This window comes from Algoriphagus vanfongensis DSM 17529, from assembly GCF_000429465.1.
Taxonomy (GTDB): domain Bacteria; phylum Bacteroidota; class Bacteroidia; order Cytophagales; family Cyclobacteriaceae; genus Algoriphagus; species Algoriphagus vanfongensis.
The window spans coordinates 115,343-172,146 of sequence record NZ_AUBX01000017.1 but is presented as its reverse complement, the minus strand read 5'-3'; the positions used below and the strand labels follow the sequence as shown (position 1 = coordinate 172,146).

Annotated in this window: 61 protein-coding genes and 1 tRNA gene (1 of these 62 cut by a window edge); 14 read left to right on the top strand and 48 right to left on the bottom strand. The window is 41.9% G+C overall.

Annotated features, from left to right (window positions below):
* Positions 1-244 precede the first annotated feature (244 nt).
* From G460_RS0117990 to G460_RS22145, 15 genes are all read right to left on the bottom strand, one after another.
* Positions 245-739, bottom strand: coding sequence for a hypothetical protein (locus G460_RS0117990; protein WP_026956659.1), 495 nt, complete (start codon positions 737-739; stop codon positions 245-247).
* 68 nt (positions 740-807) lie between these two features.
* Positions 808-1,488: a hypothetical protein gene (locus G460_RS0117985; RefSeq protein WP_157366957.1), complete on the bottom strand. Its 681-nt coding sequence runs from the start codon at positions 1,486-1,488 to the stop codon at positions 808-810.
* A complete protein-coding gene (locus G460_RS22160; RefSeq protein ID WP_051316108.1) occupies positions 1,451-2,380 on the bottom strand; it encodes a DUF4099 domain-containing protein in 930 nt (309 codons plus the stop codon). The genes G460_RS0117985 and G460_RS22160 overlap by 38 nt, the downstream gene beginning before the upstream one ends.
* A 4-nt stretch (positions 2,381-2,384) precedes the next feature.
* The gene (locus G460_RS22155; protein ID WP_051316107.1) at positions 2,385-3,017 is read right to left on the bottom strand and encodes a M23 family metallopeptidase; all 633 of its coding nucleotides are present in this window, start codon (positions 3,015-3,017) and stop codon (positions 2,385-2,387) included.
* 11 nt (positions 3,018-3,028) lie between these two features.
* The gene (locus G460_RS0117970) at positions 3,029-5,020 is read right to left on the bottom strand and encodes a type IV secretory system conjugative DNA transfer family protein (RefSeq protein ID WP_026956657.1); all 1,992 of its coding nucleotides are present in this window, start codon (positions 5,018-5,020) and stop codon (positions 3,029-3,031) included.
* Positions 5,021-5,030: 10 nt separating this feature from the next.
* Positions 5,031-5,867 carry a conjugative transposon protein TraN gene (traN, locus tag G460_RS0117965; protein ID WP_026956656.1) on the bottom strand — a complete coding sequence of 279 codons (837 nt, stop codon included), beginning with the start codon at positions 5,865-5,867 and terminating at the stop codon, positions 5,031-5,033.
* Between the two features lie 6 nt (positions 5,868-5,873).
* Positions 5,874-7,091 carry a conjugative transposon protein TraM gene (traM, locus tag G460_RS0117960; RefSeq protein ID WP_026956655.1) on the bottom strand — a complete coding sequence of 406 codons (1,218 nt, stop codon included), beginning with the start codon at positions 7,089-7,091 and terminating at the stop codon, positions 5,874-5,876.
* Complete coding sequence (locus G460_RS22150) at positions 7,081-7,518, bottom strand: hypothetical protein (RefSeq protein ID WP_026956654.1); 438 nt, start codon at positions 7,516-7,518, stop codon at positions 7,081-7,083. Before G460_RS22150 ends, traM begins: the two co-directional genes overlap by 11 nt.
* Positions 7,496-8,104 carry a conjugative transposon protein TraK gene (traK, locus tag G460_RS0117950; protein ID WP_026956653.1) on the bottom strand — a complete coding sequence of 203 codons (609 nt, stop codon included), beginning with the start codon at positions 8,102-8,104 and terminating at the stop codon, positions 7,496-7,498. The genes G460_RS22150 and traK overlap by 23 nt, the downstream gene beginning before the upstream one ends.
* A 2-nt stretch (positions 8,105-8,106) precedes the next feature.
* The gene (locus G460_RS0117945) at positions 8,107-9,261 is read right to left on the bottom strand and encodes a TraJ family protein (RefSeq protein ID WP_026956652.1); all 1,155 of its coding nucleotides are present in this window, start codon (positions 9,259-9,261) and stop codon (positions 8,107-8,109) included.
* On the bottom strand, positions 9,258-10,040 hold the full coding sequence (locus G460_RS0117940; protein WP_026956651.1) for a hypothetical protein: 783 nt from the start codon (positions 10,038-10,040) through the stop codon (positions 9,258-9,260). The genes G460_RS0117945 and G460_RS0117940 overlap by 4 nt, the downstream gene beginning before the upstream one ends.
* A complete protein-coding gene (locus G460_RS0117935; RefSeq protein ID WP_026956650.1) occupies positions 10,037-10,699 on the bottom strand; it encodes a hypothetical protein in 663 nt (220 codons plus the stop codon). The genes G460_RS0117940 and G460_RS0117935 overlap by 4 nt, the downstream gene beginning before the upstream one ends.
* Positions 10,696-11,349, bottom strand: coding sequence for a hypothetical protein (locus G460_RS0117930; protein ID WP_035464669.1), 654 nt, complete (start codon positions 11,347-11,349; stop codon positions 10,696-10,698). Before G460_RS0117930 ends, G460_RS0117935 begins: the two co-directional genes overlap by 4 nt.
* Positions 11,346-12,008, bottom strand: coding sequence for a hypothetical protein (locus G460_RS0117925; protein WP_026956648.1), 663 nt, complete (start codon positions 12,006-12,008; stop codon positions 11,346-11,348). Before G460_RS0117925 ends, G460_RS0117930 begins: the two co-directional genes overlap by 4 nt.
* Positions 12,005-14,515: a TraG family conjugative transposon ATPase gene (locus G460_RS22145; protein ID WP_245578749.1), complete on the bottom strand. Its 2,511-nt coding sequence runs from the start codon at positions 14,513-14,515 to the stop codon at positions 12,005-12,007. Before G460_RS22145 ends, G460_RS0117925 begins: the two co-directional genes overlap by 4 nt.
* Positions 14,516-14,602: 87 nt before the next feature.
* Between G460_RS22145 and G460_RS23355 the strand changes: the two genes are divergently transcribed.
* Complete coding sequence (locus tag G460_RS23355; RefSeq protein WP_169817529.1) at positions 14,603-14,749, top strand: hypothetical protein; 147 nt, start codon at positions 14,603-14,605, stop codon at positions 14,747-14,749.
* A 46-nt stretch (positions 14,750-14,795) separates the two neighbouring features.
* Here G460_RS23355 and G460_RS0117910 read toward each other — a convergent pair whose 3' ends face one another.
* The 9 genes from G460_RS0117910 to G460_RS0117870 form a co-directional block, all read right to left on the bottom strand.
* Entirely contained in the window at positions 14,796-15,101 is a 306-nt protein-coding gene (locus G460_RS0117910; RefSeq protein WP_026956646.1) for a DUF4134 domain-containing protein, read from the bottom strand.
* Between the two features lie 60 nt (positions 15,102-15,161).
* Positions 15,162-15,485 (bottom strand): DUF4134 family protein, encoded by a 324-nt coding sequence (locus G460_RS0117905; RefSeq protein ID WP_026956645.1) that lies wholly within the window; start codon positions 15,483-15,485, stop codon positions 15,162-15,164.
* The gene (locus G460_RS0117900; RefSeq protein WP_026956644.1) at positions 15,482-15,853 is read right to left on the bottom strand and encodes a hypothetical protein; all 372 of its coding nucleotides are present in this window, start codon (positions 15,851-15,853) and stop codon (positions 15,482-15,484) included. Before G460_RS0117900 ends, G460_RS0117905 begins: the two co-directional genes overlap by 4 nt.
* A gap of 2 nt (positions 15,854-15,855) precedes the next feature.
* A complete protein-coding gene (locus G460_RS22140) occupies positions 15,856-16,200 on the bottom strand; it encodes a hypothetical protein (RefSeq protein ID WP_051316105.1) in 345 nt (114 codons plus the stop codon).
* Positions 16,179-16,829, bottom strand: a complete 651-nt coding sequence (locus G460_RS22135; protein ID WP_035464666.1) for a ParA family protein — start codon at positions 16,827-16,829, stop codon at positions 16,179-16,181. The genes G460_RS22140 and G460_RS22135 overlap by 22 nt, the downstream gene beginning before the upstream one ends.
* Before the next feature lie 10 nt (positions 16,830-16,839).
* Entirely contained in the window at positions 16,840-18,168 is a 1,329-nt protein-coding gene (locus tag G460_RS22130) for a relaxase/mobilization nuclease domain-containing protein (RefSeq protein WP_026956643.1), read from the bottom strand.
* Positions 18,165-18,530, bottom strand: a complete 366-nt coding sequence (locus tag G460_RS0117880; protein WP_051316104.1) for a plasmid mobilization protein — start codon at positions 18,528-18,530, stop codon at positions 18,165-18,167. The genes G460_RS22130 and G460_RS0117880 overlap by 4 nt, the downstream gene beginning before the upstream one ends.
* A gap of 149 nt (positions 18,531-18,679) precedes the next feature.
* Positions 18,680-19,600 carry a helix-turn-helix domain-containing protein gene (locus G460_RS0117875; RefSeq protein WP_026956641.1) on the bottom strand — a complete coding sequence of 307 codons (921 nt, stop codon included), beginning with the start codon at positions 19,598-19,600 and terminating at the stop codon, positions 18,680-18,682.
* Positions 19,597-20,166, bottom strand: coding sequence for a GNAT family N-acetyltransferase (locus tag G460_RS0117870; protein ID WP_026956640.1), 570 nt, complete (start codon positions 20,164-20,166; stop codon positions 19,597-19,599). The genes G460_RS0117875 and G460_RS0117870 overlap by 4 nt, the downstream gene beginning before the upstream one ends.
* A 659-nt stretch (positions 20,167-20,825) precedes the next feature.
* Between G460_RS0117870 and G460_RS22750 the strand changes: the two genes are divergently transcribed.
* The 4 genes from G460_RS22750 to G460_RS0117845 all read left to right on the top strand — a co-directional run bounded on the left by G460_RS22750 (position 20,826) and on the right by G460_RS0117845 (position 23,717).
* Positions 20,826-21,215, top strand: a complete 390-nt coding sequence (locus tag G460_RS22750; RefSeq protein ID WP_051316103.1) for a helix-turn-helix transcriptional regulator — start codon at positions 20,826-20,828, stop codon at positions 21,213-21,215.
* A 67-nt stretch (positions 21,216-21,282) separates the two neighbouring features.
* The gene (locus G460_RS0117855; RefSeq protein ID WP_026956639.1) at positions 21,283-22,029 is read left to right on the top strand and encodes a ParA family protein; all 747 of its coding nucleotides are present in this window, start codon (positions 21,283-21,285) and stop codon (positions 22,027-22,029) included.
* A 7-nt stretch (positions 22,030-22,036) separates the two neighbouring features.
* Positions 22,037-22,306, top strand: coding sequence for a hypothetical protein (locus G460_RS0117850; RefSeq protein ID WP_245578748.1), 270 nt, complete (start codon positions 22,037-22,039; stop codon positions 22,304-22,306).
* 292 nt (positions 22,307-22,598) lie between these two features.
* Positions 22,599-23,717, top strand: a complete 1,119-nt coding sequence (locus G460_RS0117845) for a hypothetical protein (RefSeq protein WP_026956637.1) — start codon at positions 22,599-22,601, stop codon at positions 23,715-23,717.
* Positions 23,718-23,965: 248 nt separating this feature from the next.
* On the opposite strand, the gene G460_RS0117835 is transcribed toward G460_RS0117845, so the two are convergent.
* The 12 genes from G460_RS0117835 to G460_RS0117780 form a co-directional block, all read right to left on the bottom strand.
* A complete protein-coding gene (locus G460_RS0117835) occupies positions 23,966-24,376 on the bottom strand; it encodes a hypothetical protein (protein ID WP_026956636.1) in 411 nt (136 codons plus the stop codon).
* Positions 24,377-24,985: 609 nt separating this feature from the next.
* Positions 24,986-25,378 carry a transposase gene (locus tag G460_RS23105; protein WP_157366956.1) on the bottom strand — a complete coding sequence of 131 codons (393 nt, stop codon included), beginning with the start codon at positions 25,376-25,378 and terminating at the stop codon, positions 24,986-24,988.
* Positions 25,379-25,797: 419 nt separating this feature from the next.
* Entirely contained in the window at positions 25,798-26,445 is a 648-nt protein-coding gene (locus G460_RS0117825) for a hypothetical protein (protein ID WP_026956635.1), read from the bottom strand.
* Between the two features lie 504 nt (positions 26,446-26,949).
* Positions 26,950-27,037, bottom strand: a tRNA-Ser gene (locus tag G460_RS0117820).
* Between the two features lie 148 nt (positions 27,038-27,185).
* Positions 27,186-27,833, bottom strand: a complete 648-nt coding sequence (locus G460_RS0117815) for a hypothetical protein (protein ID WP_026956634.1) — start codon at positions 27,831-27,833, stop codon at positions 27,186-27,188.
* Positions 27,834-27,945: 112 nt separating this feature from the next.
* Entirely contained in the window at positions 27,946-29,013 is a 1,068-nt protein-coding gene (locus G460_RS0117810) for an asparaginase (protein WP_026956633.1), read from the bottom strand.
* Positions 29,010-29,786: a TatD family hydrolase gene (locus tag G460_RS0117805; protein WP_035464724.1), complete on the bottom strand. Its 777-nt coding sequence runs from the start codon at positions 29,784-29,786 to the stop codon at positions 29,010-29,012. Before G460_RS0117805 ends, G460_RS0117810 begins: the two co-directional genes overlap by 4 nt.
* A complete protein-coding gene (locus G460_RS0117800; protein WP_026956631.1) occupies positions 29,783-30,886 on the bottom strand; it encodes a glycosyltransferase in 1,104 nt (367 codons plus the stop codon). The genes G460_RS0117805 and G460_RS0117800 overlap by 4 nt, the downstream gene beginning before the upstream one ends.
* On the bottom strand, positions 30,887-31,510 hold the full coding sequence (locus tag G460_RS0117795; RefSeq protein WP_026956630.1) for a polysaccharide deacetylase family protein: 624 nt from the start codon (positions 31,508-31,510) through the stop codon (positions 30,887-30,889). It abuts the gene before it with no gap.
* 3 nt (positions 31,511-31,513) lie between these two features.
* The gene (locus G460_RS0117790) at positions 31,514-32,725 is read right to left on the bottom strand and encodes a PP2C family protein-serine/threonine phosphatase (protein ID WP_026956629.1); all 1,212 of its coding nucleotides are present in this window, start codon (positions 32,723-32,725) and stop codon (positions 31,514-31,516) included.
* 1 nt (position 32,726) lies between these two features.
* Positions 32,727-32,978 (bottom strand): hypothetical protein, encoded by a 252-nt coding sequence (locus G460_RS0117785; protein ID WP_026956628.1) that lies wholly within the window; start codon positions 32,976-32,978, stop codon positions 32,727-32,729.
* Positions 32,975-34,108: a glycosyltransferase gene (locus tag G460_RS0117780; RefSeq protein ID WP_026956627.1), complete on the bottom strand. Its 1,134-nt coding sequence runs from the start codon at positions 34,106-34,108 to the stop codon at positions 32,975-32,977. The genes G460_RS0117785 and G460_RS0117780 overlap by 4 nt, the downstream gene beginning before the upstream one ends.
* 21 nt (positions 34,109-34,129) lie before the next feature.
* On the opposite strand from G460_RS0117780, the gene ruvC reads away from it, so the two are divergent.
* Positions 34,130-34,705 carry a crossover junction endodeoxyribonuclease RuvC gene (gene ruvC / locus G460_RS0117775; RefSeq protein WP_026956626.1) on the top strand — a complete coding sequence of 192 codons (576 nt, stop codon included), beginning with the start codon at positions 34,130-34,132 and terminating at the stop codon, positions 34,703-34,705.
* 26 nt (positions 34,706-34,731) lie between these two features.
* Here the strand turns inward: ruvC and G460_RS0117770 are convergent, their stop codons facing one another.
* Complete coding sequence (locus G460_RS0117770) at positions 34,732-35,283, bottom strand: porin family protein (protein WP_026956625.1); 552 nt, start codon at positions 35,281-35,283, stop codon at positions 34,732-34,734.
* A gap of 86 nt (positions 35,284-35,369) precedes the next feature.
* Between G460_RS0117770 and G460_RS0117765 the strand changes: the two genes are divergently transcribed.
* From G460_RS0117765 to katG, 4 genes are all read left to right on the top strand, one after another.
* A complete protein-coding gene (locus tag G460_RS0117765; protein ID WP_026956624.1) occupies positions 35,370-35,933 on the top strand; it encodes a Crp/Fnr family transcriptional regulator in 564 nt (187 codons plus the stop codon).
* Positions 35,934-36,011: 78 nt separating this feature from the next.
* Positions 36,012-37,304 (top strand): parallel beta-helix domain-containing protein, encoded by a 1,293-nt coding sequence (locus G460_RS0117760; RefSeq protein WP_026956623.1) that lies wholly within the window; start codon positions 36,012-36,014, stop codon positions 37,302-37,304.
* 6 nt (positions 37,305-37,310) lie between these two features.
* Positions 37,311-38,390 (top strand): SO2930 family diheme c-type cytochrome, encoded by a 1,080-nt coding sequence (locus G460_RS0117755; protein ID WP_035464659.1) that lies wholly within the window; start codon positions 37,311-37,313, stop codon positions 38,388-38,390.
* A gap of 239 nt (positions 38,391-38,629) precedes the next feature.
* Positions 38,630-40,900, top strand: a complete 2,271-nt coding sequence (gene katG / locus G460_RS0117750) for a catalase/peroxidase HPI (protein WP_026956621.1) — start codon at positions 38,630-38,632, stop codon at positions 40,898-40,900.
* 79 nt (positions 40,901-40,979) lie between these two features.
* Here katG and G460_RS0117745 read toward each other — a convergent pair whose 3' ends face one another.
* From G460_RS0117745 to G460_RS0117715, 7 genes are all read right to left on the bottom strand, one after another.
* Positions 40,980-41,558, bottom strand: coding sequence for a porin family protein (locus G460_RS0117745; RefSeq protein ID WP_026956620.1), 579 nt, complete (start codon positions 41,556-41,558; stop codon positions 40,980-40,982).
* A gap of 59 nt (positions 41,559-41,617) precedes the next feature.
* On the bottom strand, positions 41,618-42,700 hold the full coding sequence (locus G460_RS0117740) for an alanine racemase (RefSeq protein WP_026956619.1): 1,083 nt from the start codon (positions 42,698-42,700) through the stop codon (positions 41,618-41,620).
* A 1-nt stretch (position 42,701) separates the two neighbouring features.
* On the bottom strand, positions 42,702-43,142 hold the full coding sequence (locus G460_RS0117735) for a GNAT family N-acetyltransferase (RefSeq protein ID WP_026956618.1): 441 nt from the start codon (positions 43,140-43,142) through the stop codon (positions 42,702-42,704).
* Positions 43,139-44,575, bottom strand: coding sequence for a sodium:solute symporter family protein (locus tag G460_RS0117730; protein WP_026956617.1), 1,437 nt, complete (start codon positions 44,573-44,575; stop codon positions 43,139-43,141). Before G460_RS0117730 ends, G460_RS0117735 begins: the two co-directional genes overlap by 4 nt.
* A gap of 187 nt (positions 44,576-44,762) precedes the next feature.
* Positions 44,763-45,512: a succinate dehydrogenase/fumarate reductase iron-sulfur subunit gene (locus G460_RS0117725; RefSeq protein WP_026956616.1), complete on the bottom strand. Its 750-nt coding sequence runs from the start codon at positions 45,510-45,512 to the stop codon at positions 44,763-44,765.
* Positions 45,513-45,535: 23 nt separating this feature from the next.
* Positions 45,536-47,470 carry a fumarate reductase/succinate dehydrogenase flavoprotein subunit gene (locus G460_RS0117720; RefSeq protein WP_026956615.1) on the bottom strand — a complete coding sequence of 645 codons (1,935 nt, stop codon included), beginning with the start codon at positions 47,468-47,470 and terminating at the stop codon, positions 45,536-45,538.
* 12 nt (positions 47,471-47,482) lie between these two features.
* The gene (locus tag G460_RS0117715; RefSeq protein ID WP_026956614.1) at positions 47,483-48,163 is read right to left on the bottom strand and encodes a succinate dehydrogenase cytochrome b subunit; all 681 of its coding nucleotides are present in this window, start codon (positions 48,161-48,163) and stop codon (positions 47,483-47,485) included.
* 321 nt (positions 48,164-48,484) lie between these two features.
* Here G460_RS0117715 and G460_RS0117710 point away from each other — a divergent pair, with 321 nt between their 5' ends.
* The 3 genes from G460_RS0117710 to fabD all read left to right on the top strand — a co-directional run bounded on the left by G460_RS0117710 (position 48,485) and on the right by fabD (position 52,656).
* Entirely contained in the window at positions 48,485-51,262 is a 2,778-nt protein-coding gene (locus G460_RS0117710; RefSeq protein ID WP_026956613.1) for a T9SS type B sorting domain-containing protein, read from the top strand.
* Positions 51,259-51,687 carry a thiol-disulfide oxidoreductase DCC family protein gene (locus G460_RS0117705; RefSeq protein ID WP_026956612.1) on the top strand — a complete coding sequence of 143 codons (429 nt, stop codon included), beginning with the start codon at positions 51,259-51,261 and terminating at the stop codon, positions 51,685-51,687. The genes G460_RS0117710 and G460_RS0117705 overlap by 4 nt, the downstream gene beginning before the upstream one ends.
* Positions 51,688-51,783: 96 nt before the next feature.
* Positions 51,784-52,656, top strand: coding sequence for an ACP S-malonyltransferase (fabD, locus tag G460_RS0117700; RefSeq protein ID WP_026956611.1), 873 nt, complete (start codon positions 51,784-51,786; stop codon positions 52,654-52,656).
* A 29-nt stretch (positions 52,657-52,685) separates the two neighbouring features.
* Here fabD and folK read toward each other — a convergent pair whose 3' ends face one another.
* On the bottom strand, positions 52,686-53,174 hold the full coding sequence (gene folK, locus G460_RS0117695) for a 2-amino-4-hydroxy-6-hydroxymethyldihydropteridine diphosphokinase (RefSeq protein WP_026956610.1): 489 nt from the start codon (positions 53,172-53,174) through the stop codon (positions 52,686-52,688).
* A 70-nt stretch (positions 53,175-53,244) separates the two neighbouring features.
* Between folK and sppA the strand changes: the two genes are divergently transcribed.
* Positions 53,245-55,011, top strand: coding sequence for a signal peptide peptidase SppA (gene sppA / locus G460_RS0117690; RefSeq protein ID WP_026956609.1), 1,767 nt, complete (start codon positions 53,245-53,247; stop codon positions 55,009-55,011).
* Between the two features lie 216 nt (positions 55,012-55,227).
* Here sppA and G460_RS0117685 read toward each other — a convergent pair whose 3' ends face one another.
* The 3 genes in view from G460_RS0117685 to G460_RS0117675 are tightly spaced (at most 34 nt apart) and all read right to left on the bottom strand, a layout consistent with a single transcriptional unit that may run on beyond the window.
* Positions 55,228-56,154: an aspartate carbamoyltransferase catalytic subunit gene (locus G460_RS0117685; protein ID WP_026956608.1), complete on the bottom strand. Its 927-nt coding sequence runs from the start codon at positions 56,152-56,154 to the stop codon at positions 55,228-55,230.
* A 2-nt stretch (positions 56,155-56,156) separates the two neighbouring features.
* Positions 56,157-56,705, bottom strand: a complete 549-nt coding sequence (gene pyrR / locus G460_RS0117680; RefSeq protein WP_026956607.1) for a bifunctional pyr operon transcriptional regulator/uracil phosphoribosyltransferase PyrR — start codon at positions 56,703-56,705, stop codon at positions 56,157-56,159.
* A gap of 34 nt (positions 56,706-56,739) precedes the next feature.
* Positions 56,740-56,804, bottom strand: partial view of a hypothetical protein gene (locus G460_RS0117675; protein WP_026956606.1) — the 3' end only. The gene runs 1,552 nt beyond the window's last position; only the last 65 of its 1,617 coding nucleotides appear in the window; its start codon lies off the right edge, out of view — the gene reads right to left on this strand; it ends in the stop codon at positions 56,740-56,742.

Here is a 56,804-nt window from a genome sequence, read left to right as displayed (position 1 = left end):
CTTTCCCCCTTACTTTGTGAAGTACGGCATATCCAACCCATTTTGTCAAGGCTCCAATAAATTCGAAGAAAACCGAACCGATTATACTATCAATCATCTTTTTGATCTCTATTTTTTTTCTCGATAGCCTTGGCACCTCCAGAGGCTGCCTTTAAAGAGTAATCAACCCTCCTATAATAGACATAATTAAAGTTTTATTTGCCCACCCTCTTTATTTTTACAGACTGACATATCCTTTACTAAACTATTGAAAATTTATCTCCTCAGCAAGTGGCACTGACACCTCTCCTGGAGGCAAAGCCTCATATTTAAATTGTCGATAGACTACCCCATCAGTCAAAATATTGACGCTAGCTGAAAGTGCCTGAAACGAATCATCCGTTTCCCCTCCCAAATGAATAGCATTGAAAACAAAGCCAAGGCTATGGATAGGAACTGAAGACCTTGCCGATAAGGAAGACGACTCAGGCTCTAAAGTCAACGTGTAGGTATTCCCCTGCTCCACCACCTGAGTCCAATCCAAATCACTTGGCTCTCCCAACACCGGAGCGACAAAAGTGGATGTTCCAGCCAGCATACTATGAACAGAAAAAGTCACCAGATAATCAGAATAGTCCCCTCCCATTTCAACTTCTATGGTGACATTTTTCTCCACCAATTTGGGATCTTCATCTTCAGATGAACAGGCGAAAGCTAGACCGGCAAAAACAAAAAGTAGTAGGTTGTTCAGTTTTTTCATTATGGTATTGGTTTGGTTTAGGAATCCTTTTTTAAGATTCGCAAGTCGATAAATATAGCAAAACCATATTATTTGGAACCATCACAAGCCTGTTTATTGACCTGATAAAATGACTCCAAGCCCTTCTGTCTGGGTTTGAATGTCCTTACCTTCTGCAAAATCCCTTGGGATATGCAAAAAGTCCGCAGGGAGAAAGTTGCTATCGGCTCCATTGAAGTCTTTCCTGTTCTTAGGTTCTTCAAATGGACTGATCCGTTTGACAGCCTGTAGGAACAATTTCTTCCATGGATCAAATCCTGAACTCTACAATCCATCACTCGTCCCAGGATCGAGGAACTGAAAATCGTATTTACCTTGGCGTTTTTGGGAATTTCCTCCAATAAATTTTTCAATAGGCACTCATCAAACATCGCTCCTACAACTACAAAACCCGCCTCATCAAATGAAATTCTAGCCCTAAACTGGTTGGCAAAAAAAATCATGGAAGCATAGGAATCCGAGACAAAAACCGAGCGTGTGGTCTCGGAAAAATTTAGACTTGAAATCCCATAGGAAGCTCGTTTATTATGATAAAGACTGAGAACCTCTTGATCGACAAGCGCACCGTTTTGATCAAAAAAATCAAATAGTATCTGCCCATTCTCATCTTGAACAGCATGCTTGGAAAAAAGGCGCTGAATTTCCTTTTCAACGCCCCTATAAGTCAAAATATCAAATGTCCCGTTCCTGGTCATTCTCTTGCTCACCATTTCTCCTTCTTGGATTCCTTCCTTCTTCGGTATCGATACTGTTCAGCCGCTTGATTTTATTGATATCAAAATCATCCCTGATTTCCTTAGATAGATTCGTGTCGGCAGAAATTTTGGAATATTCCTCCTTGATATTATTCAAGTCCTTGACTGCATCTTTATCGTTCGGGTTTCTGGAAATCCTTCGTTCTACCTGCTTTTGAACTTCTTTGACGGCCTGCAAATAACCCTCGCTGTAGGCTTTTTCTTCCTGACTTTTCTTACCCAACATTTTCTCAACACCGGTGATCAATAAGTAGGAAAGACCTCCATCTAACAGCACTGAAAGGACTAATCCCTTACTGTTAGATCGAATTCCTTTGGGAGAGGATGGGGATAGCTGAAATTCTGTTCCATCTTCCAAAGTCACAGTATCTCCCTCCTTATATTTTTTCTTTTGCTGTGGGGAAAGCTCTTCCCCGTTTACCTGTTGGGGAGCTTGGATGTCCCTGGGATTGTAGGATAGAAATTGTTTGGTTCTGTGGTCATACTCTATAATCTCAGATTGTATGTTGCCTTCTTTGTCCACGTAGCTTTTCTTCAAGTTTGCCAATTCCTTTTTGACCAATTGATTTCGTTCTGATTCGCTCAAATCTGGATGGGGGTTCGCTTCTCTATAGACAGGGTCAATTCGTAAAGATGGGTTCCCATCTTCTCCCCTGACAATGGAAAGCCTCGCCGGTAGCCTATCAATCTGAACCTCCTTCCCTTTCAAATCTCGCAGTTCGACGATATCAGTCATTTTGCCATTTTTCAGAGCATGGATCTCTTTTTCTGGAATGGTAAATTTTCCGTCTTTAACGATTCCGAAAATTTCCAGATCCTTCATTGGGAGTACATTTTGGTTTCTCATGGTATTATTGGTTTGATAAAAATTGAATTAGCTCATCCTTAGTGGACAACTTGGATATCATCTGAATGAATATGGCAGGGTTGATATATTCATTACCCTTCTTGATAGTCAAATGGAGGTGGTCCCCTGTTGCCTTGCCTGAACTTCCAGAAATCCCAAGCTCGGAACCCGGTAAAACACTTTCGCCCTCCAATACAGACACGTAGGATAGATGACCGTAAACAGCCTCGAACCTTCCATGTCGCACTTTGACAAAATTTCCCAGAAAGGGATCATACCCAACTCCAATCACCTTCCCGTGCAACATGGAAAGAACTTCGGAACGATTAGCCTTCAAATCAATCCCTCGATGGAATTTTCTTTCTCCCGAAAATGGATCGGATCGGTAGCCATAAGATGAAGTCATTAAAAAATTTTCCAGAGGAAGTGAGGCAAGCAAAACCCGACTTTCCTTCTCTTTGGGATTGGCCACATTTGACAAATATATTTCGCCAATTTCTTCTATTTCGGAATGAACCAAGCTGGATTGGATCACATTCTCGTAGGGAAAATCCTTTTGAAATACAATAGAATTGAACTGAGGGAAGGCCTCCTGACCGACAAAAAGAAAAAAGATGAGCGATGATATTCTAACCATTGTAAAGGAGTCTATTCAACCGGTGCCATTTCTCGATGCTTTTCGATAATCTCCGTCACCTGATTATGGATCTTCTCAAAATGCTTGGTCAGGATCTCTTCCTTCTTCCCCTTGAAATCATAGTATTTAGGAGTAGTCCGATAGGAGCTTTCTTCCTGCTTGATTTCCTTCATATTAAGATTTACTCGGCAATGGATATTGGATGTTTTATATTTCCCATCAAACTGGGTTCCTTCGGTTGCGATGATTCCAGCGATTTCCCCTGTATGCATTGAAGCGATTTTTCCGGCAGGAATAAGCGGCTCATATTTTTCACTGTAAGAAACTGATGTTCTGTGTCGGTCGATGGAAACGCTTTGGCCCAGCTGCTTGCGCTTGCCAAACATCATTTCCAACCAGGACAAAGTATCCTTATGTCGAACCGAACCACAAAGGACATTTCCGATCACCGAAGTCATGGTCGAAGCGGTATCCTTGCCTTGTAGCTGGTTCAATTGTGGCAATTCCTGAAGTCCCAGCAAAACCGCTACTTTATTACTTCTGGCTGTGGAAATCAGATTTTCGATTTTGTGGATATAGAAAGTTGGTGCTTCATCCGCTATTAAAGCCGTTGGCAAATTTCCTTTGGTATTGATCAATCGGGTTAGCCGATTGATGATCACCGAGTAGCAAGTTCCTGTGATGCTCTGCGTTTCGGTGCTGTTTGCCAACACTAGAATGGATGGAGACTTCAGGTCTGAAATCTTAAGATCAAAATCGTCTCCACTGAATACCCAAGCGGTTTCTTTTGTATTCAGCCGAGAGAGGAAAATTTTCAGAGTTCCAACTTGGCCTTCCAGCTGTTTGAACACCTTCTTTTCATAGGCACTGCGAAAAGGAGACACCATGGATCTTAGCTCAGGATGTTTGGTCAGACAATTGAAAATATCCTCATAGTCTCGATTCAAGAAATCCAGTACATGTGCAAAAGTCGAGTACTTCCCGTCTTCATACCTGGACACAAAAAAGATACAGGCCGAGAGAAAATTGATTGCTGATTGTTCGAAGAATCGATCTGCTCCTCCTGAGGAATCAGATTTTTGCAGTGATTGAAAGATTGCTTCTGCGGTTTCGGAAGCATTGGCAACGGTTTTAATATATCTCCTATTGATTGGATTGATCCTTCTGGAGTATTCAACTTCGTCCAGATTGATCACATGGAATTTGAAATTGGAGTTTTTCTTTTTGTCCTGCGCTTTCAAATAGTGGAAATAGGCGATCTGTGCCAAATCAGGAAACTTGAAATCATACAGGCACATTGTAAACCCTTTTCCTATCATTTGGCGAATAAAAGGATTGATCACACCGAAGGATTTACCCGAGCCAGGTGTACCGATCACAAACGTCCCTCTAAATGGATTCACCAAATTGATCCAGCCTTTATGAACTTTTCCTCTGTAATAGAATTTCATTGGGATATTGACCGAAAAGGGATTCTCCAACTTCTTTTTGTCCTGCAGAAATGATTCACCCTCGATATTCCATTCGTCCTTTCCCAAACCAGATTTGATCATTTTGGACACATTATCCAAAGAAGTATGGATGAGTACGGATCCGATCAAAGTGCTCAGAATATAACCTAAGCTCTCCATGGATGTCAAATCGAAAACCAGAAATGAATCCTCTAAAGTGTAGATGTAGACCGATCCAAAAAACAGAATGAAGCCTAATGTAATTGGAAATACAATTTGGCTTCTGGGGTTTAAATCCAGATTTTTCTTGGCAGCAGTACCAATGGCTGAAAGTGCTATTGCTACCAGAATGGCAATTTTCCCAAGCAATACATTTTGATAGATTTTAAAATTTAATAGCTTTTCGAAAAGAGGAAAAAAATACTTTCCGATCCCATCCAAAACCGTCAGCTGTGGAGCATAGACAAACATGAGAATGTCCATAAACACCATCAAATAAACAACGAATTGGAAAGTCCCGTGCAGGCTCTTTAATTCCCTTCTCTCATTCATATCATCTTTTTTAGAGCGTGTCTGCGTTTAGAAGATCCGAGTATTTCACCTGTAGTTTGAGAACTCTCCCACTAATCTGAGACTCTGTCAATTCGATGGTGAATACTTTGGAATTAGGAAAAGTGACTTTTTTGAAAGCGTAGATATTGCGGTATTTTTTATCAAAACTCTCCGTCGAAAACAATTGGTATTCGGGTTTTATCTCGATGGATTGTACATTGGTTGCTTTGAGAATTCTCTTATCCTCAATCTTGAATCTTAGCTGATCCAGGTCAAACTTTAGGTTGGTTTTGTTCTTAAAGGATATATCCAAAAAGATATAATCATCTATCGTGTAGATGTTATTGACTTGTCCAGTCACTCCATATTCAGTGGTTTGGGTGATTTTATCCTTCTTTTTGTCTTTGAAAATCTCAGTAGAAAAATAACGAAGCTCTTGATCACTCATCGGGATTTCTCCTACCTCCAAAGGACTTGTATTGATCGGCAGGATTTCAATTTGAGTCTTCAGCTGGCGTTCATCATGAGCATACCACAAATCATATTGGGCAATGAACTTCTGCCCAATGATCGTCACCACTCCTAGGGATTTATTGTATCCGTTTAAGTTGGAAACACTATCGCGAACAGCCTTTATCCGAAACACATTTTCCAAAGGAATATCCCCAAGCATATTGTTGGTAGAAATATCCACGTACTGGATCGGTTCAGGTGAAAGAAAATGCAGGGAAATATCCTCGTCTATATAAACCTTGGGAAGTTGTGACTTCAACAAAGTCCCATTTTGCTGAGCTAAAGCAGAAAAAGAAATAGACAAGATTAGGAGAATGATTATTCTGAGTTTCATAGGGATTCAATTTTGGTTTTGGATCATTTTTTCATTTGCCTGCAACTCGCTCGGATCGATCAGAAAAACAGAAGTTCCATACTTGATATTGGCCTTATTCTTTTTGATAGTTTTAGAAACAGCCTGGGAAGTTGAGGTAAACATTCTTTGAAGTGCAGACATATATAGCTGGCTCAAATCATCTGAGTTTTGCTGCATAGAAATGTTCATCCCTCCGGTAGTATTGCTTCCGAGTTCCTTGGAGAATTCCCTAAAAGCACTGGCTGGAACATACAATCCTTCCATTCCGTCCACATCATAAATTGAAAGGTTGATTGGGTAGATTTTATCACCCAGCATCACTGAAGTAATGCTCAGCTTTACCCGCTGGGCATCATAGCCAGAAATCAAAGCATAGAGGTAAGTTCCTTTTCTGACCATGGCATCCCCAATCAGAATATCATCCAAAAGTCGGATTCTTAGCCTGGAACCAAGCGTCCCATTTTTAATGTCCTGATCTATAATCGCCTCAATAAAATCCCTCTTCTTTTCTTTGGTGACGGTATTGAAAAGGCTTGCCGCTCCTTCGGACTTTTGAACTCGATAAACCTCTTTTTCGGATTCCTGAATCGGCGTTTCTTTTTCCTTTTGCTGTTGCTCTTGATAGGCAGGATCATTCGCTTTAGAAATGGAATCTATGAGCACCATTTGTGCTTTGAAGAGATCCATTGGATCTTCGTATTTGTTAGCTGGAGCAGACTTCTTATTTCCTTCTAATTGGTTGATTGCCTTCAGTAATTCCTCATCCTCTTTGGAAAAAGCCTGTGTATTTGAATTAGCTTGATTTACCGCTGAAATAGGATTGGAAACTTTCGCATCACCTGAATAAAATCCAGAATTTTTCAGGGCGTTATCAATGGAATCTAGCAGCCTTTTTTCCTCTTCATTATAAAGACTCTTAATCTGACTTGATTCTTCAACTTCCAATTCCAATCCTTTGATGGCCGTGTAGCCATCATTTCCTCGCCTATAGGCTTCCCTAGAAGCTTGCATCTTGGAATCGATCCCTTTGTTTTGAATTTGTTCAGATACCTTACCTATCTGATGCTGAATCCCACTAAGTCCTTCAATTGGGATTGCAGGGCCTTCCTTGCTGAATGATTTATAGCCGTAAAACAGCAAGCACAAAAAGGGAAGCATGATAATCGGCAGAATGTACTTTGGCTGTTTAAAATTAATGTTCATCTTCTTTCGGTTGATTGTTGAAGTATTGCAATTGCTCAATTGCTTTTTCCAGATATGCTGAGTCCTCCTTCGAAATGGAGTCTTGCCCAATGATCCGCTCTATTTCAGTTTTCAACTCTGCCATTTTAATTGCTCTTGAAGACAGATTCTGAAAAGCTGACAATTCCTCACCTAAGCCCTCTGGGATTGTTTTCATTTCGTTTTTCAAACTTTCAGACTGATTACTGGAAGTAGGTTCTATCACAAAAAACGTGAGGACAAACGAGGCCACAATTACCAGGATCATGGAGCAAAAAATCAGTTTCGAATGCCGATCCAGAAAGGCCTTGGTCATGCACTCAAATGCTTTAACCTGTGGGGAGAACTCATTTTTAAATTCACGGAATACGGTCGTGTCTTTTACTTTAGAAGGTATTTTTCGAAACATTGGAGAGGTCTTTATTTTCTATGGTTTTCCAATTGGTGATCAACACCCCATGACTATTATTCTCACTTCTTGGGATATCAATCAATTCTCCTTCAGTGATAATCGAGCGGGTAATGGTGGCACTTCTTCGATCGATCTTTTGCTTGCCATAGTACCTGAATCGGTTTTGATCGATGACAATAGAATCCGTCTGTATAGAAAGCACCGAACTGGAAGAAAGAATGGAATTGAAATAGCCTTTTTCCTTTAAGTTGTTGTACTGGCCAACTCCTGTTTCATCCACGAAGTACATGGCCTTTCCCATCTGATATTCGATATGTTTATCGTCTGGCGTGAGGTTGAAAAAGAGGCTATGAAACAAATCAACAGCTGCTTTGTACTCTGCCGGCCTGTTCATTTGCATATTGGTCTGCTTTGCCAAAATGGGAATGTCATTATCCAGGATATAAATCGACTGTCTTGCATTCGCAACTTGTTGGTAGGCATAAGCCGATACAAATCCGCAAATGATGATGGAAGTCAATAAGCTTCCCATGGAAAGAAAAGTTGCCAACCTGATTTTTGATTCTATGTTTTTGATGATCATGGTTAGATTAGTTTAGCTCTTGAAATAGATTTGGAAGTGGAAGAACTCATCCTTCCAGCGGTAGTTGCTGCCGAGGTGATCCCAGAAGTAGAAATGATCCAAGTGGAAATCGATGGCACAGTTGTAATTGCGATGGCAGTGACAAAAAAGGCAACTATCACAAGCCCGAAACTCAAAAAACCATTGGAGGCCAGCCATGCCATTTTTTCCAATCTATCCGCTCCGCCTCCGGTGGAAAGCAAATATTCGTATTTGTCGATTTCCACTTCTAAGGCATATTGTTGAAGTCTCCCAGTGATGTACAGGATCAAATAGGCAACTCCCACATAGAGATTAACCGAAACAAAACGGGCGATCCAAGTGGTAAAGGCATCCCGAAAAGCCGGGAGAATACTTGCAACAACTGAAAATGGACCAAGGATGACCAAAACAGTCGAATAGATAATCTGAATCATAAAAATGATATAGACACAGATTCTCAAAATCCAGATGGCAACCAATTCAATGATTTGCGTAGCAAGCAGCTGAAGGCTCGTTTGCATTCTGATCCGCATTTGGACAATGGGAGCTAGGATTTGATCAGAGAAAAATCCTTTTACCCCATCCACAACCACAGTCCCAAGATCCTTATCGGATTCCTCTGCCTGTTCGGATGCCATTTCGGTGACGGCTTGATATTCGACCAATTGATCAGCCATTTCCACCATATAGGCTGCTCGATCCAGTCTTAGGTCATTGTTTGTGTCATTCTGAGTTCCAAAAAGTGCTTCCGTTTTGGTAGCAATCAAATCAGTTGGGAATGCTACTATGTGACAGAAAATAGGCCACCACATCAAGAGAATTACCAAAGCGAAGGGCCTTAAAAGAGGCATGATTTCAAGTTTTTTATCCCCTGCCATCATTTCGTAGCATTTGAGGCTAAAGAAGATTAGCATGAAAATGCAGGCTAAGGTTTGGGCATCTTTCATAAATGGACCCGAATGGGCAAATCCATAATCCCTCATTTCCTCAAAAAAAGTCATCACTCCACGGTCGTAGATGCTGTTTCCCTGCAAATAGCTAATCGTTTCCTTGTATTCGTCATGATTGACAGACTGGGCAGAGCTCGTCATAGAAAAGACAAGGAATAGAATCAGTCCGGTGAATAGTTTCTTCATTTCAGGATCTGTGTTTGGTTGGCGATTTTTTTAGCTCTGTCCACCTCATCCTGTGATTCTGAAAAAGTGATTTCACCGCTAATTTTTCGATTGCTCAGTTTTCGAAAGGCCAGCATATTGGCAGACATATCAAGTTTGTATTGCCATTTCTCCAGGATTTCTCTCATTTCAAGCATAATTCTGTGATACATCAGGATTCGCTGACCTCTTTCCATATCCAGACTTTTTGCAAAACCAAAGCGCTCTGAGAGCGAAGCCATATTATTGAGATACCATTGATAAGCACCCTGCTTCGTCATGTACTCCACCACTTCGGAAGAAACTCCCTGAAAAGCTATTTCCTCTGCATTTTCCAATGGCTTGAGTTCCTTTTTGTAGTAGAGCTGAAAAAGGGGATCTGTGGCCGAAATAGCACCAGAAATACGAGCAATTTCTGCATTTGCCAAGTTTTTAATTGTATCCGAATGCTGCTTATAATAATCAGATGAAATCTGCATGGCAGCAGCCAACCCCAGTCTTTGGGTTTGTTCTCCTGCTGGAGAAAGAGGCCTTCTGTCCAAGTCTGGATAATTAGGATGCAAAGCCCAGGTAGAATACCAAAGAGGGTTTGTCGGTATGCCCAGGAATCGCTTTGGCTCTGGATAGAATTTATCCTCATCCCATTGTTTAAAAACCATTCTTTCCTGTTGTGCGACAATGGCCTTATCGTGAATTGGAGTTTGCCCGAAAAGCGAGACATAGAAAAAGCTAAAGATCAAAAATGTGAGTAGTGCTTTCATCGGTTAAGGATTTTCTGTTTGAGGATGATATCGTTGATCAGTGCTAGATCCTTGTTGATGTAGGATTGATAGGGATTAAGTGACCTGATCACACCATTTGACTTTGCCCAATAGATGCTATTCCGGGCAGAGATGACCAATGCAAGAATCACTTGCAGTTCCTTTTGTACGTCATTTAGAAGTTCGTCCCTGACATTGTAATTCATCAGCAGGTTTTCCCCTTCCTTTAAGATTAGGCTTGAGACTTCCGTTACAAGTTGGATGCTTTTGGTCTTTGCCTGAGAAGTATATTCTTCAGTAAAAAGGAATAGAACTGGATTTCCTGAAGCCAATTGAAATGCTTCAGCTGATATCGAAGTGATATCCAAAACCGTTTCTCCTATCATTCTAATCTGAATGGCATCTTTAAATCCCTCATTCACTTGGGTCAAGGAATTGACAATCATGGTCTGCACCATCGCTAAGCCGGAGGAATTGAGAATGATATCATCCGTGTTTTGTTTGATGATATCCAATGTTTTGTGGTAGCCTATTTCGCTGACATTCCTCATGGCAGCGTTTGCATTGACAATCGTAAAATGGTTTCGATCAAAAACTACTGTTTGAGAATTGGCTTGAAATGCACCGAAACACAACAAAAAGAAAAGGAGCTTTTTCATCGGGTTAGGGTTTTGGCGTTTTGAATAATTTCTTCGACCAAAGCCATTTCTGTGGCCACATATCCCAGATAAGGATTGACTCCTAAACTTCTCTCCAAATGGTGCTGCAGAGACTTTGAAGCGGTGTAAGAAATTCCATTGATTTCCCTCAACTCGTCAATAATATGCTGAAAAAGAATCCTCCGCTCGGAGACTTTCATTTGATTGACTACTCCGATACTTGCCGAAAGTCCAATGAGATAATTCATCAGGGAATAGGATCTTTCTACAAAAAGCTTTTCTGTTTCTATCGCAAAAAGTAACAAGCTTGGATCTTGCTGGCAGTAGTAAACAATCTGTTGTTGGTTATCAATGATTGAGTTCACTAAGGGTTCAGCCGTTGTTACAATTCCAAATGCATCGATCACAATGGACAGTTTGGCAAATCGTTCCTGAACAACTCGGTATTTTTCCTTCACCGAATTCACCAGATTCTTGTTTACTTCTTCATTAACAGCATTCTTCCCCTGATTTGCTTTCGCTTCTTTTTGAAGATTGTACTCAGACTTGGATTCGTCGACCAACTGATGTAGCAACGCAACATTCACCTGGGCATGACCCAATTCAATGTTAAAAAAAAGCACCAAAAGAAGAATGTTAAGGAACTTCATCGTTGTAGGATTTTGGTTTTTCTGGCGATATCCTGAGCTACTTGGATATCCAAATTGATATATCCTTGAAAGGGGTTTAAGGCTTTGACGAAACCCTTCATTTGGGCAAAATACATGGCGCGATACATGCCATAGGTATGGGATCTCAGGATCACCATTTCAGTCAAGATCTGATTGATCAGCTTCGATCTTTCCCCTGCATCCATCAGGTTATTTTCTCCCCCTTTAAGGACAAATGAGCTTACCTCCAGAGCCAAAGAGGTTGCTCTCTGCTGGAACATGGTACCGTTTTTTTCAGCAAATAGAAGTAGAGCCGGATTTTCTCCCGCCAATTCCATCACTTCATTCAAATCCCCTGAAATAGCCGTCGCCATCCTTGCAATTTCTTTTACATTGGAAAGATTGGTCAGAATAGAACTGACTTCGGAAAGTCCCTTGTAGATTTTGTCCTGCATCGTATTGACGATGGTAAGATTTCCGGTCACGGCCAATTGTCCTCTTTCGATAAGTGTCAATCGTTCATTGGTAGCCTTCAACTGAGAATTGATGACAGCAGAATGTGCAGCTGTGGCCGATGCAACGGCTGGATCTACATAAACAGCCTGTCCAAAAGCAGACCCTGAAAAAATCAGAAATAGAATGAATTGAAGGTATTTCATAAGGCAATGCGGTAATTGGTAGGCATCATGATTTCTCTAAATGGAATCCCCCTTTTATTTACTTTTTCAAAAAAGCTGTGGAGAGAAACCTTTGATTCTTCGAAGTCTTCAACAAATGCATCCAACCCGTCTTGGTATCCTCCAAAGGCATTTGTATAAATTTCTACAGCAGATTTTTCGGGTTTCTCAGTCGTGTATGTGAGGTATTGGTGCAAGGAAACTTCAACTCCATAAACCTCACCGGTAGAACCTCTTCGGATATAGACTTCCTTGAACCTTCCACGTCCATCTTGATTATCCAATTGGTTGATGGTGAAGATCTTTTTTCGCTCATTTTCATTAATGGAAAGCAAGGAGGCTATCTGGGAATAGTTGTCTTTGAATTTGGTCTGATCCAGAAGGCAAATAGTATCTGAATTATTGATGATGCTGTCTTTGACCACTTCATTGCCGATGATATCACCAAGCTCCTGTGTCACCACAATTGCTTCTCCCCAGAATTTTCGGACTGTTTTATAGAGATAAAGGATGTAGCCTGCCATCAATGGGGAGGCTATTGCCTTCCAAGCCTCTTCAATGATCAGGGCTTTACGGTATTTGAATCGAAATCTCATTTTCTGGATAAATACATCCATGATGATGAGCGTCACAATTGGAAAAAGCACCTTGTGTTCCTTGATGCTATCAATTTCGAATACCACAAAGGATTCAGTAAATAAGGAGCTGTCCACCTCTTCGTTTAGAAGGTTTTCGAATTCACCTCCTTTATAGAACTTTTTAAGAACGAATCGGAACTCATCGATTTCGAAACTGATTCGTTCTCTATCCATTATCTCGGGAATCTTATCCAGCGCGAACTCATAAAAGCTGTTGAAGCAAAGTCTATTGATTTTCCCTGACTCAGAAAAATAGGATGAGTAATACGCTGATATCGTATTTGAAATTACATCTGCCTCAACCTGAGAAACTGTTCCTTCAGCTGTCTTCCAAAGAAGTGAGACAAGCGTCAAGAGGTAGTCCTTTTTCTCAATGTTGTATTCCTCTTCAGAGATGGCAAAAGGATTGGTAGTAATTGGCTTTTCCTCGGTGTAAGTGATGTATTTCCCCTGGTAATACCGGCACAAACCCGAGTAGGAATGTCCAGTATCCACGATTACAACATCCATCAGCCATTTGGGATCTGGTCTATTGTTCCACATGCAATACTGCTCGATGAGTGCATTCATGAAGAATGATTTTCCTGAACCAGAAGGGCCAAGAACAAACTTGTTTCGGTTGTTGATCCGATTGAACTGCATCGGCAAATCAGCTGGATCGATTTTCAAGGGAATTCCTTGACGATCAGTGAAACGAATCTGAAAACCGCTTTCCTCATCCTTATTCAGTGATTCTTTTAGGAAAAAACACAAGGCAGCATCTGACGTGGTCAAAAAGTAATCGTACACCTTCAGCTCTGCCGTATTGCAGGGAAGGATCGTCCTGAACAGTTCCAGTTGATTGTACGAGTTCTTGTTAGCGACAATTCCTTGTTGGAACAAAGAGGACTCGACATAATTACAAGCCGATTGGATATGCTCCTTTTTAGCGGAAACAACCACGTTGAAATGGCAATTGACTAGAAGTTGGTTATGCCTTGCCACATCTTCCAAAAGCCTATCAATATCTTCAACACATAAATTATTGGCTGGATCGGGTATTCCTGAATGCCGTTTACGCTTGAGTTCAAGCTTGGTCTGGATTGGCCTCTGCTCAATAATTTCAATGACCTGATTGTAAACCACTGTTTCGAAATTTGGGATATCGAACAGGAAACCCATATTGTCAATTGGGAACCCTTTGAGGCTATCCTTGTCATTTCGCTCCAGGTGAGTCTTAACCTGTTCAGGAAGCTCGACTTTGTCAGTATCTACTAAGGAAATCGACCGAAAGGCTCTATCCCCACTTTCTACTTGAGTTTCCTCAGAAAGCAGATTATCCAGTACAATCCCTTCTTGATGAAAATTCATACTGAGGATTCGCTTGACATAGCGATCCGTTTCCGCTCGATTGAGAGTTTCAGCTTTGATACCTGTCCTTCCAAATAGGTCTGTGATCTTTCCAAGTGTTTGAATAAAATCATTAACCGACTTCTCGCTATATCTGCCTTTTGATCTTTTGGTGATTACCAAAAAGGTCTTCAGGTCTGTATATTCCCGCCCTTGGAAATGCTCGTCATACTTTTTCTGTAAGTACTCCTTTGAGCTATTTTCACAGTAAAGTTTCCTTGAAAAAATATCCTGCTTTTGAATCAAATGCCCCTCACCAAGGATTTTGATCACATTGGTATAAAGCTGATGGAAAGTATCATACTTTGATGAATCAGCCGAATATTGAATGACAGGGTTATCCAATTTTAGAGTGACTCCAAAATCACCCTTCAGATTGAATAGAAAATGGAATCCATTGATCTCATTTTCAATCCCTAAATAGGGTAACTTAAATTCATTCTTTTTCTTCTTGAACATCATTTGATTGATTTTAAAGAGGTCGAGATTTGAAAAACCCCGAGGTACCTTGTTTTGCTGTGAAGTCCTTTTTTCTGTTGCTGGGAAGTGATGAAAAGACCAGAAACGACTACTGAAATGGTGATTGCACCTCCTAAAACCATGCTGGTCAAACTGCCAATTAGTCCTCCCAACACGACTCCAATCACCAGTGAGGCGATGCCCCATCCGATAAACTTTCCTTGGAATCCACGATAAATAAGGGGTTTTTGAAGCCCCTTATATATCGGAAATTGCTTGGCCATTAGACTCCGAAAAATGCTTTAATGATCACGCTGACCAACACTAAAAACAGACAGGAACCGCCCCAGCCCATCAATTCTTTATTGATATCCTGATCTCCGGAATTCCATTTGATGTAGACCCTAATGCCTCCAATAAGTCCGACAACTGCTCCGATCACCAGACAAAGGCTTGCCACAGGATCTACATAAGCTAGAAGTGAGGATTCTGCTGCTGTAATTCCCTGCACTCCTTGAGCTTGAGCAGAAATTGAAACAATGGCCATTGCTAAGGCACTTGAGATCTTTTTTGTGGTTCTGTTGAACATGATTTTTGTGGTTTTAGTAAGAAAATATTTCATGGACTATATTGAATTGGTTGTATAGTTTTAGGAAAGTGGAACTCCGTAAAGTCCGCTCAGAAAAAACCCAATGGTTGCTAGAAACAAGCATGCTCCAAACCAGCTGATCACCTGAACATCTATATGATGCCGACCCATCTGCCAATTGTTGTAGACTCGAAGACCTCCGAGCAATCCAGAAACCGCTCCGACTACAAAGGCCAATCTTGAGAGTGCGACGTAGAATTTCTCCATATCATCCCCTACCCTATTGAATTCTGACACTCCAGGAGGAGACTGAGCGATGCTTTCTGAACACGACAAAAGCAGAAATAGAAAACCGCTGACTAGAAAATATTGACCTATTCTCATGAGTACACGATGCTTTTTTTCATTTCAATTGTACCTTCTTTCGCTAGTGCAAACAAGGAATCGATATTGGTCACTCCTCCAGATGACTTGCCTGGATTCACGGCTTTGATTTCTATTCCATCAACTTCTTCCGTTTCCTTGATCGGATTATTTGCAATGGAATTAGCTGGATTCGGAACTATTGGTTCATCATCCTCAATGACTGTAGGTTTCTCGTCAAACTCTGTTAGATCTGACTCGAATGTGTAAGCATCGCCTTCTTGGATTCCTACAACTCGAGGCTTGCGCAATACATCGATTATGACATTTGCGGCATAATACACTACATAGAATAGGGCTAGGTATAGAAAGAAGTCTGTCCAGGTCATCGTTAAATCTTATTTAGTGACTGTTTTATTTCATTGATCAGTTCAGGGTTTTCCTTGAAAAACTCCCAGCATAAAAAATTCACAAAGGAGGTCACATCCACTCGAAAAGTGGGATTCAGAAGCTTCAAGACTTCTTCAGTTCTAGCATCTATTCGAATCAATCGTTTTGATTCCCCTTTCACTTCAAATTTTCTCATGCTTTCCAAAAGCTTATTGATATCTGATGCTTCCTTGTCGACATTATCATTTTCTTCAGCTACTGATGGCAAAACGTCATGATTTTCACCGATAGTTATCTCAGCTCGGACACCTTGCACCAACTTATTTATATAGTCTCCGCTTCCCATGTAGATTCCGTTTCTATGTGGTCATCAAAAATTTTATTGAAAATTGGATCCAGGATAGGAACCAAAGTTTCAGGCGTATAGGAAGTGGTCAGACGCTGAAAATCTATTCTGTCAGATACTGGGGAGCTGAGTTCTCCAAATTGCCCCAAAGCTTGGTTGACAGATTCCAGCGTTTCGTACTTGACGGAGGATTTGACCCGATTGGGAATCAAGATGATTTTGCTTGATGGGTTCACCTTTTTGACCACGTAGCAAAACTCAAAAGTGCTGGTCACGCTATATTCGTCATAGCAGAAAGGGCAAATGATCAATTCAGACTCTTTGAAAACTTGGATCAGATTATCGTCATCCATTTTCCCAGCCAAGTCAATGACTGTTAGCTGAGCTGGATATAGGCTTACTTTCTTTTTGATGGACTTAAATCCAGGAATATTAGCAAGCTCAACTTCATACAGCTTTTCATTCTCCAGCAGATCCGAATTGAGGTATTTGTTGTACAAAGACTGCTGAAAGTCCATGTCAAAAACCTTCACTTTTCGATTCCTTTTTTGGACTGCGAAATTGGAAAACAGCACCGCCAGTGTACTTTTTCCAACTCCTCCTTTTTGGTTCGCAAACAGTATGATCATGCTAAAATTTTTATCTCGTGATTTCATTGTCTCCTTTGCGTTTCTTGTTCCTTCTCCTGCCATGGACAGCCTCATCATCCACGTCATTAGCGATATTGAGCATTGGGATCAAGTCGAATTCCTCCTGAGTTTGAGTTCTTGATTGATCGCCTGACTCACTGAAATATTTAGCTAATGCCAGCTGTTGATCTGGCGATAAAATGTCTTTGGTTGGAACATCACCTTGGGAGGTTTTCAGATAGGAATTCCCATCTCGATTCTCAAATTGAAGTGAATGGTACTCCATTCCTTTTCGAACTGTTGGAAAATCGTTTAGCGCGGATTGAAGCTTTACTTTTCCACCAATCTTGTCAACCAACAGCTCTTTTATCTTATCCTTGGATTGGTAGGACTTTCTCTCTCCCTCTTGCTCCATCAAGCTTTTCAATGGAAATACTTCACTCCCTTTGAAAATGATCCGGCTGGAATTATCGATGATGGAATAGCCATAAGGAGTCTTACCTTCTTTCCCATGAAATTTCAGTTCTACGCCAAACTTGTCTTTAAGGAAATCTCCTAGATCCGAGCGATAGCCAATTGGTTTTTGGTTCTTTCCATCATGTGTTGGCTCAAAAAGTGGGATCGGCTTAGTTTGATAAACCTTGGAGTATTTGTCGAGAATTGCTTTCAGCTGAAAAGCCCTGGACTTATTCAATTCATAAGATTGGATTTTCTGATTGATCTCTGATAAGGACATTGTCCCTTGAACTGAGCCATACTTGATCAACTCCAACTGTTCATTTTTTTCTCTCAGCTTGAATCCCAGGTTCTCCAAAATCATCATTCCTTGAGCCTTTGTACTGAAATGAAACTCTTTTAGCTTTTCGATAGCCTTTCCAGCTTCATGCTTTGGATTCAGTCTCATGATTTCATTGATCACTTCTTGAGCTCTCAGTTTTTCAAAGGAATCGTTGATCTTCTTTCCTTCTTTATCAATTCTGGAGGAGACGATATGAACATGATTGTTTGCGGTGTCCTTGTGAAAAACAATCAGGAAAGGATTACTGCCATATCCCATTTTATCTACCCACTCATGAGCGATATCGGTTAGCTGCTCCTTGGAATACTCTCTCCCTTTACAACTGATCATGGCATGGAATTGCTTGTCTTTGACAATGGAATTCCTGTTAGAATGAGCCATCAAATAGTTTTTGACTTCATGAGGACCTACCTCCTTTGTATCTTGGAGATATCCGAAATTTCGAAGTCTGGTCAGCTCCCCTTTTTCATTCTGGGTTTTGTTGGTGTTGTATGTCACACCATTGAATGAACTTGTACTGGAAAGAATCTTAACTCTCATTTGATTATCTGATAGATCTGCTTTAAAACCTTATTCATGAAATCCCGATATTCTAGATGTTTCATCATCAATTCGGTATGATCCCTAAATACCTGAGGTGAAATCTTATCCCTGTAGGTATTGGCATGTTTTGCCAATTGATTGATGTTATTGTTCACTCTAGCTTGCTCTGAAACAATTTTCTCAATAGCATTTAAGATTCCGTTAGTGTCAATGATCCTTGCTTCTGAACCCTTGAGTTTCCTTCTGACCAGTTCGCTTTTCGAGATATTGAGACGTTTTGATTCGGCTATTATCTGTGCTTCTTGGCTCGGATGAATCCTAAATGCCACCAATTTCAAATTGGAAGCATTGTCTTTCATCGATCTGAATTTTGAGCAAGTAATGGGATCCGCTAGGTGAAAAAAAATACCTAGAACTGCGCAAAAATGATAAATAGGCATATATGCGTATCTGTATATCTATATACGCATATATGCCTACTTGATGGGTTTACACCCTTATTTTTGAATTATGAATAAGAGTTTAATGAGTTGATCAACTCTACTCTGTTTTTGCTTTCAGACTTCTTGTAAATCGCCTGAAGGTGTTTATTTACTGTTCTTTCTGAAATAAAAAGTATATCTGCGATTTCTTTGCTAGTCAAACCCAGTGCTGCTTGTTCAGCAACTTCGCATTCTCTTTTGGTCAACCCAAGTTCCGTGCATCTTTGGTTGAAAAAAGCAGTTTGATCGATTTGGGTTTTCTGATCAAACCCATTCAATTTTTCGAAAGCCTTTCTGTTTTCGTAAATGACATTTCGGATAAACAAAAAGGTGATGATGATAAATCCAATATTGGTACACAATACTTCGAAAAGTTGAGAGGCATCTATGTAGCTAAAAACAGGAAGCAATACCCAGGGACACATCGCTGCATAAGTCAAAATCGCTTCCACTGGATTTTGTGTACCCTTGAACTTCCTCCTGATGCATAGAAAGATTTTCACATCTAAATAAATGGCATAGGCCAATGGAATTGCCAAACCATACCAAATGGTGAAAGGAAGATCATCCAGCAAAGGAAGTCCTATCAAAAAGAACAAAACAAAAGGAGCGATAAGGAAAATCCAGATGCCTACTTTGGAATCCCATTTCAATTCATCCAATCCAAAAACCCGATAAAAATAGTATGGAAAAAAAGCTCCCATTACAAAGCCTGAACCATAGGCCAGGTTCAATTGTACCTTTTCAGAAAATGGCAAATTAGGATCAGGATACAATCCTCCAGTGACATTGTAAATGATCAATAAACCCAACAAAATCAGGTAATACTTCCGATTTTTATCAGATGGATTTTGTAGGTAAAAAACTAACTGAGATACGAAAAATAATACCTCGCATACGACGAAGATAAACGTCACAAGGTGCATATCTGTGCCGAATACTGTCATACCAAATCCTTTCTATAGAAGTTAAACAAGAAGCCAAATTGGCTGGAAGAGGAATAAACTGAGAATCCTAAATTCTCATACCACTTAAAATTGCGTTCAGTAGATGTCTCCAAACAGACAGGTAAATTCCTTTCTCTGGCCATGTCTAGAATTGACTTCATGAGATTGGATCCCTCCCCTTTTCCCTGGCTTTCTGGATCTACACCAATAAACCAAACATAGAGAAATGGTTCTTTGGGCTGAGTTTCTTCGATGCTTGATTCCCGTTTGAGAACTTGGGGAATTTTGGGAATCCCAATTCCTTGAAGAGCCAGTTTCAAATCCCAAACCCATAATTTAAAAGGCTTACTCTTTTGATCTGAATATTTAATCAACGCGCAAGAATTACCGGAATCAGAAACAAATACTTCCCCATTCTCCAAACAGTTTTCCAAACTGTACTCCATGAGAACTTTCCTTCCTTTTTCGGTTTTCCCAACCACAAAGTCCACGGATTTATTCCCCTTGAATGACTCTACTAAAATGTTGATGATTTTTTTTCGATCCTGTTCGATGAATTTTCTCATGAATAAGTCTTTTAAAATTTAACCGAGTTGCGAGGTTGAATAATCCTTTTGGGGAGGATTCTGCCAAGAATCCCACAAAAGGCAAGTCGGTGTTTGGAAAAGAAATTCGGTAGAATTTGTTATACAAATACACAACTTGCATGGAACACGCAAAAGGTTCCTCAACCCTCATTTTGGGATATGATACATCCAAACCTTCAACGCTCGCAAATCTTTGCCCGTATCCAAAATCCCCAAAAATTGACTAAATACCCAGGTAAGCATTCAAAAAAACGCAGGATTACAAGTAAATACGAAGTCTATATCCATATATATAGATATAAACATATGTAGATATATAGAAATCACATTAAACCTGTTTTAAAATACATTTATAGACATATATTTGTCTTAAATTATTCATTGAAAAGCTGCAAAAGGAAAATAGGGAGCAGAAATCATTCACCCACATCCGATAATGCTTTCCTTCAAATTCTATTTCAGCAGATTTAAGAGCTTATAAATCGGAGCTTATTCCGATCCTAGGTTTCCTCCCAAATTGGATGATTTATAAAAGGGCTATGGACTATTCCGTTTGAATATATCTATATATACAAATATATGGTTTTGCGATATTTTCTACGGCATTTAGACCAACTGAATCTTGACACATAGTATTAATGACTGAAAATCAGCGGTTAAAAATTGTTAGAAAATTTTTAAAAAGAACCCAGGTGGACTTTGCTTCCTCTATTGGGTTGACTCAAGCTGGCTATTCAGATATTGAAAGGGGCAAGAACAATGTCTCTGGAAAAATTAAGATTCTCCTCAAAAGAGAACATTATGTCAATATAAGTTGGCTGGAATCTGGTGATGGGGAAATGTTCTTGCCGATAGGTGAAAGCCAGGATGTAAAAGAACAACAACTAATATTGAGCCTTCGATCAGAAATTGAAAAGCTTCAAAAGGAAGTCAATCAACTAGCATCCGAGAATAGCCAGTATCGTGAACAAGCCGATTCCATGAACCAAATCATCGAAAAACTCAAGGCAGAACTGAATAAAAAATAATTACATTTTTATATAAAAACATCTTTGCCTAAATACTTTTTTGTATCTTGGATTAAACTCCAAGCCAATGAAAACTATATCCATCATGAACCACAAAGGGGGAACAGGTAAAACTACTTCCTCCATCAATATCGGAGCTGGTCTGGCAAAAAAAGGACTGAAAGTCCTCTTGCTGGATATCGACTCTCAAGCAAATCTTACAGAGGGATTGGGAGTTGCAGATCCTGAAGAATCGGTCTATGACTCTATCCGGGAAAATAAAAAATTACCGGTCCTGAACATTTCTGACAACCTGGACTTGGTTCCTTCTTCCATTGATCTTTTAGGAGCAGAAATGGAAATTGTATCCAAAATAGGAAGAGAGCAAATTCTCAACAAACTGCTTAAACCACTCAAGCAAAACTACGATTACATCTTAATTGATTGCCCCCCTTCGGTAGGACTCTTGACAGTGAATGCAATGGTAGCTTCCGACACCATTCTTCTCCCGCTCCAAGGAGAATATTTCGCATACAAAGGAGTAGACCGGCTATTGGGAATCGTCCAGGAAGTGAAAGAAAACCTCAACGAAAAACTGGACATTGGTGGTGTCTTTATCACCCAAATCAATACACAAAGAATCCTCACCAAAACCATTGTCGACAAGCTAACAGAAGATCTCCAGGATAAAGTATTCAAAAGCAAAATCCGAATCAATGTGGCTTTGGCTGAAGCTCAGCTGCAAGGGCAAAGCATCTTCGATTATGCTCCGGAATCCAACGGAGCCAAAGATTACGAAATGCTAGTCGAGGAAATTATCACCAAACTAAACTGAAATCAAAATGGCTAAGAAGCTAAACGATCCAAGCAAGGGAAATAAGAACCTTGGAACTCCAAAAAGAGGCCTTGGGATGCTGATCAACTCAGAACCTGAATCACAACAAAAAGAAAAAACTTCCAGCAAAGAGTTTGATACTGAAGATGTGAAAATCTACTCTCTCCGAATCCCAACCCCCATGTTTGACAAACTAAAATATGAGATTGGCAGAGAAACAAAATTATCAATGCGAGATATGATTTTAAAGGCAGTTGCGGAGCATTATGGGATCTAGCCACGATCTAACTGCTCGTTTTTCGAACTTTGTGAATAGCGAGCGTTAATTTCAGCCATTTTAATATAAGCAAGTAACATAAGACTAACGGCTAATAAAATATGACCAAATTTAACTGCCAAAAAACCTTAATCCATTCTTTTTCCATAAATGAAATAAATATACTAATCACGAAGATTATCCAAAAAAGAATTCGAGTCTATTAGAAAACAGATGAAATTAAATATAAGTCAACTTTTTAAACTATTTTATTAACTTGTTTTCAATCACTAAACCCAAAAAAAACAATCTAATGAAAATTGCACTTTCGCTTAGCGCTATTTTTTTAACATTCTCGCTTTCGGCGCAGGAATATACCTTCAAAAAAGTAAAAGAATTCCGTGTAGAGAGTTTAGCTGGAGTAGGTATAAGGGATTACAATCCGAAACTTAATCATTTTGTTGGATTCATTGATAAACGGTCAGAAGGCATAGAGCTGGCTATTTTTGATTCAAATGGTAAAATATTAAATAGTCACAAAAGGGAGGGAGAGGGGCCTGAAGATTATCAGTCATCCGCTTTAGCAATGGGGTTTTCTCCTGAAGGAGACGTGTTTGTTCAGACTTCACTAGAGCTTGTGAAATATGATACTGAGTTCAAAATGATAAGCAAAGTAAAATTTGAGCCGAAGTCATCAACTGTTATTTATTCTGGACCAAGGTCTAAGTTTGTTCCATTGACGAGAGGGGAGCAAATTTCATTTATTGTAAACGGGACTAACCTTAATAATAGGGGTGTTAATGATATCCCTAAAAAGATGGATATGATTGAATACTATGATGCTGGTAGTCAAATAATAAAAACAATAATTCCATTGTCAAGCAGAAAAGTTTTTCAGGGAATAGAAGATGAGGTATTTCCAGTGAATATTAACCCAATTTTCACCATTGATTCACGGAATAGCAATTTGTATTTTACAACTTCAATTGATAATGAAATCACTGTTTATAATGCCATCAACTGGAATGTAATTAAAAGAATCCCAGTCAAACATGAGTTTTTTAAAGCTTTGGATGATATACCGCTAAGTGAGTCAAATTTGGGACCTACGAATAAACCACCGCTTTTTTCTCGGAACCGAGAACTATTAAAGTTTGACTCCGATTTATTGGGACTTATCTATATAAAGGAGATCTCTGAAGCGGCGAACGAATTGAGGAAAAGTGAAGAAAAATCTTTTTGGATGAACGACCCGGAGTTTCAAAGAGTAATACTTTTTAAAAACGGAATTCAGCTATCTGGTGAGCTTACCATTCCTTCAGGATTGATTCAATTGACGTTACCTAATAACAGAGTTTTGGTAAAAGTGGTAAATGAAGAGGAAGAGCTCGATTATTATCTATTTGAGATATGGGAACTGGTGGAGAATTGACCCAAGCAAGGGAAATAAGAATCTAGGAACTTCAAAAAGACCCCCTGGGATGCTGATCACCTCAGAACCTGAATCACAACAAAAAGAAAAAGCATCCAGTAAGGAGTTCGGCACCGAAGATGTAAAAATCTTCCGCAATTTTCTCTGGCCTTAGAAGGGGCCAGAAAATCCCAGAATAACTTTTCCTATCACTTACACACTTTGCGGGATGCTACCCAGGAGGGATTTTATTTTAAAAATTCCCAAAGTCAGGTTAAGCCATCCTTCAAAAATGCACCTGCTAATCCGGCTATCAACCACCCCCACTTTGCAGATCTTATATCCAACTCAGCTCTTTTGATTTCCAGATCGAAAAACTTTTTCTTTTTCTCATTTTCTATAGAGTGATACTTTACTGCATCTTCGATTGTGGCAAAAGACATTCCGTGCATGGTGATGGTTGCATTGATTTCATTTCTATTTTGATGTCTCAAACGAATCAATCCCATCTCTTCCATAAAATAATACAGGTGAATATGCTTTTCTGGATAGGGAAGTATCTGGCCATGTTTTTTGGATATCCAAGCATCCAAATGAACGATAGCATGTGATTTTGAGTCTTTGAGCTTATCTAGTAAGATTCCCATATACTTCAATTCTGAATCTAAAATGTCATCCATTTTTCATTTTTTAAATTTCGTTGGTATAGGAATAAAGCTAACTTAAAAACCAATCCATGTCAAAATTGACGTTTTGGAATTATTCAAGTCTTCGGACCATCTTTTTATTCTAAAATCAGTAAGTGGATTTATGGAATATTTTACCTGCTGATATTTTTTTGACCGCCTGTATAATTTTGGATTTTTAATGACATAATGAGACGTGCCCTTCATTTTTTGTGTTTTGAAAGACTATTTTGTCGCTGTGAATAATTAGTGATTTTTACTTAAACCCCTCTGGGTGTAGTCAAAACACCGTGGTGACTGGGTGAAGTTTGCAACTTCACCCTAATATCATAACCAATTTGCAATTGACTTAGAAACCTTAACTACCAATAATCTATTTCTATCAAACCCACCCTTCAAACCAGAATAATTCCTAGCACTCGAGTATAAATATTCTTCCTCGTTTTAGACAATTCCTGCCCTAACTGCATTCTCTTGAATGTAGGTCATACTACTCTCAATTATTTCTGACCGATACAATTCTATCGCATGATTGTCATAGGTCCTAAATTGTAAATCTTCTGATTGCCTATTAAACTCAGCATGGTACTCAAAAAATCATCTTCATCCATTCTCGCCTGCTTTCTGTGGATTCTCAGGGATCATTTTCAACAACTTCTTACTTGTGAACTTCTTGAAATCCCGGATCCAGTCCGACAACTTGCCAGCTATTTGCTGTCCTACCAAATGAATATGATTGCATATGATTACATAGCCATATAAATACAACCCTTTCTCACTCCGGCAATAAGTAAGGTTTTCCAAAACAAAGTCCCAGTAAACTTTCCTGTTGAATACATCTGCCCACCCTACTACCTGAAAAGTAAGAAAATAAAGCATTTCTTGATCACTTACCTGGTAGGGCTCTACCATAAAAGGATGTTTTCGACAAGTAGCAAAATACATCCCGACTATTCGAGGATTGTATTGATAGTAAGATGTAGTTACTCCCGACATATCGAGGACTACACCTAGTCAACGGCATTTCATAAATCCACCCTACTCTAATCCAAAAGGGTTTTTTATCACTTAAATCAATACCCAAAGGATTCTCACCAAAACCATCATGGATAAGCTAAACGACCCAAGCAAGGGCAATAAGAACCTAGGCAATAAGTAAAGAGGCCTAGGCATGCTGATCAACACAGAACCTGAATCACAGCATTAAGAAAAAGCACCAAACAAAGAGTTCGACACTGAAGTTATAAAGATCTACTCGCTCCGAATCCTTACTCCCATGTTTGACAAACTCAAATATGAAATCAACAGAGAAACGAAATTATCTATTCGGGATATGATTTTGAAGGCCGTGGCTACCAGCTAAATGGGATTTGATAAACTTGATCAATTTTCTAAACCTATGAAAAAGTTTTTTTTTATTCCTGTCGGAATTTTAGACGAGGTATCTGAACCGAATCCACCACAATAGAAATATCCTTCAACCCCGGCAAAGGGACCTTTAGAGATTCGGCACCTGAGGTTGAAAGTAATATTCTGTATTCTTTCTGATATTTAAAAAAAGCATCTTTATGAAACAATGTTAAATCACCATCAAAATGGTTATGTTCATAGTATTCCACGCTTCTTCTACTAAAAGCAACTTCCATTTCTTCTAAAGACTTATCTAAAGTCTGAAAAAATTTATGACAATTATAAATTATAAGCGCTTTAGGACTTTCACAAAACATTCTTTCATCTACATCAAACGATACGCCTAATTTATCGGAATCCAAATTGTATAATGAACAAATATTGAATGGAATTGGATCTTGATATTCTTGATATTGAACATGAAAGTTGTCGAAAATCTCGTGAAATGGTACTTCAACCCCGTCGATAATTACAGTAAATTTTTTCCCTTGCTTTATTCTATGATTGCCCTCCCTTGGATCATACCGACCGAATTGATCTTTTTTACATGATCTAAATGACCTGAGAGGACTAAAATAGAGGTATTCCTTTTCATATGAATCATTTATATTACCCTCCGCACCAAATTTAACAAACCCTAATAGCATAGTCATAAATATACTAAATGACCAACATATAAAATTTGAATCATGCTGCAACTAGTAAATTTGATATTATTTATTTGCAAATGTTTTTGAAAGGTCCTTAAAACATTCCGTACTTTTCTAAAGAAACAGAAAAGTTTTAGTTGCTTCAAACATTAAAAGCATTGGAATTTACTTTTTTTATTGGATATTTTAATCCCATTCTCAAATCCCACCCATTTTAAGTCCGTTTTTCAAGACTTAAAAGACACGGCCACAAAGAACTACCTTTCCCTCTCCGTAAAGCCTTCCAGCAAGCTTAAAAAGCCTTAATGAATGAATTCGTACGAATCGTACAGCTCGTACCCCTCGTACCGTACGAAAGTACGAGTTGGAAAAAGGCTATCTTCTGGAAAATTTATTCTGAAGCTCTTTTTTGATCAAAAAACGGATGAATTCGCTACTGATTTCGCTACTGATTTAAAAAATAAAACCCTAACTATCACTTTTTCAGATAATTAGGGTTTTTACTTGCAGAGAGGAAGGGATTCGAACCCTCGATACCCTTTAGGGGTATACACGCTTTCCAGGCGTGCTCCTTCAACCACTCGGACACCTCTCTGTGTTTGATCTACCGACCCTCGTACCGAATCGGAGTGCAAAGGAAGTAAATATTCCCTCTTTTGACAAACTATACCGAGAAAATTATTGAGGTCTGACAGGTTTTTAAATGCTTACAATCCCTTCCTGAAAGATGAATTCACCTCAGATCACTTATTCGAAAAAGTAACTAGCTGATAACCTGTGGACTCAATTTGAATTTGAGATTCTGAAAAGTCCGGTGTAATAGCTACCTCCGCCAGATCAAATTCCATATTGAACCAAGAATCGTATTGAATTATTTCACATGGCTCAGACTCCAGCTCTTTCAGCAAGAACCCTGACGCGTTTGACAGACTGAGTTTTGAGATCAAATAATTACCTGAGTCGTTTTTGGCATTATACACCATGACCAATAGCTTTTTGGTCTCAGAATTATATAATGCAAAATAGGGCCTGCTAACTCCCTGACTTTCTGTTCCGAAATTTCGAAATACCAGACCCCAACCTTTTTCGACCAAAACCGGCGGCTCAGCCACACTCAATGCATTTCCCTGAGTAAACCACGGCAGGGTAATTTGTCCACTGACCACCTTCCCTTCTTGATTCAAAATATGTACAGGTAAATACGGAGAAGATGATTTCCAATCCCAAGCCAATTCAGAGTTAGAAGTTTGATGAGCTATACCAAAAGAGAACAACTCCTCCACAAACACCAATTCTTCCTCTTCGATAGCCGGTTCATCAGATTGATCGACACTGCATCCCAAGAAGATGCTTACAAGCGAAACAAAAATTATTTTTTTCCAAAAATCCATCTTAAAAATTAGGTTAGAGTTTTGACCTAAATATAAAACTAGAAAGATCTCCTTTGGGAGATCTTTCGAAAGTTTTTTTTATAGAATGAAATTCAACACTTTAACCCTTATACTAAGCAGTCATTTCCCCAGCTATAGGAATAGTCAGTTTTCGCCGAATTTCTTCGGTAGTTTTCTCCTGACCAAGCAAAAACATCAGCTTGGTGACTGCCGCTTCTGTTGTCATATCAGCACCACTGACCACTCCTACGTTGAGCAGCTCTCGGGAAGTCTCGTAGCGTCCTTGGATCACACGGCCGCCATTGCATTGGGATACATTGAGAATGATCAATCCTTTCTTCACGGCCCTTTCGAGTGACTTCATAAACCACGCTTCGCTTGGACTATTTCCTGACCCATAGGTCTCCAACACTACCCCTTTGAGACCTTCTATGGCAAAGCAGGCATCCATCACTTTCTCAGTGATACCCGGAAAAAGCTTCAATACCATCACACGATTATCCAGATCATTCAGATTTACTAATTTTCGGTGTGACTCGTAAGGGCGGATTGCAGCTGTATTGTAATCAATGACGATTCCTGACTCAGCTAGATTAGGATAGTTTTCTGACTCGAAAGCATCGAAGTGCACGCTCTGCACTTTTTTGGCACGATTGCCCCGAAGAAGCATGTGATTGAAAAAAACACAAACCTCTGGCACAATAGGGTAATCATCGATTTTGGCCGTTGCGATTTCAAGACTGGTCATTAGGTTTTCCCTGGCATCTGATCTCATTGCTGAGATCGGCAACTGAGCCCCTGTGAAAATCACCGGCTTGTTCAAGCCATGAAGCATATAGCTGAGCATGGAAGCTGAATATGCCATTGTATCCGTGCCATGTAGCACTACAAAACCATCATAACTATCGTAGTTTTCATAGATGATATAGGCCATATCCTTCCAGTGGTGCATGGATACATTGGACGAATCGATAGGCTCCGGAAAAGAGATCACCGTGATCGCAATATCCATATTGGACAGGATGGGGATTTTTTCCAAAATCTGACCAAAGTTAAATGGCACCAAAGAGCCTCCTTCATCATAGGCCATCCCTAGAGTACCCCCAGTATAAATAATCAATACGGACGAAGTTCTGCTGGACTTGATCTGGGTATTGAGTCTAATGATCTTATAATTCATAGCTTAAACTCTTTGAAAAGGTTCAAAGCATTTTCTTTTGTCTGCTTGGCTACATCCTCCTTGCTCAGGTGCACCAAGTCTCCTACTCTTTCGGCAATATAAGGAAGATAGGCGGGAGTATTTCTTTTCCCACGAAAGGGAACAGGTGACAAGTATGGGGCATCCGTTTCCAAAACCATATTCTCTATCCCGATATGGGGAAGCACCTGATCCAAACCTCCATTTTTGTAGGTACTGACTCCCCCGATCCCCAGGAGAAATCCCATTTCAATAATTTGATTAGCTTGAAGCAGATTCCCATTGAAACAGTGAAAAATCCCTCTCAGCTTTCCATCATGTTCCTCACGAATGATCTCAATGGTTTCATCCATCGATTCCCGACAGTGTAGCACTATGGGAAGTTGCTTTTCTTTCGCCCAGGAAATTTGAGTCCTAAGAGCACTTTTTTGCTGCTCAAAAAAAGTCTTGTCCCAATACAAATCCAACCCAATCTCTCCCACTGCCGCAAATGGCCTCTGGTCGAGCCAGTTTCTCATCACTTCCAGCTGCTTTTCAAAATCCTCTTTTACATCACAGGGATGCAGTCCCATCATCGGGATGCAAAGATCTGGGTAGCGTTTTTCGCAATCCAACATCGCCTCTATCGTAGAGACATCCACATTGGGCATGAAAATTTTCTCTATTCCTGCGGCCCGGATCTCAGCGATCACTTGATCTCGATCCGCATCAAACTTACTGGAATAGATATGAGCGTGTGTATCTAGTAGGTTCATGGGTATATTCTGGACTTCCATTGTATTGGAGAGGGCCAAAAGTAATAAAGAATTGTCAGGGAGGTGGTAGGAAAAAAGTAAAAATCAAAAGCCAGCAGTCTGGTAAAGGATAATTTAACCCCCGCTTTACCCGCAAATAGCCTAAGAAAACATGCCTGTAATGCAGATTTAACAAGTGCTAAAAATAGGATCCCAGGCCCAAGCTGATAAATCATCCACCCGACAAACGGAAAATAAAGAAACTGAATCGCCAAGACAAGCTTCCAATAGAATGGAAGAGTCATGACTCCAGCCATCCATCGCTTCCTCTGCTTGAGAAGTCTGGCTAAACCGAGCTCAGCTTTGGTTTGTACTTTCGTTTCCGATCTCACTTCCCACCTAATTTCATAGCCTAGGGATTGAATCACCTTCGTGATTTCCAGATCTTCGGTCATGCTAAAAGGCAAACTATGAAATCCTCCACACTCAATATAAGCACTACGACTAATAGCCATATTATTTCCCATCCCACTGGATAGAATCCCTAAGTCAGAGGACACTTTGAGAAAACCCTCCGTATGCCACCAATCCAATTCCTGAAACTTCTGTAATAAACCAGACCCACACACTTGAGTGACCCCAACGACCATTCCGGTTTTTTCACTAAAACCAGCCAACACCCCTTGAATCCAATCTGAATTCACAACGCAGTCTGCATCTGTAAAAAGAAAATAGTCTCCATCGGCCAAGTCGGATAATTCAGCCAATGCCTTCGCTTTATAGTTAGTTGGCAAATCAGAATGAGATGTTTGAGAAATAATGACCCTAGCGTTTTTTCTTTTCTTGCACCACTCCTTCAAAATATCTAACGTACTGTCCGTACTTTGATCATCCACAAAGAGAAACTGAATTTTACTGGACGGGTACTTAAGCCGTGCAAAAGAATCCAACAATCGAGGCAAATGTTCTTCTTCATTCCGGGCCGCCACAAGAATAGAAACAGAAGGAGGGTCAACAAAATGATTGATAGCTTGGCTTTTCCAGCCAATACTGATCCACCCTATCAAGACTAGGTACTGAACTAGCAGCAAGGCACAGCATATTAGCAACCAAGCTCCCATCTATAGGACGTTAGTTTCCCAACCCTGATCCCCAATAAAATCTAAAACGTCCGGTAACAGCAGAGGCAATAGGGATCTGGTTTTTTCCTGATCATGAAAGAGTACAATAGAACCCAGCCTCGCATATTTTTTACAAACCCCTGCGATATGCTCCGCACTGAGATCGGGATCATAATCGCCAGTCAGCAAAGACCACATGATGACATCATGGGTTTTGGCAATTTCTCGCGCCTGAGTACTCTTCATCCATCCATAAGGAGGTCGAAATAAAGTAGGCCGACACCCTACTGTGTCTTGGATGACCTGATCACATTTTCTGACATTTGCCAGGTAGGCAGCAATTGGAGTTTTTATCCCCAAAAGATGATTGTAGGTATGATTCCCTATGGCATGCCCTTCATCCTGAATATCCCGAGCCAAGTCCGGATATTTGCGCACATTGTCTCCTACGACAAAAAAACTGGCTTTCATTTTCCTTTTCGCCAGTTCATTGAGCACATAATCCGTAGCTCCCGGCACAGGTCCATCATCAAATGTCAAGTATAGTTTCTTTTCACCTCCCTCCCAGATCCGCTGAGGGAAAAGCCATTTGGCAAGGGCTGGAGTTTTGTGAAAAAGAGGCATAAATTAAAAAAACCTAATACTAAACAGAGTCAGATCATCTCGCAGCGGTACTTCTCCCGAAAAAGTCTTCAATTCATCCAAAAACTCACTGTGGAATTGCTCTGGCACCAGCTCCATATTCTTCTGGACAAATTCAGCCAATCTCTCCTCTCCGTACTCATTTTCGCTTTCATCCATCGTCTCAGTCAGACCATCTGTATAGAGCTGAATACTGAAAGACTCTGGTATCTCTCTATGGCCGATTTCCATAAAAGGCAGCTCTTCAAAAGCTCCCAAGATCGTCGTACCCGCTTCCAACAGTTCAATACGATTCTCCTTTTCTTTGCAGAGTACAGGAGGGTTGTGTCCAGCATTGATGTACTCCAGTCGCCTGGTGACTCTGTCAAATTTCCCCAAGAAGAACGTAATAAACCGCTCACCTTTGGTGTTTTCAAAAAGTGTATAATTCAGCTGACGTACAATCGTCTGAAGGTCCGCATCACTTCGCAGCAATGTCCTCAGCGCCGCCTGAAAATTGGACATTAGAAGTGCAGCGGCAATTCCTTTGCCTGACACATCAGCCACACAAAAGTAGACTTCTTGATCCGTGGACTGGACAAAATCGTAATAGTCTCCTCCTACTTTGCTATGGGGAAAATAGGTCACTTTGGCCTGAATATCTTCTCCGTCTGGCAACTGATCCGGAAGGAGCATTTTCTGAACTTGCGAAGCGATCGCCACTTCTCTATTGAGTACTTCCTGTTGCAGTTGTTTTCTTGCAAATCGTTTATTTTCCAAAGCCACCACCAGAATATTGGTCAATGCCTGAGTAAAATCCAGATCCAATTCATCTTCCTCGTTTTTCCTTTTTAGAAAAAGAATTGCCAACATCTTCTCTTTGTGATAAACTGGCAAATACGTCTCCAACTCTTCAAAAGTATAGGCATCCTCTAGCTCCAACAGCAACTGCCCGCTTTCCTTTTCGTCTTTGATCTGGCTGTTTGTAATCAGGTCCGGCACATTTCCGCGCACTCCATGAGATATTTTCTTTTCAAACCCTGACTCCTGCTGCAAATACAATATCAGAGATTTGATATTGAGATGGACTAGGCAGGTAAATTTGAAAATATTAAGCAGTACTGCCTCAGACTGATTCTCATTGATCGCCTGAGTGATTTCCAGTAGAGCTTTGAGCTCTAATTCTTTCCGTTGGTATTTGTCGTTTTCTGAAATCAACTTATTGGGTATTATGTGCCAGCAATCCTTCTTTGGTTGCCAAAAACAGCAAGCTCTCTCCTTCTTTCAAGATATCCACCTGATCAAACCTCTCCTCATCTGGACCTTGCAGACATTTGATGAAACCTTTGGCATAGAGACTGGCCAAAGTCGTGAGTATACGTGCGGACTCCCACTCTAGAGTATCCTGTAGATAGGTGTATGGCTGTACAAAATACAACTCATCCAATAAATCAAATTCGTCTTCGCTCATAGTCTCTCAACTTTCACTTTAGGTGTCTCGATCAGCCTCCCCTTCCATCGGATCCGGGGGCTGAAACTCCAGATGCCGACTGCTAAAATATACCATGGATGCACCAAGCTCGTCATCACATAGTGAAACCAGGGAACAGGGATTTCAAAACTACGCAGTACTTTGCCCAAAGCCAGTCTTTCTGCCAATAATTTCACAGTCCAAATACTAAAAAAGCACACAACTCCTTCCCAGCCTAGCCCTAAAAGTCCCCAGCTAGCAATCCAAAATAGCTGTATCACAAATGGAATCACCGCCTGAAAGGCATGTAAAACAGAATTGTGAAGGTTCCATTTGGATGCCCATCGGGCACGCTGATTGAGAAAATCTCGCCAGGCATTCTCAGCCTGTGTGAGAACTAAATTATGAGAAGAAAAATCAGCTACACAACTATCGTTTCCAAAGCGATCGGCGATTTTTTTCAGCAGAAATTCATCGTCTCCAGAGAGATAGTTTTTGTTTCCCTCATATCCATTGACAGCTTCAAATGCAGATTTCCGAAAGGCTAGGTTAGCCGCACTACACATCAATGGACGGTCAAAATCCATCGCAACTTGACTTACGAGAGCGATGCTTGCCCAGTCCAACCGTTGAAATACTGTCAAAAACCCCTCTTTTCCATTCACTTGTACTGCACCTGCTATGAGTTGGGCAGCGTCTTTTTCAAAATAAGGTTGGAGTCGGGCTACCCAGTCCGGTGAAAACTGACAGTCCGCATCCGAGGTGAGGATCCATTCGGAATCAGCTTGGAGCACGCCATAGCTGATCGCATCCTTCTTTCCTTCACCGGGAGAGCTCAGCAGGCTGATTCTGGAATCTTGCTGCATACACTTAAAGGCTACTTCCCAAGAGGCATCTGTACTCTGATCATCTATCAGGAAAATCTTAAGTTCGGGACTCACGATTTTTCGTAGTGAATCTACGAGAATCGGGATATTCTTCTCCTCATTTCGAAAGGGGATCAACAAGGTCACTGGCCATGTGGGAGTAGAAAAATCTACGGGGATGCTTCTCTCCTTTCTCCAAAAAAAACTCAACAATCCAAGTAGGGCGAAATAGACGATCGAGCAAAGCAAATAAAAACTTAACATCTTTTGGGCTAACTTGCGAGAGTGAGTAAAGCAAGCGAAAAACAAGCAAAGGAAAAAATCATATTAGGGATCGATCCGGGCACCACTGTCATGGGGTATGGACTCATCCTCACCGAAGGCAAAAGCTACAAGCTACTCCAATACGGAGTCATCCACCTCAGAAAATATGAAACACATGAGCTTAAGCTAAAAAAGATTTTTGAGCGGATCACCGGCATAATAGATGAATATCTACCCGACTCAGTGGCGCTAGAAGCCCCATTTTATGGAGCAAATGTACAATCCATGCTCAAACTGGGGCGAGCCCAAGGTGTAGCCATGGCTGCAGCGCTGGCTCGAGAGATTCCCATCACTGAGTATTCCCCCAAGAAAGTCAAGCAATCTGTCACCGGAAATGGAAATGCTTCCAAAGAACAAGTCGCTGCCATGCTACAGACGCTTTTCAAACTCACCGAAATCCCCAAACTATTAGATGCCACAGATGCCTTGGCAGTGGCTCTCTGCCATCACTTCCACGAAGGCCGCGTGCAGACACGGGGGAGAAGTGCCGGATGGAAGTCATTTATCGAAGAAAACCCAGATAGGGTCAAAAAATAGGCCCGGAAAAACCGGGCTTTAAGTAGTTAAAAGTCATACCCTAAGGAGACTTTAAATATTCGATTTTTGACATCCACATCGTAATAATTCAAGCTTGATAGCCCCAAATCATAGCTGCCCTGAATATTGAAACCGGCAGGTAGATTCACTCCTATCCCTACGACAGCACCTATATCGTAGCCCTTGATAGGCTCAGTCGATGTCTGGGTATCGCCACCTTCTTCTCGCTTGCGAGAGACCAAAAGACTGGCCTGTGGTCCAGCAAACACATTGATCGCAGGCAGGAAATTCAACCTCACCAAAACTGGCACATCGATGTAATTCATCGTCTCGGTAATCTCCCCTCCCATACTCGCAGCCTCTGTCTCATAGCCTTTTTGGGCATACTGAATACCCGGTTCAATTGACAAAAAAGCCGCATCGATTCGATAATAGAGACCTCCATGAAACCCCATATTGGAATTAAAATCGGTATCGGAAAAATTAGCTGAAGACAAGCCTGCCCTCACGCCAAACTGTGCTTGTGCAGCTGTACTCATCAACCCCAAAGCGAAGAATAGGACCAAAATCTTTCTCATGTGTTCTTTATGTTTTAAATTTCAGATAAAACTAGCAGTCTTCGATCACTTGTAACCAAAGCTTCTGATTTTTTTAATTGACAAACATGAAACAATCTTCGGGCCTATTTGAAAATATCACTACCGTCAGCGAAGCAGCACGCTTGGACTTCATATCCAGAATGGAAGAAATTCACGCCGAAAAAGGCTTCAAACTGATGGAATTGGGACAAGTCAGCAACTACCTTTATTTTATCTCGGAAGGCTCAGCCAGAAGTTTCTATTTCAGAGAAAACCGCGAAATCACAGTTTCCTTTTCACTCGAAGGTGAATTTGTGACCGCCATGCACTCATTCATTACCAGAAGCCCGAGCTACGAAACGATAGAAACACTGGAAAAATCCTTGCTCTACCGCATTTCTTATGAAAGCTTGCAGGAATGTTTTGCCAGCTATCATGATATGGAAAGGGCATACCGGATTATTTTGGAGAAATATTACATTGCACTGGAAGAGCAGGTCATCTTCGCCAAATTCAAATCTGCAAAGGACAGGTATTTGGAACTGATGGAAAAGAAACCCAAGGTCATCCAAAAAGCTTCTGTAGGTCAGATTGCTTCATTTTTAGACATGACTATCGAAACTCTCAGCCGAATCAGAGCTAAAATTTGAGTTTTTGACAATTGTCAAGGTTTGATTTGGCTCGAAAAACTAATTTTGAAATGTTGTTCTACCCAAATCTACCTAGACATGTTTTTCAAGAAGAAACTCAGTTGGCTTCCCATTCTAGCACTTTTCATTTTCGCCTGTGGAGAAAGTAGCGATGAACAACTTTTTGACTCATCCCTCTTGGAAAAACGAAGTCAAGAAGAAACAGAAAAGGTAATTGAGGCATTTATGCTGGCCGAGGACAACTCGACCATTGAGATCCCTGAGGGATTTTTCGAAATCAACACCCAGCTTATTCTGGACAGCAAAACCAATGTCCAAATCAAAGGTGCTGGCATGAAAAAGACAGTTCTTTCATTTCGCAATCTCAAGACTGGCGGCGAAGGGGTGAAAATAGTCGGAAACAATATCTCGATAGAGGACCTGACAATCGAGGATGCACCCGGTGACGGCATCAAGGCACAGCATAGTGACGGGATCGTATTTCGCCAGATCAATGTCACCTGGACTCATGGAGACAAGTCCAAAAACGGCACCTACGCCATCTATCCGGTTCAGTGCAAAAATGTCTTGATCGATGGATGCGTGGCTTCACACTCCAAGGACGCGGGTATATATGTCGGTCAATCTGAAAATATCATCGTAAAAAACTCTCTAGCCTTCGGAAATGTAGCGGGGATCGAGATCGAAAACTGTGACAATGCCGAAGTTTTTGACAACGTCACACGGAATAATGCAGGAGGTATACTGGTTTTCAACTTGCCTGGACTACCTAAATCAGATGGTCGCAAGACCAAAATCTACAACAATCAAATCATCGAAAACAACCATGAAAACTTTGCCACTCCACTAGGTGAAGACCCCAATGGCAATACTGTGACGATGATCCCTCCAGGCTCAGGCATCATCCTCTTGGCTGCAAAAGAAGTCGAAATCTACGGGAATGAAATCTTGCGGAACAAGACTGTGGGAGTTGCCATCGCCAGCTATCAGATCACCGGCTTTCCATCAGAGGCTCCCAATTGGTCTCCTTTCACAAGCAATATTTATATCCACGACAATAGCTATGACCGCAGCAAAGGTTTTCCAGATCTGAGTCGCGAGCTAGGCCAGTTGATCAGCGTGTACAATGCCCACGGCAAAGCAAAAACACAAGACATAGTTTATGATGGCATCTGGGATGAAAGTATCTCCGAAGACATTGGCTCCAATCCTATGAACATTTGCATAGCGGAAGCTTCGGGAGATGATTTCCACTTCACACGCTTTCATCTGATGGATGGAGAAGATAACATCGAAGCCTTCTCTGATTTGAGCACATTCAGCAATTGTAGCTACCCTATAGCCACAGATATTACCTCAGTACCAAACTAACTTGACATGAACCAGTCAAAATCTCATTTGGCGGCATTTCTGTCAGTGATTTTCTGTATTCTTTTTAGTATTTCCTGTAAGAAAAATCAGGATCAAACCACTACCCCACCTCAAAGTATCACAGAGGAAGCAGATGGCTCATATCCTTACAAATTGCTTTCTACTTATGCATTTTTTGAAGGGAAAATTTCGCAGCTTTCTCCCGCCGGCTCTCTCACGTATTATGAGCCAGCATCCTCCCTCTTTACGGATTATGCCTCCAAGAGCCGCTTTATTCAGGTTCCTTCAGGTAAGAAAATCCAAATGCAAAAAGGCAATCTTACTTTCCCTATTGGTACCATCCTCATCAAAAACTTTTTTTATCCTAAACAGAAAGAAGATCCCAATGGTGAGAAACAAATCATAGAAACACGCCTTTTGATATTTGGAGAAAAGGGCTGGGAGGCCTGGCCCTATATCTGGAATGAGGAGCAAACTGAAGCTTACCTCAAAGTAGTAGGAGGTCAGCAGGAAATCACCATTACCAATCCACAAGGAAAAGAACAAGTCATCAACTATATCATCCCCAATAAAAACCAGTGTAAAACCTGCCACAATCAAGATGAAGTCTTGAGCCCCATTGGGGTCCAGGTCAAGCACCTGAATCATGACAGCCAGGGAAAGAACCAATTGATCTCATGGTCAGAAAAGGGAATTCTTGAAGGCTTTGCATCCCCGACGGACTATCCAGCCCTGATCAACTATGAAGATGAAAATCAGGGGCTGGAACTCAGAGCCATGGCCTATCTGGACATCAACTGTTCTCATTGCCATCGGGCTGAAGGACCTGCAAGTACTTCCGGGCTATTTTTGACTTATGATGAGCGAGATCCAATGAAACTGGGCATCAATAAAACTCCCGTCGCAGCAGGGGTCGGAGCAGGAAGTCACACTTTTGACGTAGTGCCGGGCAAGCCAGATGAATCCATTTTAATTCACAGGATGAATTCTACTGCAGTGGGAGTAGCTATGCCTGAATTGGGAAGAACGACCATCCACCATGAAGGAGTAGAACTGATCCGAGAGTGGGTGAGATCGCTTCGTTAAAAACATGAATTGATCTGCGAGAAAGACCACCTCTCATTGATTTTTCAAATCAGTCATTTACACTATCGATCAAAAAATTCACAACTCATTGTTTTTCAAGCTATTATATTTTTTGAAAAATTCTCTACGTGACAATAAATAGTTTTAATCTATCACTTCATAAAAACAATCAATTGGATTTATATCTGTAGCAGCTAGCTGCCAAGCTAATATTGCAGGAGAAATAAAACACCCATTTGATGAACAAGTTATTTACTTTTATCTCAGCCGCAATCCTAGTAGCCACGGTGAGCGCCTGTGATCGAAATGAGTCAAGTCTAGTGACAGATGCGACTTCCGGAGCCACCACCAAAAGTGCTTCCAACCACAATGCTACCAGCAACAGTGAGTGGTGGCCCAATCAATTAAACCTTTCCATCCTCCGTCAGAATTCTAACCTTTCCGACCCGATGGAAGAAAACTTTGACTACATCAAAGCTTTCAACTCACTGGATTACGATGCACTCAAAGGCGATATCCGCGAAGTTCTGACCACTTCGCAAGAGTGGTGGCCAGCGGATTTTGGACACTATGGAGGTCTTTTCATCCGTATGGCCTGGCATTCCGCAGGGACCTATCGGACTGGAGACGGTAGAGGTGGTTCCAGAGCTGGACAGCAGCGTTTTGCGCCACTCAATAGCTGGCCGGATAATGCCAACCTGGACAAAGCCAGAAGATTGCTTTGGCCAATCAAACAAAAATATGGCAACCAAATTTCCTGGGCTGACTTGATGGTTTTGACAGGAAATGTAGCGCTAGAAGACATGGGCTTTCAGACCTTCGGATTTGCCGGAGGTAGAGTAGACACCTGGGAGCCAGAGATCGACGTGTATTGGGGACCTGAGAAAGAGTGGCTTGCAGACGAGCGCTATTCTGAAGGACGCAAATTAGAAAATCCACTGGCGGCTGTTCAGATGGGCCTCATCTATGTCAACCCAGAAGGACCAAACGGTGTACCTGATCCACTTTTGGCAGCCAAAGACATCAAAGAGACTTTTGGTAGAATGGGCATGAACCTGGAGGAAACTGTTGCCCTGATCGCGGGGGGACACACCCTAGGCAAAGCTCACGGTGCCGGACCAGCATCTCACGTAGGAGCAGATCCTGAGTCTGCGGCTATCGAGGAGCAAGGATTTGGATGGAAAAGTGACTACAAATCCGGAAAAGGCGCAGATGCCATCACTTCTGGTTTGGAGGTCACCTGGACTCCTACACCTGCCAATTGGAGCCATATGTTTTTTGTGAGTTTGTTTGAAAACGAATGGGAACTGACTAAAAGCCCAGCAGGTGCACATCAGTGGATAGCCAAAGACTCTGACATGACTGTTCCGGATGCTTACGATGAAAACAAAAGACATGCACCGGGGATGTTTACCACCGATCTTTCATTGAGATTTGATCCTGAGTTTGAAAAGATCTCAAGAAGATTCTACGAAGACCCCACGCTTTTCAATGAAGCATTTGCAAGAGCTTGGTTCAAATTGACCCATAGAGACATGGGACCAAAAACGACCTATTTGGGGCCAGAAGCTCCAAAAGAAGATTTGATCTGGCAAGATCCAATTCCTGCGGTCAACCATCCTCTGATCAATAAAACTGATATCGCAAATCTGAAAACTCAGATTTTGAATTCCGGACTGAGCATCAGAGAACTAGTATCGACTGCCTGGGCTTCAGCATCTACGTACCGGGGATCTGATAGAAGAGGCGGTGCGAATGGTTCCAGAATCAGACTTGCCCCGCAAAAAGACTGGGAAGTCAATAATCCTGCTCAATTGGCTAAAGTATTGGCAACATTGGAAAAAATCCAAGAGGACTTCAACACCAAGTCTGGATCCAAAAAAGTTTCATTGGCAGACTTGATCGTGCTAGGCGGAGCGGCAGCAGTAGAAAAAGCTGCTTCCAATGCGGGCTATTCTGTGAATGTCCCATTTGTCCCGGGTAGAATGGATGCACTTGCTGAGCAAACAGACGTACAATCTTTCGCAGTGCTAGAACCTATGGCAGATGGATTTAGAAACTACTTGAAAACGCAATACACGCTTTCTACTGAAGAACTGCTCATTGACAAAGCTCAACTATTGACATTGACAGCTCCCGAAATGACTGTGCTGGTAGGAGGTATGAGAGCGCTGAATGCTAACTATGACGGATCCAGCAAGGGAATCTTCACAGACAAAAAAGAGCAATTGACCAATGAATTTTTTGTCAATCTACTGGATATGAGCACCGAATGGAGCCCTGCTGATGAGACCAAAGAACTCTTTGAAGGAAAAGACCGATCCACCGGTAAATTAAAATACACAGCTTCCAGAGCAGATTTGATCTTCGGTTCCAATTCAGAGCTGAGAGCTTTGGCAGAAGTCTACGCCAGCAATGATGCCAAAGAGAAATTCGTCCATGACTTTGTCGCTGCTTGGGATAAGGTGATGAAACTGGACAGATTTGACTTGATCTATCCTCAGAACTAAGTCAAGTTTTAATTAATCAAAAAGGGCGCATAAAGCGCCCTTTTTTGGTTGGTTGTTGGTTGGTCGGTTATTTTTTTGCTTAGAATGTATATCCTAGCGAGACTTTAAAGCCACGGTTGTAGACATCTGCATCGCTGTCTTTGAATACTGTAGTGAATCCGTAGTCATAAGATCCCTGAATATTAAATCCTTGCGGTAGATTATATCCGAGCCCAAAGACGACCGCGGCATCTGTATCCCGAACGCTGTCGGTATCTAAACTCACGGTAGAGCCTCCAAAATCTCCCTCAAACTTAGAGTTGGCCAAAAAAGAAACTTGTGGCCCGGCAAAGAAATTGAAAGCTTCCCCGGCTTTAAGTCTAAATAGCAAAGGAACGTCTACATAACTTAAGACTGCTCGGGAATTGATCGCATCGTCTGTCTGAGAACCTTTGACTGAATAATACACCCCAGGCTCAATCACAAATGCGCTTTCTCCATTGATGCTGGCATATAGTCCAGCGTGAAAACCAGCCCGATTGGTATAGTCATTTTCGCGAGCATCCTCTCCTCCGAAATTGAAGAAACTAGCTCCTCCCCGGATTCCCAGGCTACTTTGAGCTTGAGCTCCCAATGTGACAAGTGACAGCAAAACGAGTGATAAAAGTGTTTTTCTCATGGTAATTACTTGTTGGTTTGGCCCACTAAGGCCAAAAGCAATGCCAATAAAAAAAACCTTTAATCCTTGCCCGAAATCACTGTTTTATCGATGTAATTGGAGTTTAATAGGGACAAAGCGCCCATATATTTGAGGTCAAAAGTCAACACATCCCCCACTTTGTAGTCATTAGGGTTTTTTCCCAAATTCATAATGAGCATATCCGAGCTAGCTCCCAGCACCTCGATACTTTCATCTGTCGGTGCCAAATATTTTGGATCTACATCAAGCAAACCCACATCTACGATGGCTCGATAAGAAGTCTGACCATAAAGACTCTCATCGATCTCAGCCACTTCTCCCTGAGGATTTGCGGCTAAGTTACCCACAGGCAATAATGGTTTCTCCTGCATCTCGATGATCTCGGTGTGGAGCTCAAATACATCTCCGTGCATGCCATCGATGACTTTCTCTTCGAAAAGATCTACTCCAAAGTAAAGTGTCTCTCCCACTCTGAAGTGATTGATGCCTTTGGGAAGCTGATGAGTCAACATCAACGGAATCGTGACTGAAGTTCCTGCTGAAACCCAGGGTATCTTTTTGTTGAATTTCAACTCAATGATCTGCTTGTATAGCGAGAGCTGAATCAACTTATCCGTGGAAGGCATGACACCATTCAGGCAGTTGAGGTTAGTTCCCAAGCCGATAATTTCAATATTGGGTAGCTTGAATACATCCGAATAAAAATCGAGCAAGTGCTCACCCATGACTCCCTCACGGAGATCACCGGTCTCGACCATGATGATGATTTTGTGTTTTTTATTCTGACGAACTGCCTCCTCGCTGATCCAGTGAATCGTCTCCAGCTCACTATTCAAACTCACATCGGCAAACTCAATCATCTTTCCGACATTCCTTTTGGAGACAGGCTTGATGTAAACCGTCTGCACATCCGGATTGAGTTTTTTGACCATAGCGAGATTGGAGATTCTGCTATCATGAATCTCATCTACACCCAGATTGATCAGTTCCTGTAGAAAAAGTCTATTGCCACAAAGCAACTTGGAAACCACTCCCCAGGCCACTCCTGAGTCTTTGAAAGTCTTTTTCAAAAACTCAAAATTATCCTTGAGCTTGGTATTGTTTAATGTCAGGTAAGCCATTTTATTTGGTCAATCTCATTTCGAGATATTTGTTGGTAAAGCCCAGTCTTTCGTACAATTTTCTAGCAGGATTGTCCGGCTCGACATGGAGTGCTACCGCACCATTGGCCATTTTGATAGCCAAGTCCATGATTTTACCGCCAATTCCTTTGCCTCTTTGCGAAGCATCCACTGCGATGTAGACCAAGATGTTTTCTGGAATATATCCAGACATTCCGGTCTTATTCATGATCAGGGCTCCGACGATTTTTCCTTTCTCTCGTGCCAAAACAACGAATCCTCCCGCCTGAAGACCTTGATCCAAAGCATAGTCCAGGCACTTCATGATGTCATCTTTGGGGTCTCCGTATTTTCCCAAGTGCTCAAAAAGGAAATCGGCGATTTCATTTTTCTGAAGAAAGGTAGCGTTGTCTATTGCTGAAAGTGATTCTAATTGTATCATATACTATTCTTACTAGGGGTGAATTTTTTATCAAATTGATATACTGAAATATAAGTCAGAAGGGATGCCGTCAGTCCAAACAAATTAGCGTCTAGACCATAAGGCAAACTCACTTCTAAAAAGGTCAAAGTAGCCGTGAGAGTTCCCCCGACAATCATCGAGCTCACTGCCGCCTTAGAGTTGTCCTTCCCAAAAAACAAGCCAGCCACCACAGGTACCAGCAATCCCGACACCATAAATGCATAGGAATAAAGCATGAGGCTAAGTACCTCTGTCATTTGCCAGGCTATGATTATTGCCACTATTCCGATACAAAGTGTCAGAATCTGAGAAATACGCATTTCTGATTGATGCGATTTCCCCTTGAGCAATTTACCCAATAAATCCGTGGTAAGGTTACCTGAGGCAGCCATTAAACATGAATCAGCTGTAGAAAGTACCGCTGAGAAATAGGCAGACATCATCAGGCCCAATATACCAGCCGGCAAAATCTGGCTGAGAAGCACCGGAAGTCCCATTTCAGGATCCATAGCAGCCGTGAATCCATCTAGTGCTCCCTGCTCTACCGCTACTCTGGAGAGCAAACCAAGCGATACACCCATCAAAGCCATAATTGGCCATTCGAACAAGCCTGCGATAAACCACGCCCTTTTGGCTGTCTTCACATCTCTGGCTGCAAAAATCCGCTGATATAGCGTCATCCCCACAAACCAAATCGGAATGATAGTAATCCCCCAGTTAAACACATCTTGCCAACTAAGGTTTGAAAAAGAAAAGAATTCGTCAGGAAGCGTACTCTGAATCCCTTCCCATCCACCCACGTACTTGAAAGACATCGGAATCCCGATAAACATCAGGCCCAACATCAAAATGATCCATTGGATGGTATCAGTGTAAATCACAGCCTTCAGTCCTCCCATGACGGTATAGATGACTGCTATGGCCCCCATGATCAATAGGGCTGTTTGTAAGTCTAAAGCTTCAAATGTACCAGAAGCCAATTTGGCTCCAGCCAGAAGTTGTGAAGAGGTAAATCCCAAATAACCTAGAAAACAGATGATGGCAGCTACTCGGGCAGTGATGGAATTATAGAGGTAGCCTACGATTTGGGGGAATGTGAAGAACTTCGCAAAAGCTGGATCAGACTTGACCCTTGGTATCAAAAGTACAGCGGCTATCCAAGCACCCAAAAGTCCGGTAAAGAGCATCCAAGAGCCTGAAAGCCCCATCGCAAAACCTAACCCTCCCAAACCAATGGAGAATCCTCCTCCCACATCTGTAGCCACTACCGAGAGGCCAATGTGAAGACTACCTATGCTCCTGCCTCCAACATAATAGTCCTCCTGCCCTGTGTTTTTTTTCATGAAAAAATAGCCCACACCAAGCATGGCCAACATGTATATCAGGAAGATCAACAGATCTATGGAATGCATTATGTTTTTGGATTTGTATCAAATTATTCTAAAATATAATTTTTCAAAGGTAAGCAAACAGGCTCAAATTTGAAATTTTATTGGGTTTTAATCTGAAATTTAGTATTTCAGTGCAATTTTCATTTAGAATAGTACAAAAATAAAAAAAGCCGGATCACTCCGGCTTTCTATCTAATCTATCTTAAACTTAAACATTCTCGCTACTCAATACCGCAGAAAAATACTCTCGGTTCATTCTCGCAATATTCGTCAAAGAGATTCCCTTTGGACATTCGGCTGAGCAAGCACCTGTATTGGTACAGGCTCCGAAACCTTCCGCATCCATCTGGGCAATCATCTTTTCTGCTCTTTCCTTTCTCTCTACCTGACCCTGTGGCAGCATCGCCAACTGGGAGATCTTAGCAGAAGTAAAGAGCATAGCAGAGGCGTTTTTACAGGCAGCCACACAAGCTCCACAACCGATACAAGTCGCCGCATCGAAAGCTTCGTCAGCAATAGTCTTCGGAATAGGAATCTCGTTGGCATCCGGCACACCACCCGTATTCACAGACACATATCCTCCCGCTTGGATAATACGATCAAATGATGCACGATCTACCACCAAATCTTTCACCACTGGAAAAGCTGCCGCTCTCCATGGCTCGATCGTAATGGTATCACCGTCTTTGAAAGATCTCATGTGTAGCTGACAAGTAGTGGTCTGCTGAGGGCCATGAGGCTTTCCATTGATATATAGAGAACACATGCCACAGATCCCTTCTCTACAGTCGTGATCAAAGTGAACTGGGTCTTCTCCTTTTTCTGTCAATTCTTCGTTGAGAACATCCAGCATCTCCAAAAAGGACATGTCTGTGGAAATCCCATCTAGTGGATAGGAGACAAACCCACCTTTGTCAGCGTTGTTTTTCTGTCTCCAAACTTTTAATGTCAATTTCATAGTACTATGAATTTTTGTCTTGATTATTTGTACGAACGCTGGGTCAATTTCACATTTTCGAATACCAAAGGCTCTTTCTCAAGAAGTTCTTCCTGCTCATCTCCCTGGTATTTCCAAGCCGCTACATAGGCGAAGTTTTCATCATCTCTCAATGCCTCTCCTTCCGGAGTTTGATATTCCTCTCTGAAGTGTCCTCCACAAGATTCATTTCTGTTCAAAGCATCATCCACCATCAACTCTCCCAATTCTAGGAAGTCAGCTACGCGATGCGCTTTTTCCAGAGATTGGTTCAACTCTTCATTCTCGCCCAAGACTTTGACATCTTTCCAAAACTCAGCTCTCAAGGCCTTGATCTCACCTTTAGCTCTGGTCAAGCCTTCAGCAGTTCTCGCCATACCACAGTCATTCCACATGATCTTCCCAAGTTTCTTATGGAAATAATCTACTGACTTGGTCCCTTTGATTCCTAGCAATTTAGAAATCTTAGCTTTCACTTCCTGTACTGACTTCTCAAACTCAGGGTGATTGGTATCCACTGGCTTGGTACCCAAACCTGCTAAATAATCTCCCAAAGTGTAAGGAATCACGAAGTACCCATCGGCAAGTCCCTGCATCAAAGCAGAAGCTCCCAATCTGTTTGCACCGTGATCTGAGAAGTTTGCCTCTCCTAAAGCATAAAGCCCAGGGACGGAAGTCATCAAGTTATAATCTACCCAAAGTCCACCCATAGTGTAGTGAACAGCAGGATAAATTTTCATTGGAGTTTGATATGGGTTTTCGCCTGTAATCTGCTGATACATATCAAACAGGTTTCCATATCTAGCTCGGATCGTATCTTCGCTATCTCTATTGATCGCATCTCTGAAATCCAAGAAAACAGCCTCACCGGTTTCATTGACACCGCGTCCCTCATCACACACATATTTAGCGTTTCGGGATGCCACGTCTCGAGGCACCAAGTTACCGAAGGAAGGATACTTTCTTTCCAAATAGTAATCTCTGTCCTCTTCTTGGATATCTCTTGGTCTGATCTCGCCTTTTCTCAGCTTCTCAGCTATTTCCACCGTTTTTGGCACCCAAACTCTCCCGTCATTTCTCAAAGATTCAGACATCAAAGTCAACTTGGACTGATGATCACCTGAAACAGGAATACAAGTAGGGTGAATCTGCGTATAGCAAGGGTTTGCAAAGTGAGCTCCTTTTTTATGTGCTCTCCAAGCTGCAGTCACATTGGATCCCATCGCATTGGTAGAAAGGAAGAATACGTTTCCATAGCCACCTGTACACAAAAGAACCGCATGCGCTGCGTGAGTTTCGATAGCTCCTGTGATCAAGTTTCTGGTCACAATACCTCTCGCATGTCCGTCCACAGTCACTACGTCCATCATCTCAGTACGTGGGAAAAGCTTTACTTTACCATTCGCCACCTGACGGCTCAATGCTGAATAAGCACCCAATAGCAACTGCTGTCCCGTTTGGCCCCTCGCGTAGAAAGTTCGGGATACCTGAGCTCCACCAAAAGAACGGTTAGCTAGCAATCCACCATATTCACGTGCAAAAGGAACTCCTTGAGCCACACATTGGTCAATGATATTGACAGACACCTCAGCTAGGCGGTAGACATTTGCCTCACGGGCTCTGTAGTCACCTCCTTTGATGGTATCGTAGAAAAGTCGATAAACGGAGTCACCGTCATTTTGATAATTTTTAGCGGCATTGATACCACCTTGGGCAGCAATGGAGTGAGCACGACGCGGGCTGTCCTGAAAACAGAAAGCCTTCACATTATAGCCCAACTCTGCCAAAGAAGCTGCAGCAGATGCTCCTGCCAAGCCGGTTCCCACTACGATGACTGTGTATTTTCTTTTGTTGGCTGGGTTGACCAGCTTGCTTGTAAATTTATGCTTGGTCCACTTTTCGGCTAATGGACCTGCAGGTAATTTAGAATCTAGTATCATACGGGTGTTCGATTAGCTGGTGAAATAGATATAAAGAGGCATCAGAGCAAAAAGAATCGGCACGATCACAGCATACAGCTTACCGAGTGTCGCGATAGCTGGAGTATATTTTTTGTGATTCAAGCCCAAGGTCTGAAATGCACTTGCAAATCCATGAGACAGGTGAAAACCCAAGAATATCATGGCAATGACATAGCCTGCCACCATCAGTTCATTCTGGAATGCAAAAGTCACGATGGAAAACAAATCCTTGTATTCTTCACCATCATAGGTCACAAATGGAAGATCTCCCCAGTGCATTTGATACCAAAAGCTCTGCAAGTGAACTACCAAAAAGATCAAAATGATTGTTCCCAAGATCCCCATATTACGGGATGCCATGGTAGAATTGGTAGAAGCTCCTGACTCAGCATAGCCGATTGGTCTGGCTGATTTGTTTTTTCTACCCAAAAGAATGGCGTAAATCACGTGACCGATCACAGAGATATAGGTCAGGTAAGAAAGGATTTTTACTGCAGGATTGGTGGTCATGAATTTGGCATAAATATTAAATGCCTGCCCTCCGTCTCCCTTGAAAAGCAACAAGTTGCCCGATACGTGACCTGTCAAAAACAGGATCAGAAACAAGCCAGTCAATGCCATGATCAGCTTCCTTCCCAGTGTGCTACTTAAGGTTTTGGTAACCCAGCTCATACAATTTAAGGATTGGTTTTAAACGAATTTCATCTAATTACTGCTGCCAAATTTACATGCGGAACGGCTAGCAAACAATCCATTCTCGACCTACAATCTTATTTTAAAAGGTTCTAAATAAATTCGGCAAGATTCTCAGGAAACTTCCCCTTCAAATCCATCATTCAACCCAAAGATTTATTTTATTGTTTGATTTTGCGGGGATTTTCCACTTACTTCCGTTTATTTCGTATAGGTTAATCAAAAAGATTTGTTAACACCCCGACCCAACATTTCGTCTTAGGGGAAAGTTGCTATCAGTATAGATCAATTGGGAACAATATGAAGCTCAAACTTTCAATTGCATTTTTTTTCATTTTCTGCGCTTTGGGATTATCCAGAGCCTGGGCTACCCACATTCGGGCAGGCGAGATCATAGCAGAGCGGGTCAATGTTCAAACGCTGGAATATAAAATCACTGTAGTAGGCTATACGGATACGCGTTCGCAAGTCATTTTTGGCCCCGGCTTGATCAACTTTGGAGATGGCAGAGAGACTCAGCTCAATACCGAAAACGATTATTCCGAGGTAGTCGCTTTGGGAAATCAAATCGAAATGCACCGATTTGTCATTTCTCATACCTTTCAGGGTCCAGGCACCTATACCATTAGATTCCAGGAATTCAACCGTAATGACCTGACGCTCAACATGGATAATTCGGTGGACACCCCTTTTTATGTAGAGACTCAAATCACCATAGACCCTTTTTATGGAGTCAATAATTCCCCCGTCCTGACTATCCCTCCAGTGGACAATGGAGCTGTCAATTCCCGCTATATTCACAATCCGGGAGCCTATGATCCAGATGGAGACAGCTTGGCTTATGAAATGGATATTCCAAAGCAGCAATTTCAAAGACCAGTAAATAACTATAGAAGTCCTGCATCCCCAGAGTTTTCATTTAACCAACAAAGTGGAGCCACTCCAGCTTTTTTAGAGCTTGACCCTATTTATGGTGATCTGATATGGGATGCTCCGGGCACAGCGGGGCAATTTAATGTTGCTTTTCGTATCAAAGAATATCGAAAAATCAATGGTGAATGGATCCAGATCGGCTATGTCGTGCGGGACATGCAGATCATCATCGAAAACTCCAACAACCGAAGGCCTGAGCTCATCCTGCCACCGGATATTTGTGTAGAGGCGGGCACTCAAATACAAGAAATCATTCAAGGCTCCGACCCAGATGGAGACCCTATCAAAATTGAAGTTTTTGGTGAGCCAATGGAAATCACCACTTCATCGGCTTCCTATAGCCCGGAAGAGACATTCCAACCTACTCCTGGGATCGTCAATTTTGATTGGCAGACGGTATGTCAGCATGTAAGAGCGAGAGAATATGATGTCAGAGTACGGATCACTGATCAACCTCGATCTGGGCCAGCACTGGTAGATATCAAAACTTGGAGAATCAAAGTCGTAGGCCCTCCTCCTGTCTGGTCTGACATCGAGCAGCTCCCCGGTAGGACCGTAGAGCTCAATTGGGACCCGTATGCCTGCGCCAACTCAGCCGAGGAAATGCAAATCTGGAGAAGAATCAATTCAGATCCCTATGTCCCTGATAGCTGCGAGACAGGCATCCGTCCTGGCTATGAACTAGTCGGCACAACCAATATGTCTACATTCTCATTCACCGATCTCAATGGAGGTGAAGGTTTGGCTCCGGGAAACACGTATTGCTATCGGCTTGTAGCGGCCTATCCTGCTCCAAGACTAGGAGAAAGTATTGTATCCGAAGAAATCTGTATCACCATCGACGTAGATGTGCCGATCATTACCAATGTCAGCGTAGAAGAGACTGCTACAGAGGATGGAGAGATTTTTGTAAAATGGACGCCTCCTTACGACATCGACAAGACTCTATATCCAGGTCCTTACACCTATGAACTCCTTCGAAACACTGGCTTTACCGGAGACACGGATAGGATCTCTCTTGGGGTAACTGCCGACACATTGTTTACTGATACTGGACTAAACACCGAAAGTCTGGTCTATAACTATCGTGTCGTATTGCTGGATCGAGGCACCAAAATTGACACTTCCTCATCAGCATCCTCTGTCTGGCTCGAGCCCACCATCATCAATGAAGCGATTGAGCTCAACTGGGACTTTACAGTTCCATGGAACAACTCTATCGCATCCTATAAACACGAAGTCTACAGAAATAGAACTGATGCAGATGCTCAGGATGCAGACACCTTTGTGATGATCGCCGAAGTAGACGTCACCCAAAGCGGATTTACCTTCTTAGATGATGGCAGCTTCAATGGAGTTCCATTGGAAAAAGAAACCGAATACTGCTATTACGTCATCACAAAAGGAGCCTACAATGTGGAAGGGCTGGTGTATCCTCTCGAAAACAAATCCCAGATAGTCTGTGCAAAGCCAGACGACAATAGGTTGCCTTGTCCTCCTGTCTTGACTTTTGAAGGCCCAGAATGTGCTGCATATCTAGCCGAGCAGCCATGCAATGTGAACACTTATTTCCATGACCTGAGCTGGACTCCGGATTTCTCTGGTGATTGTGATGATGAGTTGGCTGGATACAAACTCTACTACACCTCAGATGGAGAGGATAGTCAATTCGAATTGATTGCCGAGCTTTCTTCCTTAGAACTGTCAACACGCATTACTGAGTTGACCACCTACCGAGGTTGCTATTACATCACCGCAGTCGACAGGTCTGGCAACGAAAGTGAACCAAGTAACATCGTCTGTGTGGAAAATTGTCCAAACTATGAATTGCCAAATGCTTTCACACCAAATGGTGACGGCGTCAATGATACCTTCATGGCATTTGACAATCCTTTTGCGCAGTGCCCTAGGTTTGTGACTGGCGTAGAACTAATTGTGGTCAATAGATGGGGTGTCGAAGTTTTCAGCTATAATAGCCTGGAATCTCCCGAAAACGACATCTTTATCAATTGGAATGGCCGTGATAAAAACGGGAATGACCTACCAGCTGGTACATACTTCTATTCCGGCAAAGCTTATTTTGACGTCTTAGATCCATCTCAACAGGAGCAAAGCCTAAAAGGCACCATTCAGGTACTCCGATGAGTACGATGAAATCCCTTATATTCTTCGATGGAGTCTGCACCCTGTGCAACAACTCCATCGATTTTATTATCCGAAAAGACAAGAAAGGAAGATTTCTGGTCGGGTCACTCCAAGACGAATACAGCAAAAAAATACTCTCCAAATACGATGTCCAAGAAGACTATTTAGACTCCTTGGTATTGCTGGAGAAAGACGAAGTCTACTATCGAAGCACGGCTGCTCTGAAGATTGCCAGGCATTTATCAGGTCTTTGGCCTATTTTTTATCCCTTGATTTTACTCCCTAGATTTCTTCGTGATCCTGTCTACGACTGGATAGGCCAAAACAGATATCGTTGGTTTGGCAAAAAAGACAGTTGCAGGATCCCTACTCCAGAAGAAAAGGAAAAATTCATCTCTCCGGAAACCTACCCGCTTTCTACTTAAGAAAGACAACAAAAGAGTGAAACAACCCAGAATTTGGGCAAACCTTCCCTCCAACTGGAAAAGCTGTATATTTGCCGCTCAACCAAACATTTACTCATGAAGGCATATGTTTTCCCGGGCCAAGGGGCCCAGTTTCCCGGTATGGGAAAAGCTCTTTACGAAGAAAACCCAGAAGCAAAAGCGCTATTTGAAAAAGCAAATGAAATCCTGGGATTTCGCATCACTGACATCATGTTTGATGGGACAGATGAGGAGCTGAAACAAACCAAAGTAACGCAGCCCGCGGTTTTTCTTCACTCCGTGATTTTGGCAAAAACTACTCCTGATTTTAAACCGGACATGGTTGCCGGCCATTCCTTGGGAGAATTCTCTGCTTTGGTAGCCAATGGTACGCTGGCATTCGAAGACGGATTGAAGCTAGTTTCGCAAAGAGCTTTGGCCATGCAAGAAGCCTGTGAAATCAACCCTTCCACTATGGCAGCTATTTTGGGCCTTCCTGATGAAAAGGTAGAAGAGATCTGCTCACAAGTAGAAGAAGTCGTCGTAGCTGCTAATTACAACTGCCCGGGACAATTAGTTATCTCTGGAAGCAATGAAGGTATCCAAGTTGCCTGCGAAAAAATGAAAGAAGCCGGTGCCAAAAGAGCCTTACCTCTTCCAGTGGGTGGTGCATTTCATTCCCCACTCATGGAGCCTGCTCGGGAGAAACTTCAAAAGGCAATTGAAGAAACCACCTTCAATACACCTCTATGTCCAGTGTACCAAAACGTAAGTACCACAGCTGTCTCGGATGTGAATGAAATCAAGGCAAATCTGATTGCCCAACTAACGGCTCCAGTGAAATGGACCCAATCTGTCCAAAACATGGTAGCTGATGGTGCCACTGAATTTGTCGAATGCGGACCGGGTAAGGTTTTGCAAGGACTTGTGAAAAAAATACATTCAGAAGCTCAGGTCTCTGGACTTTAATCAAAATCCATTAACCCGCCTCGAGCGGGTTATTTTTTTTGATAGGGTACTACCTGACATGGATCCGGACATTTGGCCAGAAGTTGTTCATTGGTCAGGTGAAGCTGCGGATGCATAAAATCAGGGAGAATTTCTGCCAAAGGCACTAAAACAAACTTCCGCATTGGCAAAAATAGATGGGGCACTTTCAGATCTGGCAAGTCGATAATCTCGCTATCCCAATACAAGATATCGATATCTATCGTTCGATTTCCCCAGTTCTTTTTGCGTATTCTGCCAAGCTCCATCTCCACTTTTTGCATCGCTACCAAAAACTTCAGCGGATCCTTTTCAGTCTCTACAACAAGCACCTGATTCAAAAAATCCTGATCTGCCACATCTCCCCAAGCTTCTGTTTGATAGATGCGAGATTCTGTGACAATTTCCCCTTCAGTTTGGATCATTTTTTTGGCAGACTCCAGCAGGGACTCTCTATCCCCCTGATTTCCACCCAAAATCAAAACCGCCCTTTTTACCATTTTATAAAAGAAAATTATTTTCAATCAATCATCAATTTAGCCTATTTTAGCCAGTCTAATAGCATTTAATATGAAATTCCTAGGAAACGTACTCGCAGTCATAGTCGGACTTTTTGTTTTTAGTATACTGAGTTTTCTTCTGTTCTTTGGGCTGATCGGCATTTTGGCAGCTTCCGGAGAGAAGGAAGTCAAAGTCAGCGAAAACTCACTTTTGCATCTGAATCTCAACGGGAGAACTCTGGTAGAAAGGACACAGGAAGATGATTTTTCATTTGGTCAATTTGGGAATCCATTTGGTCAGGACTTCAATGCCGGGCTGGTCAATCTCAAGAAAGCTATCCGCGAAGCAAAAACCAATGAGCAGGTAAAAGGAATCTACCTCAATGCTGGTTTGATCATGGCAGGACAAGCGAGTTTATTGGAATTGAGAGAGGAATTGGAGACTTTCAAAGAATCAGGCAAGTTTATCATTGCCTATGATGAGGTATACACTGAGGGCGGTTATTTTCTAGCTTCCGTGGCTGACGAGGTCTACCTCAATCCACTAGGAGGAATAGACTTCAATGGCTTGGCTTCTGAAGGGATCTTCTTCAAGGGATTGTTTGAAAAAATAGGAGTCAAACCTGAAATCTTTCGAGTGGGCGAATTCAAAAGTGCTGTGGAACCTTTCATTCTGGAAAAAATGAGTGATGCCAACAGACTTCAAACTCAATTTTTCTTGGATGACATCAATACCGAGATGCTCAAGGCTGTAGCTGAGTCCCGAGGAATCGCCATCGACAGCATGACCAAAATCAACCAAAAGATGTTGGTACGAGAGCCTGAAGATGCGGTCAGCTATGGTCTGGCAACAGCCCTCAAATATGAAGATGAAATCCATGCTTTGCTTCGAGAAAAATTGGGATTGGAAGAAGACGATGATATCCCTACCATCAACGCCACTGATCTAGGAGCTGTCTCCAAATCAAAAAACATCACCTCCAAAAACCGAATCGCAGTCATTTTAGCCGAAGGAGAGATCGTAGATGGCAATGCAAATGGGGTCATCAGCTCAGAAAAATATGCAAAAGAAATCCGCAAGGCACGCAAAGACGATGATATCAAAGCCATCGTTTTGAGAGTGAATTCTCCAGGAGGATCTATTCTGGCTTCGGAAGTGATCTGGAGAGAAATGAAAAAGGCACAGGAAACTAAACCTGTCATCGTTTCGATGGGAGAAGTGGCTGCTTCCGGAGGCTATTATATTTCCTCTCCAGCAGAGACAATCGTGGCCCAGCCAAACACCATTACAGGCTCGATCGGAATTTTTGGTATGTGGTTTAATGTACAAGAACTGATCAATGAAAAACTTGGGGTCACCACGGATGTGGTTACTACAGGAGAATTATCAGACTTCATGAACCCAACCCGTGAACTGACAGAGGTGGAACGGAACATCATTCAAAAATCCATCGAGCAAGGTTACGAAACATTCATCAGCAGAGTAGCCGAAGGCAGAAAAATGACTCCAGAAGAAGTCAAAGAAGTAGCTTCCGGGAGAGTTTGGACAGGAAATCAGGCATTGGAAAGAGGTCTGGTAGACGAGCTAGGAGGACTAGATCGCGCGATAGAGATCGCTGCCGAAAGAGTAGAAGCTGGTGAAGACTACAGAGTCATCTATTACCCGAGTCAAAAGCCGTGGTTTGAAGATCTTATGTCTGAACTTGAAAACAATGTTCAGCTTAGAATCCTCAAAGCTCAATTGGGGGAACAGTTTGGACTTTATCAGCAAATCGAACAAGTCAAAAAATATCAGGGTATCCAAGTGAGACTACCTCAAGACATCCGAATCAAATAAACCTCTGACAGAAATTTTAATTCTGAAATGAAGAAAAAATGGCCTCAAGTTTTGAGGCCATTTTTTCTTCATTCCATTTGACATGGAATTAGTTATTTCTTGAGAAGACGTCCTTTGGGAGAGTGGCTGTCTGTTGACTTACTTCTAAATCTATCGGCAACAATTGTCAGAAAGAGACCTCTTTCTACAATGATTGCAGAAATTCAAAAGATCCCTTTAGCCTTTTACTCCTGCCAATAAATACAGTACAGCCATCCGGACTGCTACTCCATTTTGGACCTGCTCTAGGATAATGGAATGATCAGAATCAGCCACGTCAGAAGAGAGTTCCACCCCTCGATTGATCGGTCCTGGATGCATCACGACGATCTCCTTGTCGAGTTGGTCCAGAAGTTTCTTATTGATCCCATAGTAAAGAGAGTACTCTCTCAGGCTTGGGAAGTATTTGATCTGCTGTCGCTCAAGCTGAATTCTCAGAACATTGGCTACGTCACACCATTCCAGCGCTTTTTTGACATCCAACTCGACCTTGACACCCAAACTGGCAATATGCTTGGGCAAGAGCGTAATCGGTCCGCAGACCATGACTTCAGCGCCCATTTTCTGCAAACAGAATATATTCGACAGCGCCACTCGGGAATGAAGAATATCTCCGATGATAGCGACTTTTTTCCCGGCCAGGTCTCCCAGCTTTTCTCGGATAGAAAAGGAATCCAATAATGCCTGAGTCGGATGCTCATGAGTACCATCTCCTGCATTGACGATGTTTGCCTTGACATTGCGGGAAAGGAAGTGCGGAGCACCAGGACTACTGTGGCGCATGACTACCATGTCCACTTTCATGGATAAGATATTATTGACCGTATCCACCAGCGTTTCTCCTTTCTTGACAGAACTATTGGCTGAGGAAAAATTGATCACATCCGCCGAAAGCCTCTTTTCTGCCAGTTCGAATGACAGACGGGTCCGAGTGGAGTTTTCAAAAAACACATTGGCAATGGTAATATCTCTCAAAGAGGGCACTTTTTTGATCGGTCGATTGATGACCTCCTTGAAGTTGGCAGCGGTATCGAGGATCAATTGGATATCCTCAGGAGTGAGGTCTTTGATCCCTAGTAGATGACGTGTGCTGAGTTGTGACATGCTTAGCTTTTAACTTTCTCTGTGATCCATACTGCGTCTTGTTCTTGGCCTTGTCCAGCCCACTCGACTACTACATACTGGCTATCCAGGGTATTGACTCGAATACCGAGATAGTCTGGCATAATCGGGTAATCACGGGTGAGTTTGCGATCGACCAATACGAGTAATTCTACTTTCTGAGGTCTGCCAAAAGCGATCATGGCATCCATAGCAGCTCTGACAGAGCGTCCTTTGTAAAGCACATCATCTACCAGAATCACTTTTTTACCTTCTACTAAAAAATCTATCTTGGTCTCATTGGCCTTGAGAGGAAAATCTCTCCTCCGAAAATCATCTCGATGGAATGTTGCATCCAGATAGCCTGTGGGCACCTTGTAGCCGGATATCTCCTCTAAGATTGGAGCCAACTGATCCAAAAGAATCGTTCCTCTTGGCTGCAATCCCAAAAGAACTGTATTTTCAAAATTATCGTGATTTTCGATCAACTGATGACAAAACCTCCTGAGGATGATCTCTATCTGTTTCTGATCTAAGACTAGCCTTTTTTGCATGGATCTGATTTGCGGGTAAATATAAAAAGAATTTCTACTCGGGCCCCTCCACAGGCTCGTACAAATCTCCTACTACCATCACTTTGGCCAAAAAATACA

Excerpts from the sequence above, each read along its gene's own strand:
- G460_RS0117990 (WP_026956659.1), bottom strand. The coding sequence starts at position 739 with ATGAAAAAACTGAACAACCTACTACTTTTTGTTTTTGCCGGTCTAGCT.
- G460_RS0117985 (WP_157366957.1), bottom strand. The coding sequence starts at position 1,488 with ATGGTGAGCAAGAGAATGACCAGGAACGGGACATTTGATATTTTGACT.
- G460_RS22160 (WP_051316108.1), bottom strand. The coding sequence starts at position 2,380 with ATGAGAAACCAAAATGTACTCCCAATGAAGGATCTGGAAATTTTCGGA.
- G460_RS22155 (WP_051316107.1), bottom strand. The coding sequence starts at position 3,017 with ATGGTTAGAATATCATCGCTCATCTTTTTTCTTTTTGTCGGTCAGGAG.
- G460_RS0117970 (WP_026956657.1), bottom strand. The coding sequence starts at position 5,020 with ATGAATGAGAGAAGGGAATTAAAGAGCCTGCACGGGACTTTCCAATTC.
- traN (WP_026956656.1), bottom strand. The coding sequence starts at position 5,867 with ATGAAACTCAGAATAATCATTCTCCTAATCTTGTCTATTTCTTTTTCT.
- traM (WP_026956655.1), bottom strand. The coding sequence starts at position 7,091 with ATGAACATTAATTTTAAACAGCCAAAGTACATTCTGCCGATTATCATG.
- G460_RS22150 (WP_026956654.1), bottom strand. The coding sequence starts at position 7,518 with ATGTTTCGAAAAATACCTTCTAAAGTAAAAGACACGACCGTATTCCGT.
- traK (WP_026956653.1), bottom strand. The coding sequence starts at position 8,104 with ATGATCATCAAAAACATAGAATCAAAAATCAGGTTGGCAACTTTTCTT.
- G460_RS0117945 (WP_026956652.1), bottom strand. The coding sequence starts at position 9,261 with ATGAAGAAACTATTCACCGGACTGATTCTATTCCTTGTCTTTTCTATG.
- G460_RS0117940 (WP_026956651.1), bottom strand. The coding sequence starts at position 10,040 with ATGAAAGCACTACTCACATTTTTGATCTTTAGCTTTTTCTATGTCTCG.
- G460_RS0117935 (WP_026956650.1), bottom strand. The coding sequence starts at position 10,699 with ATGAAAAAGCTCCTTTTCTTTTTGTTGTGTTTCGGTGCATTTCAAGCC.
- G460_RS0117930 (WP_035464669.1), bottom strand. The coding sequence starts at position 11,349 with ATGAAGTTCCTTAACATTCTTCTTTTGGTGCTTTTTTTTAACATTGAA.
- G460_RS0117925 (WP_026956648.1), bottom strand. The coding sequence starts at position 12,008 with ATGAAATACCTTCAATTCATTCTATTTCTGATTTTTTCAGGGTCTGCT.
- G460_RS22145 (WP_245578749.1), bottom strand. The coding sequence starts at position 14,515 with ATGATGTTCAAGAAGAAAAAGAATGAATTTAAGTTACCCTATTTAGGG.
- G460_RS23355 (WP_169817529.1), top strand. The coding sequence starts at position 14,603 with ATGAAAAGACCAGAAACGACTACTGAAATGGTGATTGCACCTCCTAAA.
- G460_RS0117910 (WP_026956646.1), bottom strand. The coding sequence starts at position 15,101 with ATGTTCAACAGAACCACAAAAAAGATCTCAAGTGCCTTAGCAATGGCC.
- G460_RS0117905 (WP_026956645.1), bottom strand. The coding sequence starts at position 15,485 with ATGAGAATAGGTCAATATTTTCTAGTCAGCGGTTTTCTATTTCTGCTT.
- G460_RS0117900 (WP_026956644.1), bottom strand. The coding sequence starts at position 15,853 with ATGACCTGGACAGACTTCTTTCTATACCTAGCCCTATTCTATGTAGTG.
- G460_RS22140 (WP_051316105.1), bottom strand. The coding sequence starts at position 16,200 with ATGGGAAGCGGAGACTATATAAATAAGTTGGTGCAAGGTGTCCGAGCT.
- G460_RS22135 (WP_035464666.1), bottom strand. The coding sequence starts at position 16,829 with ATGATCATACTGTTTGCGAACCAAAAAGGAGGAGTTGGAAAAAGTACA.
- G460_RS22130 (WP_026956643.1), bottom strand. The coding sequence starts at position 18,168 with ATGAGAGTTAAGATTCTTTCCAGTACAAGTTCATTCAATGGTGTGACA.
- G460_RS0117880 (WP_051316104.1), bottom strand. The coding sequence starts at position 18,530 with ATGAAAGACAATGCTTCCAATTTGAAATTGGTGGCATTTAGGATTCAT.
- G460_RS0117875 (WP_026956641.1), bottom strand. The coding sequence starts at position 19,600 with ATGACAGTATTCGGCACAGATATGCACCTTGTGACGTTTATCTTCGTC.
- G460_RS0117870 (WP_026956640.1), bottom strand. The coding sequence starts at position 20,166 with ATGAGAAAATTCATCGAACAGGATCGAAAAAAAATCATCAACATTTTA.
- G460_RS22750 (WP_051316103.1), top strand. The coding sequence starts at position 20,826 with ATGACTGAAAATCAGCGGTTAAAAATTGTTAGAAAATTTTTAAAAAGA.
- G460_RS0117855 (WP_026956639.1), top strand. The coding sequence starts at position 21,283 with ATGAAAACTATATCCATCATGAACCACAAAGGGGGAACAGGTAAAACT.
- G460_RS0117850 (WP_245578748.1), top strand. The coding sequence starts at position 22,037 with ATGGCTAAGAAGCTAAACGATCCAAGCAAGGGAAATAAGAACCTTGGA.
- G460_RS0117845 (WP_026956637.1), top strand. The coding sequence starts at position 22,599 with ATGAAAATTGCACTTTCGCTTAGCGCTATTTTTTTAACATTCTCGCTT.
- G460_RS0117835 (WP_026956636.1), bottom strand. The coding sequence starts at position 24,376 with ATGGATGACATTTTAGATTCAGAATTGAAGTATATGGGAATCTTACTA.
- G460_RS23105 (WP_157366956.1), bottom strand. The coding sequence starts at position 25,378 with ATGTCGGGAGTAACTACATCTTACTATCAATACAATCCTCGAATAGTC.
- G460_RS0117825 (WP_026956635.1), bottom strand. The coding sequence starts at position 26,445 with ATGACTATGCTATTAGGGTTTGTTAAATTTGGTGCGGAGGGTAATATA.
- G460_RS0117815 (WP_026956634.1), bottom strand. The coding sequence starts at position 27,833 with ATGGATTTTTGGAAAAAAATAATTTTTGTTTCGCTTGTAAGCATCTTC.
- G460_RS0117810 (WP_026956633.1), bottom strand. The coding sequence starts at position 29,013 with ATGAATTATAAGATCATTAGACTCAATACCCAGATCAAGTCCAGCAGA.
- G460_RS0117805 (WP_035464724.1), bottom strand. The coding sequence starts at position 29,786 with ATGAACCTACTAGATACACACGCTCATATCTATTCCAGTAAGTTTGAT.
- G460_RS0117800 (WP_026956631.1), bottom strand. The coding sequence starts at position 30,886 with ATGGGAGCTTGGTTGCTAATATGCTGTGCCTTGCTGCTAGTTCAGTAC.
- G460_RS0117795 (WP_026956630.1), bottom strand. The coding sequence starts at position 31,510 with ATGCCTCTTTTTCACAAAACTCCAGCCCTTGCCAAATGGCTTTTCCCT.
- G460_RS0117785 (WP_026956628.1), bottom strand. The coding sequence starts at position 32,978 with ATGAGCGAAGACGAATTTGATTTATTGGATGAGTTGTATTTTGTACAG.
- G460_RS0117780 (WP_026956627.1), bottom strand. The coding sequence starts at position 34,108 with ATGTTAAGTTTTTATTTGCTTTGCTCGATCGTCTATTTCGCCCTACTT.
- G460_RS0117770 (WP_026956625.1), bottom strand. The coding sequence starts at position 35,283 with ATGAGAAAGATTTTGGTCCTATTCTTCGCTTTGGGGTTGATGAGTACA.
- G460_RS0117765 (WP_026956624.1), top strand. The coding sequence starts at position 35,370 with ATGAAACAATCTTCGGGCCTATTTGAAAATATCACTACCGTCAGCGAA.
- G460_RS0117760 (WP_026956623.1), top strand. The coding sequence starts at position 36,012 with ATGTTTTTCAAGAAGAAACTCAGTTGGCTTCCCATTCTAGCACTTTTC.
- G460_RS0117755 (WP_035464659.1), top strand. The coding sequence starts at position 37,311 with ATGAACCAGTCAAAATCTCATTTGGCGGCATTTCTGTCAGTGATTTTC.
- katG (WP_026956621.1), top strand. The coding sequence starts at position 38,630 with ATGAACAAGTTATTTACTTTTATCTCAGCCGCAATCCTAGTAGCCACG.
- G460_RS0117745 (WP_026956620.1), bottom strand. The coding sequence starts at position 41,558 with ATGAGAAAAACACTTTTATCACTCGTTTTGCTGTCACTTGTCACATTG.
- G460_RS0117740 (WP_026956619.1), bottom strand. The coding sequence starts at position 42,700 with ATGGCTTACCTGACATTAAACAATACCAAGCTCAAGGATAATTTTGAG.
- G460_RS0117735 (WP_026956618.1), bottom strand. The coding sequence starts at position 43,142 with ATGATACAATTAGAATCACTTTCAGCAATAGACAACGCTACCTTTCTT.
- G460_RS0117730 (WP_026956617.1), bottom strand. The coding sequence starts at position 44,575 with ATGCATTCCATAGATCTGTTGATCTTCCTGATATACATGTTGGCCATG.
- G460_RS0117725 (WP_026956616.1), bottom strand. The coding sequence starts at position 45,512 with ATGAAATTGACATTAAAAGTTTGGAGACAGAAAAACAACGCTGACAAA.
- G460_RS0117720 (WP_026956615.1), bottom strand. The coding sequence starts at position 47,470 with ATGATACTAGATTCTAAATTACCTGCAGGTCCATTAGCCGAAAAGTGG.
- G460_RS0117715 (WP_026956614.1), bottom strand. The coding sequence starts at position 48,163 with ATGAGCTGGGTTACCAAAACCTTAAGTAGCACACTGGGAAGGAAGCTG.
- G460_RS0117710 (WP_026956613.1), top strand. The coding sequence starts at position 48,485 with ATGAAGCTCAAACTTTCAATTGCATTTTTTTTCATTTTCTGCGCTTTG.
- G460_RS0117705 (WP_026956612.1), top strand. The coding sequence starts at position 51,259 with ATGAGTACGATGAAATCCCTTATATTCTTCGATGGAGTCTGCACCCTG.
- fabD (WP_026956611.1), top strand. The coding sequence starts at position 51,784 with ATGAAGGCATATGTTTTCCCGGGCCAAGGGGCCCAGTTTCCCGGTATG.
- folK (WP_026956610.1), bottom strand. The coding sequence starts at position 53,174 with ATGGTAAAAAGGGCGGTTTTGATTTTGGGTGGAAATCAGGGGGATAGA.
- sppA (WP_026956609.1), top strand. The coding sequence starts at position 53,245 with ATGAAATTCCTAGGAAACGTACTCGCAGTCATAGTCGGACTTTTTGTT.
- G460_RS0117685 (WP_026956608.1), bottom strand. The coding sequence starts at position 56,154 with ATGTCACAACTCAGCACACGTCATCTACTAGGGATCAAAGACCTCACT.
- pyrR (WP_026956607.1), bottom strand. The coding sequence starts at position 56,705 with ATGCAAAAAAGGCTAGTCTTAGATCAGAAACAGATAGAGATCATCCTC.